The 57,323-nt window shown below is 61.0% G+C and carries 50 protein-coding genes, 2 tRNA genes and 2 pseudogenes (1 of these 54 running past the window's edge); 40 read left to right on the plus strand and 14 right to left on the minus strand.

Features of this window, described 5'->3' with window-relative positions:
* Positions 1-406 (minus strand): IS5 family transposase (locus CXP40_RS21315; protein ID WP_157831703.1); only part of this gene is annotated, 406 nt, incomplete at its 3' end.
* A gap of 225 nt (positions 407-631) precedes the next feature.
* Entirely contained in the window at positions 632-1,468 is an 837-nt protein-coding gene (locus CXP40_RS21320; protein WP_106735355.1) for an IclR family transcriptional regulator, read from the minus strand.
* Between the two features lie 237 nt (positions 1,469-1,705).
* Between CXP40_RS21320 and CXP40_RS21325 the strand changes: the two genes are divergently transcribed.
* The 6 genes from CXP40_RS21325 to CXP40_RS21350 all read left to right on the plus strand — a co-directional run bounded on the left by CXP40_RS21325 (position 1,706) and on the right by CXP40_RS21350 (position 6,089).
* The gene (locus CXP40_RS21325) at positions 1,706-2,965 is read left to right on the plus strand and encodes an FAD-binding oxidoreductase (protein ID WP_106735356.1); all 1,260 of its coding nucleotides are present in this window, start codon (positions 1,706-1,708) and stop codon (positions 2,963-2,965) included.
* A 21-nt stretch (positions 2,966-2,986) separates the two neighbouring features.
* The gene (locus tag CXP40_RS21330; RefSeq protein ID WP_106735357.1) at positions 2,987-3,343 is read left to right on the plus strand and encodes a RidA family protein; all 357 of its coding nucleotides are present in this window, start codon (positions 2,987-2,989) and stop codon (positions 3,341-3,343) included.
* Between the two features lie 55 nt (positions 3,344-3,398).
* A complete protein-coding gene (locus tag CXP40_RS21335; protein ID WP_106735358.1) occupies positions 3,399-4,163 on the plus strand; it encodes an ABC transporter substrate-binding protein in 765 nt (254 codons plus the stop codon).
* A 60-nt stretch (positions 4,164-4,223) separates the two neighbouring features.
* Entirely contained in the window at positions 4,224-4,886 is a 663-nt protein-coding gene (locus CXP40_RS21340) for an amino acid ABC transporter permease (protein WP_106735359.1), read from the plus strand.
* Positions 4,883-5,611, plus strand: a complete 729-nt coding sequence (locus CXP40_RS21345; protein ID WP_106735360.1) for an amino acid ABC transporter ATP-binding protein — start codon at positions 4,883-4,885, stop codon at positions 5,609-5,611. The genes CXP40_RS21340 and CXP40_RS21345 overlap by 4 nt, the downstream gene beginning before the upstream one ends.
* A 79-nt stretch (positions 5,612-5,690) precedes the next feature.
* The gene (locus CXP40_RS21350) at positions 5,691-6,089 is read left to right on the plus strand and encodes a heme-binding protein (RefSeq protein ID WP_106735422.1); all 399 of its coding nucleotides are present in this window, start codon (positions 5,691-5,693) and stop codon (positions 6,087-6,089) included.
* A gap of 232 nt (positions 6,090-6,321) precedes the next feature.
* On the opposite strand, the pseudogene CXP40_RS21355 reads toward CXP40_RS21350, so the two are convergent.
* A pseudogene (locus CXP40_RS21355) lies at positions 6,322-6,696 on the minus strand (IS5 family transposase); the annotation flags it as partial.
* Positions 6,697-6,823: 127 nt separating this feature from the next.
* Between CXP40_RS21355 and CXP40_RS21360 the strand changes: the two are divergent.
* From CXP40_RS21360 to CXP40_RS21385, 6 genes and pseudogenes are all read left to right on the plus strand, one after another.
* A pseudogene (locus CXP40_RS21360) lies at positions 6,824-7,629 on the plus strand (AraC family transcriptional regulator); the annotation flags it as partial.
* Positions 7,629-8,276, plus strand: a complete 648-nt coding sequence (locus CXP40_RS21365) for an MBL fold metallo-hydrolase (RefSeq protein ID WP_106735361.1) — start codon at positions 7,629-7,631, stop codon at positions 8,274-8,276. The pseudogene CXP40_RS21360 and the gene CXP40_RS21365, both read left to right, overlap by 1 nt.
* A gap of 64 nt (positions 8,277-8,340) precedes the next feature.
* The gene (locus CXP40_RS21370; RefSeq protein WP_106735362.1) at positions 8,341-9,009 is read left to right on the plus strand and encodes an OmpA family protein; all 669 of its coding nucleotides are present in this window, start codon (positions 8,341-8,343) and stop codon (positions 9,007-9,009) included.
* 144 nt (positions 9,010-9,153) lie between these two features.
* Positions 9,154-9,810, plus strand: a complete 657-nt coding sequence (locus CXP40_RS21375; protein WP_099526131.1) for an OmpA family protein — start codon at positions 9,154-9,156, stop codon at positions 9,808-9,810.
* A 246-nt stretch (positions 9,811-10,056) separates the two neighbouring features.
* Positions 10,057-13,773, plus strand: a complete 3,717-nt coding sequence (locus CXP40_RS21380) for a response regulator (RefSeq protein WP_106735363.1) — start codon at positions 10,057-10,059, stop codon at positions 13,771-13,773.
* 45 nt (positions 13,774-13,818) lie between these two features.
* Positions 13,819-15,963: a bifunctional diguanylate cyclase/phosphodiesterase gene (locus CXP40_RS21385; protein ID WP_106735423.1), complete on the plus strand. Its 2,145-nt coding sequence runs from the start codon at positions 13,819-13,821 to the stop codon at positions 15,961-15,963.
* Positions 15,964-16,033: 70 nt separating this feature from the next.
* Here CXP40_RS21385 and CXP40_RS21390 read toward each other — a convergent pair whose 3' ends face one another.
* From CXP40_RS21390 to CXP40_RS24315, 4 genes are all read right to left on the minus strand, one after another.
* Complete coding sequence (locus CXP40_RS21390) at positions 16,034-16,930, minus strand: acyltransferase (RefSeq protein WP_106735364.1); 897 nt, start codon at positions 16,928-16,930, stop codon at positions 16,034-16,036.
* A gap of 235 nt (positions 16,931-17,165) precedes the next feature.
* Positions 17,166-19,259 (minus strand): phosphate acetyltransferase, encoded by a 2,094-nt coding sequence (gene pta, locus CXP40_RS21395; protein WP_106735365.1) that lies wholly within the window; start codon positions 19,257-19,259, stop codon positions 17,166-17,168.
* A 9-nt stretch (positions 19,260-19,268) separates the two neighbouring features.
* Positions 19,269-20,453 carry an acetate kinase gene (locus CXP40_RS21400; RefSeq protein ID WP_106735366.1) on the minus strand — a complete coding sequence of 395 codons (1,185 nt, stop codon included), beginning with the start codon at positions 20,451-20,453 and terminating at the stop codon, positions 19,269-19,271.
* On the minus strand, positions 20,454-20,621 hold the full coding sequence (locus CXP40_RS24315) for a DUF3565 domain-containing protein (RefSeq protein ID WP_371916978.1): 168 nt from the start codon (positions 20,619-20,621) through the stop codon (positions 20,454-20,456).
* A gap of 128 nt (positions 20,622-20,749) precedes the next feature.
* Here CXP40_RS24315 and CXP40_RS21410 point away from each other — a divergent pair, with 128 nt between their 5' ends.
* The 4 genes from CXP40_RS21410 to clpB all read left to right on the plus strand — a co-directional run bounded on the left by CXP40_RS21410 (position 20,750) and on the right by clpB (position 25,455).
* The gene (locus CXP40_RS21410; RefSeq protein WP_099526124.1) at positions 20,750-21,235 is read left to right on the plus strand and encodes a peptidylprolyl isomerase; all 486 of its coding nucleotides are present in this window, start codon (positions 20,750-20,752) and stop codon (positions 21,233-21,235) included.
* Positions 21,236-21,413: 178 nt separating this feature from the next.
* Positions 21,414-21,899, plus strand: a complete 486-nt coding sequence (locus tag CXP40_RS21415; RefSeq protein ID WP_106735368.1) for a glutathione peroxidase — start codon at positions 21,414-21,416, stop codon at positions 21,897-21,899.
* Between the two features lie 134 nt (positions 21,900-22,033).
* Positions 22,034-22,771, plus strand: coding sequence for a nitroreductase family protein (locus CXP40_RS21420; RefSeq protein WP_106735369.1), 738 nt, complete (start codon positions 22,034-22,036; stop codon positions 22,769-22,771).
* A 119-nt stretch (positions 22,772-22,890) separates the two neighbouring features.
* Positions 22,891-25,455: an ATP-dependent chaperone ClpB gene (clpB, locus tag CXP40_RS21425; RefSeq protein WP_106735370.1), complete on the plus strand. Its 2,565-nt coding sequence runs from the start codon at positions 22,891-22,893 to the stop codon at positions 25,453-25,455.
* 199 nt (positions 25,456-25,654) lie between these two features.
* Here clpB and dld read toward each other — a convergent pair whose 3' ends face one another.
* From dld to CXP40_RS21440, 3 genes are all read right to left on the minus strand, one after another.
* The gene (gene dld, locus CXP40_RS21430) at positions 25,655-27,367 is read right to left on the minus strand and encodes a D-lactate dehydrogenase (protein ID WP_106735371.1); all 1,713 of its coding nucleotides are present in this window, start codon (positions 27,365-27,367) and stop codon (positions 25,655-25,657) included.
* A 4-nt stretch (positions 27,368-27,371) separates the two neighbouring features.
* Positions 27,372-28,511, minus strand: coding sequence for an FMN-dependent L-lactate dehydrogenase LldD (lldD, locus tag CXP40_RS21435; protein ID WP_099526119.1), 1,140 nt, complete (start codon positions 28,509-28,511; stop codon positions 27,372-27,374).
* 87 nt (positions 28,512-28,598) lie between these two features.
* A complete protein-coding gene (locus CXP40_RS21440; protein ID WP_106735372.1) occupies positions 28,599-30,293 on the minus strand; it encodes an L-lactate permease in 1,695 nt (564 codons plus the stop codon).
* A gap of 295 nt (positions 30,294-30,588) precedes the next feature.
* On the opposite strand from CXP40_RS21440, the gene CXP40_RS21445 reads away from it, so the two are divergent.
* Entirely contained in the window at positions 30,589-31,356 is a 768-nt protein-coding gene (locus tag CXP40_RS21445; protein WP_106735373.1) for an FCD domain-containing protein, read from the plus strand.
* Between the two features lie 56 nt (positions 31,357-31,412).
* On the opposite strand, the gene smpB is transcribed toward CXP40_RS21445, so the two are convergent.
* Entirely contained in the window at positions 31,413-31,895 is a 483-nt protein-coding gene (gene smpB / locus CXP40_RS21450) for an SsrA-binding protein SmpB (RefSeq protein ID WP_055987029.1), read from the minus strand.
* A 127-nt stretch (positions 31,896-32,022) separates the two neighbouring features.
* Here smpB and CXP40_RS21455 point away from each other — a divergent pair, with 127 nt between their 5' ends.
* From CXP40_RS21455 to CXP40_RS21465, 3 genes are read left to right on the plus strand one after another with little or no spacing between them, the layout of a single operon-like run.
* Positions 32,023-33,426: a sodium-dependent transporter gene (locus CXP40_RS21455; protein WP_099526115.1), complete on the plus strand. Its 1,404-nt coding sequence runs from the start codon at positions 32,023-32,025 to the stop codon at positions 33,424-33,426.
* Positions 33,427-33,861, plus strand: coding sequence for a type II toxin-antitoxin system RatA family toxin (locus CXP40_RS21460; protein ID WP_106735374.1), 435 nt, complete (start codon positions 33,427-33,429; stop codon positions 33,859-33,861).
* Positions 33,854-34,174, plus strand: coding sequence for an RnfH family protein (locus CXP40_RS21465; RefSeq protein WP_106735375.1), 321 nt, complete (start codon positions 33,854-33,856; stop codon positions 34,172-34,174). The genes CXP40_RS21460 and CXP40_RS21465 overlap by 8 nt, the downstream gene beginning before the upstream one ends.
* Positions 34,175-34,253: 79 nt before the next feature.
* Here CXP40_RS21465 and CXP40_RS21470 read toward each other — a convergent pair whose 3' ends face one another.
* Positions 34,254-34,772 carry an outer membrane protein assembly factor BamE gene (locus CXP40_RS21470; RefSeq protein ID WP_099526113.1) on the minus strand — a complete coding sequence of 173 codons (519 nt, stop codon included), beginning with the start codon at positions 34,770-34,772 and terminating at the stop codon, positions 34,254-34,256.
* Positions 34,773-34,866: 94 nt separating this feature from the next.
* On the opposite strand from CXP40_RS21470, the gene fur reads away from it, so the two are divergent.
* Positions 34,867-35,271 (plus strand): ferric iron uptake transcriptional regulator, encoded by a 405-nt coding sequence (fur, locus tag CXP40_RS21475; RefSeq protein WP_003240531.1) that lies wholly within the window; start codon positions 34,867-34,869, stop codon positions 35,269-35,271.
* Positions 35,272-35,375: 104 nt separating this feature from the next.
* Here fur and recN read toward each other — a convergent pair whose 3' ends face one another.
* A complete protein-coding gene (gene recN, locus CXP40_RS21480) occupies positions 35,376-37,052 on the minus strand; it encodes a DNA repair protein RecN (RefSeq protein ID WP_106735376.1) in 1,677 nt (558 codons plus the stop codon).
* 158 nt (positions 37,053-37,210) lie between these two features.
* Between recN and grpE the strand changes: the two genes are divergently transcribed.
* The 8 genes from grpE to CXP40_RS21520 all read left to right on the plus strand — a co-directional run bounded on the left by grpE (position 37,211) and on the right by CXP40_RS21520 (position 47,398).
* Complete coding sequence (gene grpE / locus CXP40_RS21485; RefSeq protein ID WP_106735377.1) at positions 37,211-37,780, plus strand: nucleotide exchange factor GrpE; 570 nt, start codon at positions 37,211-37,213, stop codon at positions 37,778-37,780.
* 99 nt (positions 37,781-37,879) lie between these two features.
* A complete protein-coding gene (gene dnaK / locus CXP40_RS21490; RefSeq protein WP_106735378.1) occupies positions 37,880-39,796 on the plus strand; it encodes a molecular chaperone DnaK in 1,917 nt (638 codons plus the stop codon).
* Between the two features lie 135 nt (positions 39,797-39,931).
* Positions 39,932-41,059 (plus strand): molecular chaperone DnaJ, encoded by a 1,128-nt coding sequence (gene dnaJ / locus CXP40_RS21495; RefSeq protein ID WP_092377437.1) that lies wholly within the window; start codon positions 39,932-39,934, stop codon positions 41,057-41,059.
* Positions 41,060-41,106: 47 nt separating this feature from the next.
* Positions 41,107-41,910: a 4-hydroxy-tetrahydrodipicolinate reductase gene (dapB, locus tag CXP40_RS21500; protein WP_106735379.1), complete on the plus strand. Its 804-nt coding sequence runs from the start codon at positions 41,107-41,109 to the stop codon at positions 41,908-41,910.
* A 190-nt stretch (positions 41,911-42,100) separates the two neighbouring features.
* Entirely contained in the window at positions 42,101-43,249 is a 1,149-nt protein-coding gene (gene carA, locus CXP40_RS21505) for a glutamine-hydrolyzing carbamoyl-phosphate synthase small subunit (protein WP_106735380.1), read from the plus strand.
* A gap of 36 nt (positions 43,250-43,285) precedes the next feature.
* Entirely contained in the window at positions 43,286-46,507 is a 3,222-nt protein-coding gene (gene carB, locus CXP40_RS21510) for a carbamoyl-phosphate synthase large subunit (RefSeq protein ID WP_106735381.1), read from the plus strand.
* Positions 46,504-46,980, plus strand: a complete 477-nt coding sequence (gene greA, locus CXP40_RS21515) for a transcription elongation factor GreA (RefSeq protein WP_099526106.1) — start codon at positions 46,504-46,506, stop codon at positions 46,978-46,980. Before carB ends, greA begins: the two co-directional genes overlap by 4 nt.
* On the plus strand, positions 46,958-47,398 hold the full coding sequence (locus tag CXP40_RS21520; protein ID WP_106735382.1) for a DUF4149 domain-containing protein: 441 nt from the start codon (positions 46,958-46,960) through the stop codon (positions 47,396-47,398). Before greA ends, CXP40_RS21520 begins: the two co-directional genes overlap by 23 nt.
* Before the next feature lie 72 nt (positions 47,399-47,470).
* Here CXP40_RS21520 and yhbY read toward each other — a convergent pair whose 3' ends face one another.
* The gene (gene yhbY / locus CXP40_RS21525) at positions 47,471-47,782 is read right to left on the minus strand and encodes a ribosome assembly RNA-binding protein YhbY (protein WP_017675336.1); all 312 of its coding nucleotides are present in this window, start codon (positions 47,780-47,782) and stop codon (positions 47,471-47,473) included.
* Between the two features lie 90 nt (positions 47,783-47,872).
* Between yhbY and rlmE the strand changes: the two genes are divergently transcribed.
* From rlmE to infB, 11 genes are all read left to right on the plus strand, one after another.
* Entirely contained in the window at positions 47,873-48,496 is a 624-nt protein-coding gene (rlmE, locus tag CXP40_RS21530) for a 23S rRNA (uridine(2552)-2'-O)-methyltransferase RlmE (protein ID WP_099526104.1), read from the plus strand.
* A 171-nt stretch (positions 48,497-48,667) separates the two neighbouring features.
* Positions 48,668-50,581 (plus strand): ATP-dependent zinc metalloprotease FtsH, encoded by a 1,914-nt coding sequence (ftsH, locus tag CXP40_RS21535; RefSeq protein ID WP_106735383.1) that lies wholly within the window; start codon positions 48,668-48,670, stop codon positions 50,579-50,581.
* 8 nt (positions 50,582-50,589) lie between these two features.
* Positions 50,590-51,441 carry a dihydropteroate synthase gene (gene folP, locus CXP40_RS21540; RefSeq protein ID WP_106735384.1) on the plus strand — a complete coding sequence of 284 codons (852 nt, stop codon included), beginning with the start codon at positions 50,590-50,592 and terminating at the stop codon, positions 51,439-51,441.
* A gap of 13 nt (positions 51,442-51,454) precedes the next feature.
* Complete coding sequence (glmM, locus tag CXP40_RS21545) at positions 51,455-52,792, plus strand: phosphoglucosamine mutase (RefSeq protein ID WP_106735385.1); 1,338 nt, start codon at positions 51,455-51,457, stop codon at positions 52,790-52,792.
* A 65-nt stretch (positions 52,793-52,857) separates the two neighbouring features.
* Positions 52,858-53,613, plus strand: a complete 756-nt coding sequence (tpiA, locus tag CXP40_RS21550; protein ID WP_106735386.1) for a triose-phosphate isomerase — start codon at positions 52,858-52,860, stop codon at positions 53,611-53,613.
* A gap of 3 nt (positions 53,614-53,616) precedes the next feature.
* Positions 53,617-53,994 carry a preprotein translocase subunit SecG gene (secG, locus tag CXP40_RS21555; RefSeq protein ID WP_099526099.1) on the plus strand — a complete coding sequence of 126 codons (378 nt, stop codon included), beginning with the start codon at positions 53,617-53,619 and terminating at the stop codon, positions 53,992-53,994.
* 7 nt (positions 53,995-54,001) lie between these two features.
* A tRNA-Leu gene (locus CXP40_RS21560) sits at positions 54,002-54,087 on the plus strand.
* 97 nt (positions 54,088-54,184) lie between these two features.
* A tRNA-Met gene (locus tag CXP40_RS21565) sits at positions 54,185-54,261 on the plus strand.
* A 129-nt stretch (positions 54,262-54,390) separates the two neighbouring features.
* Complete coding sequence (gene rimP, locus CXP40_RS21570; RefSeq protein WP_099526098.1) at positions 54,391-54,849, plus strand: ribosome maturation factor RimP; 459 nt, start codon at positions 54,391-54,393, stop codon at positions 54,847-54,849.
* 160 nt (positions 54,850-55,009) lie between these two features.
* Positions 55,010-56,491, plus strand: coding sequence for a transcription termination factor NusA (nusA, locus tag CXP40_RS21575; RefSeq protein WP_106735387.1), 1,482 nt, complete (start codon positions 55,010-55,012; stop codon positions 56,489-56,491).
* Positions 56,492-56,518: 27 nt separating this feature from the next.
* A protein-coding gene (gene infB / locus CXP40_RS21580; protein WP_106735388.1) for a translation initiation factor IF-2 crosses the window boundary here: on the plus strand, positions 56,519-57,323 show its 5' end (the start). 1,682 nt of this gene lie beyond the right edge of the window; 805 of the gene's 2,487 nt are visible here — the first part of the coding sequence; its start codon is at positions 56,519-56,521; the stop codon falls past the right edge of the window.

Raw genomic sequence — 57,323 nt, forward strand, 5'->3', positions numbered from 1 at the left:
ACTCGATGGGTAAGCCGTGGGCGTCCACTGCCAGATGAATCTTGCTGGTATTGCCGGCTCGGCTTTTCCCTATAGTTTCATCACTTTCGCTGGCAGCGCCCGCACTGTGCTGGTGAGCCTTGGCATAGCTGCCATCAATGAACACCCACTCCATGTCGGGCTCCGCCACCAGCACCTTGAAGACCTTGAGCCATTTGCCGGCAGCAGACCATGCATTGAAGCGCTTGTAGACCTTATTCCAGTTGCCAAACGCCTTGGGCAGGTCTCTCCAGGGACATCCCGTGCTCATGCGGTACAGCATGCCCTCCACGGTCATTCGTAGATCACGCTTGTTGTAGATGGCCTTGTGCAGCAGAATTTCCCGCAGCTTCGACCAATGCTCATCGCTGAGCAGTAATCGGGGCATTGCAAGCTCGTATCGATGTTGGGTCAGAGCTTCAACGATACGAGTTTGCTCTTATAGATCAAGCGCTTAGCGCGAAATGGCAACAGACCCTAACAGATTGCCTGCGCGTGCCACGGTGGTGGTATGCCAGACCGCTCCGAATCTACCTGTTGAGATTACCGTAATTGCAGCAGGCTGAAACGTCTTGATCGAGGTTGCGGCGTCGGTACGTCGCAACCACTGTCTTCACGAGTGACGCAGCTTATCCCTCACCTTCCCATACCCAATTTGAAAGGGCTCCATGGCTCGTGACGTCGGCGGCTTGGTCGAGATCAGCCGTGCGGTATGAATCAGCTTGGGCACCAGTTCCGCGACCGCACGCTCAAAACTCCAGTATGCCGTCGAGACGGAAAGGTTTACCGCTGCCACAGGCTCGCCACGGATGTTGTAGACGGGGACGGCGAAGGCTAGGTCGCTGAGGTAGAACTCCTCGATGCTGTAGGCGAAACCGGTTTCGCGGACCCTGGCGATGGTGCCCATCAGGGTATTGATATCGGTAATGGTGTGCGGGGTGAAATTCGGCCGTTCACTGCTAGTGAGGATGTGCTCGACCTGCTCGTCTGGCAGGCAGGAGAGAAACGCGCGGCCCGCCGATGAACAGAATATAGGCAGACGTCTGCCCACCGGCATGTGCACAACCGCGCGATGGGGACTGGGGAAGCGTCCGATATACACCATTTCGCCACTATCGAGTTCCGCTAGGTTGACGGTCTCACCGGTCTGGCGATTTAACTCCAGCAGATAGGGGTTGGCGCGTTCCAGCAACACGTGGGTTTGCAGGTAGCGATAGCCTGTATTGAGTGTGCGCGCCGACAACGAAAAGCGTTTGGATGTCGCATCCTTTCGTAACAGACCCAGGGTAACCAGCGTGTGGGTAAAACGCTGTGCAGCACTTTTGGTAACACTCGCGGCCTCTGCGATCTCCCTAAGGTTCATCGAAGGGCGATCGGTAGTGAAGGCGTCGAGCACGGACAAGCCTGTGGCCAACGACTGCACGAACAGGGACGAATCCTCTGGGTTCATTGAATTTCTCCAGCACCATTCGGGTGCGATATGCCGTGTCGAGCACTGAAATTGGACGTTCTGTGGATGAAGCTCGCCAATGTACGAGTGAAACGGATCGGCATTTTAGTCCAGTGCGCCGTCGCGATATATCTATATCAGATTCGTTAGTATTGCTATGCGATACGATGGTATTGAGTTTGGCCCATGCTCTGCATCCTCTATCAGGTAATCACTTTACGAAGAGCGCAGTAGAAGATGCCTAATACCCAAGATCACAGCGGCCCTGAGGTGATCATCATCGGCGCCGGAATCGTCGGCCTGTGCACAGCCTACCAATTGCTGGAAACAGGCAAGCGTGTGACGATTGTCGACCCGTCACAGCCTGGGGCCGAATGCTCCTCTGGCAATGCCGGTTCTCTGGCTTCCGGGGCCGTGGCTCCGCTGGCAATGCCAGGCGTGTTGAAACAGGCACCGGGTATGTTGCTCGATCCTACCGGTCCTCTCTACGTACCTCTGAGTTATCTTTTGCATGTGGCGCCGTGGATGGCACGGTTCGTCGCTGCTTCGAGCCCGGCGAGAGTTGCCGAAATTGCCCTGGCCCTGCATGCGTTGATTGGCGATGCCGTGCAATTGCACAAGGCAATGGCCACGCAAGTGGGGTGCCGGGAGTTGATTGCCGACAGTGGTCAACTGCACCTGTATCCCGATCAGTCGAGTCTTGAAAAGGATAATGCGGGCTGGGCGTTGAAACAGCAGCATGGCTTGAATGCGCAGCGCATTGGCCGCGCAGACATCCACGCACTGGAGCCGGCGGTCAGTGATCATTACCAGGTCGGCTATCACCTGCCGGATCAGCCCTGGGTCAAGGAGCCGCAACTGTACGCATCAAGTATTGCCGAGTACCTCAAGGGGCGCGGCGTGCAATTCGTGCGTGATCGGGTGCGGGGGCTTTCCAAGGACAGTCGCGGCTGGTCGCTGCAAGGGCAGTTCGATGAGTATTGCACCGCCCAAGTGGTGCTCGCGGCGGGCGCCTGGTCTGCGCAGCTGCTGCGTCCACTTGGGGTAAAAGTCCCGCTTGAAACCCAACGGGGTTACCACCTGCGTTTTGCAAAAAGCGAGGTGGCGCTCGAGCGCATCGTGGTGTTGGCCGATCGCAAAGTTTTCATCACTTCCATGCAAAGCGGCTTGCGCGTGGCGGGCACCGTCGAGTTCGGTGGGCTGGAGCGGCCGCCAAGCCACCCGCGCGCTGCACTGTTGGCAGACCACGCCAAGGCCGGTCTGCCTGATCTGGATGTGTCGAACCCCGTCGAGTGGATGGGGCACCGGCCATGCCTTCCCGATTCGCTTCCCGTCATCGGCGAAGTACCGCAGCAGCCAGGGTTGTGGTGTGCCTTCGGCCACGGTCATCTGGGCCTGACCGGTTCCGCCGGCACGGGTCGCCTGCTGGCGCAAGCGATGTCGGGCTCAGCCCTTGCGCAGAAAGCAATCACGCCGTTTTCCATCAACCGTTTTTGATTCCTCAACTAGGAGCACGTTATGACTCAGTCCATTACTCGTCACCAGACCAACGCCCGCATGAGCCGGATCGTAGTGCATGCAGGTACTGCGCACCTGGCCGGTGTCGTCGCAGCGCAACGTAGCGGCGACATCAAGGCTCAGACTGTAGAAGTCCTTCAACAAATCGACGAGCTGCTGGCCTCTGTAGGCGCCGACAAGACCCGATTGCTGAACGCGCAAATCTGGCTGAAGGACATTGCCAATGACTTTAAGGAGATGAATGAAGTGTGGGACGCCTGGGTGCCAGAAGGCGCTGCGCCCACCCGTGCTACGTGCCAGGCCCAGCTTGGGAGCCCGGATATGCTCGTCGAAATCATCGTGACCGCAGCGGTTTGAATTTCGATCCGCCATAACATTTCGCCGCTCTGACGGCGATTGCAGGAGACGTATTATGCCTTGCCGATTTATGAAACTGACTGCCTGTGCGGCATTGATGCTTCCCATGCTGACGGGCGTTGCCCACGCTCAAGACACCCTGCGCGTGGGGGCGACACCGACCGCCGTGCCCTTCAACTTCCTAGACACCAAGACCAACACGCTACAGGGCGTGATGATCGACATCACCCAGGCCCTGGGCAAGGAACTGGGATTCACCCCGGAACTGCGGCCAATCCCTTTTGCCGGACTGGTACCGTCGCTACAGACCGACAAGATTGACATGATCAGCTCGGCGTTCGCCATGAACGCCCAGCGCGCCCAGGTCGTGGATTTTTCCGAGGAGTTGTTTGCCTACAGCGAAGAGGTGATCGCCAACAGCAAGGATGACACCGCTTACCACAGCAGCGCCGACTTCGCGGGCAAGATAGTCGGCGTGCAGACCGGCACGGTTTCGGTCGAGCCGATGAAGGTGCAGCAGGGCATCAAGGAATTGCGCATGTACGACAGCATGGCGGACATGATTCGCGAAGTGGCCCTCGGTCGTATCGATGTCGCGGTCGGTGATGGCCCGGTGATGCTCTACACCGTCAAGCAGTCGGGCTCCAACAAACTGCGGGTGGTCGACGACTACAAGAAGCAGATTCGCATCGCTATCGGCGTCGCCGTGCGCAAAGGCAACACCGAGCTGCTGGAGCGTGTCAATGGCGGCGTCAGCAAGATAAAGGCCGACGGCACGCTGGACGCGATCCTCGACAAGTGGAGCGTGAAGAAGCTCTGATTCGACGTTTTGATTCGCGGGTACCACTCTGTGGTGCCCGCATTGCGAGGATGCAACCATATGTTTGAAGGTTTTTTCAGCCAGGCGCTTGAGTATTTCCCGATCCTGATGGAGGGGGTATGGACCACCATCGGCATCACCCTGTGCGCTCTCGTCATCGGCACGTTGCTCGGACTGTTCTGGGCACTGTTGCGCGTGGGTGAGCTGCGGTTTCTCGGTGAGTTCTCGCGCTATATGACGAACATGATTCGCGGTATCCCGATCATCGTGATCCTGTTCTACCTGTACTTCGTCATGCCGGAAATGGGCATAGACATGAGTGCGTTCCAGGCGGGTGCGATCGGCCTGGGGCTGGCGTATTCGGCATACATGGCCGAAGTGTTCCGTTCGGGTATCGAGGCGATAGACCCCGGCCAGGCCGAGGCCGCGCAATCGATCGGCATGAGCCGGGCGATGACCATGCGCCGTGTGATCCTGCCCCAGGCGTTGAAGATTGCGCTGCCGCCGTACAGTAACAACATGATCATGCTGCTCAAGGACTCGTCCCAGGCTTCGATCATTACCGTGGTCGAGCTGTCGATGCAGGGCAAGCTTATTGCCGCCGCCACTTTCAATAACGCCAACATCTTCACCTTGGTGGCGTTGATGTATCTGTGCCTCAGCTTGCCGCTGATGGGCGTGGCCAGCTGGCTTGAACGCAAATACAAAAGGAGCGCGCGATGATCCGCATCCACAACATCACCAAATCATTCGGCGAGCATCAGGTACTCCACGGGATCAGCGCCGAGATCAAGCAAGGCGAAGTAGTTTGTCTGATCGGACCTTCAGGGTCGGGAAAATCCACGGTGCTGCGTTGCATCAATGGCCTGGAAACCTACGACGGCGGCGTGATCACCATCGATGGCGAGAAGGTCGACTCCAAGTCCAAAAGCATTCGCGAGATCTGCCGATCGGTGGGCATGGTGTTCCAGCGCTTCAACCTGTTCCCCCATCGCACGGTGCTCGACAACGTCATTGAGGGACCGGTGTACGTCAAGGGCGAACCCATCGACAAAGCGCGCAAGCGCGGCAAGGAATTGCTGGACCGCGTTGGCCTGTCAGGCAAATACGACGCTTATCCGCCGCAGTTGTCCGGTGGCCAGCAACAGCGGGTGGCAATTGCCCGGGCATTGGCCATGGAGCCCAAGGCGATGCTGTTCGATGAGCCGACCTCAGCCCTGGACCCTGAACTGGTCGGTGAAGTGCTTGCTGTGATGAAAAGCCTCGCCCAGGAAGGCATGACCATGGTCGTGGTGACCCACGAGATGGGCTTCGCCCGAGCCGTGTCAACGCGCACCCTATTCCTAGAAGGCGGATCGATTGTGGCCCAAGGCCCTTCATCTGAGATTCTCAGCAACCCCACGAACGAGCGTATGAAGGACTTCCTGCGCCGCGTTTCCCATTCCTGAGTGACCCGCCTTCGCTCGTTTTCACCGTTAGACACGGCGAATGAAGGGCAAGCCGAACAACGAATACGAGTATCCAGACATGCAACGCAAATCCGTACTTGGCCAGACTGAAGTCAATCAAATCCTTACCGCGGCCATTGCCGAGGCGCAGCAAAGCGGTTGGGCGGTGACGATAGCTGTGGTCGACGATGGCGGTCATCCCCTGGCACTGACCCGACTTGATGGCTGTTCTCCCATCGGAGCCTACATCGCCAGCGAAAAAGCCAGGACCGCAGCGCTCGGTCGCCGCGAATCGAAGTGCTATGAAGACATGGTAAATGGTGGTCGCACCGCGTTTCTCAGTGCGCCGCAGCTCACCTCCCTGGAGGGCGGCTTGCCGGTGATCGTCGATGGACAGGTGGTGGGCGCGGTCGGGGTGTCCGGCGTCAAGGCCGATCAGGACGCACAAGTCGCCAAAGCCGGGGCCGTAGCGATCTGAGCCTGCGAGCCCCAATCCTATCGCCGTCCTTCTGGGGCGGCAGACATAATATAAAGGAGACCCGCGATGACCCCGCGTGTGCTTTGCCAGTGACTGCAGGTGGACTGCGAGCTGAAGGACTTCATCTACTCAGAACCGCGCCCTCTTGGAGGAGCGTGAGCATCTGCAAGCGGAGCAAGGTGGATCCCGGTCATATTCATAATATGAAAGCGTACTAGGGCCTGTTGCCGTTTTACATGGGCAACCATAGGAAGGCACAGGCCATGGCCACCACGCTCTCGTATTTTCTCTTGAGTTTGTCGAATCGAGAGGCCACCGCCCGGTAGTGCTTCAGCCGGGCGAAGGCGTTTTCCACCAGGTGGCGATTTCGGTATAGACCTCTGTCCAGATCCGCGTTGCCTTTCACAGAGTTACGCTTCCTCGGGATCACGGCCCTGGCCCCTTGTCGCTCAACCTGCTCTCGGATTCTCTCGCTGTCATAGCCCTTATCCGCAACGATGGTTTCTGCTGCCGGGAGCTTGGAAATCAATCCGGGTGCCTGAGTACAGTCATTGATTTGACCTCCCGTGATTTCAAACTCGATGGGTAAGCCGTGGGCGTCCACTGCTTCGACCAATGCTCATCGCTGAGCAGTAATCGGGGCATTGCAAGCTCGTATCGATGTTGGGTCAGAGCTTCAACGATACGGGTTTGCTCTTATAGATCAATGGGTTAGTGCGAAATGGCAACAGACCCTAGTACTGGGCCAGCGTTTGAACGTTTCCACCCACGGTATTCTGGGCTACGCGGTGCTGTCCAGCGCCAGCCTGGGCAAGGCTCTGCAGTTCGCCCTGAAGTACTACCGCGTGCTCGGTCTGGTCTGTCTTTCGAGCTGGAACTGGTGGAGCAGGGCGAGGATGTGGAATTGCGCGCCGTCGAGTCTTTCCCCATGGGGCCGCAATCGCGCTTTACCGCAGAGGGTCTTTTGGCCAGCATCCACACCATTACCCGCTTTCTGCTGGGCGAAGAGCTGCAGGGCTTGGCCGTCGGTTTCGCTCATCCCGCGCCGGAGTATGCCGAGCGCTATGTCGAGGTGTTCGGCATAGCGGCGCAGTTCGAACAACCCCTTCACTGGCTGCGTTTACCCCGGCATTACCTGCAACGGCCCATGGCCCTGGCCAATCCGGCCACGGTGCAAATGTGCGAGCAACAGTGCGAAGCGCTGCTGGCCAGCCTAAATGTGCAGGACGGCCTGCTGACCCGCTTGCGCCGTCTGCTGTTGGCCCGCCCAAGTGAGTTCCCCAATCTAGAAAGTGCTGCGAGCGCCCTGCATACCAGTGGTCGTAGCCTGCGTCGACATCTGGCCCAGATGGGCACCAGCTACCAGCAGGTGCTCGACGAAGTACGCAAGCGCCTGGCCCTGCAATACCTGAGCACCACACATTTGCCGTTGTATGAAATCGCCTATCTGCCGGGCTTCAGCGACCCGTCCAACTTCCGCCGTGCATTTCGTAAATGGACCGGTAAACTGCCTGGCGATTACCGTAACGAGGCCTCCTGATGACCACCGCCGAACGCCCCGCCCTGATCCGCGAAACCTTTCCCGTCGGGCCTTTGCAGTGCAACTGCACGATCATCGGCGATCCGCTCACGAAAAAGGCCATCGTGGTCGATCCGGGCGGTAATCCCGATTTGATCATGGCGCGTCTGGAAGCCCATGGACTCAAAGTGGTCAGCATCATCCACACGCATGCCCATCTCGATCACTTTCTCGCCTCGGGGCAGATGAAGGAGAAGACCGGAGCCACCTTGCACCTGCACAAGGAGGACCAGTTCCTCTGGGACAACCTGGAGATGCAATGCAGCATGTTCGGTGTGCCTTACACGCCCGTGCCTGCGCCGGACAAGTGGCTGGCCGATGACGAGGAACTGGCCTGCGGTTGCGGTGTGGCACTGCATACGCCGGGTCACACGCCTGGGTCGATGAGCTTCTGGTTCGAGGACGCCAAACTGCTGATCGCCGGTGACACCCTGTTCCGTCGCGGTATCGGTCGTACCGATCTGTGGGGCGGTGATTACGCCACTATCGAACGCTCGATCAAGCAGCGTCTGTATAGCCTCGATGAGGATGCCACCGTGGTTACCGGCCATGGCCCGGACACTCGGCTGGGCGATGAGATGCGCGAGAACCCCTTTATTCGCGCGTGACCGGGCACTAATGGCGGCGTGATGACTCAAATAACTATCACCCACCGTTCATGGAGACGCCTTCATGTTCCGCCTGCCCGTTATTGCCCTTTGCACCTCTGCGCTGCTGCTTGGCGGTTGCGCCTCGCAGAATCCTTATGATCAGAGCGCGCCGAGCTCCAACCGCACTGCCACCTATGGCGGCATCGGCGCGCTGGCTGGCGCGGCTGCCGGTGCACTGATCAACCATGACAACCGTGGCAAGGGCGCGTTGATCGGTGCTGCTGTAGCCGGCGCCGCTGCGGCAGGTTACGGCTACTACGCCGACAAGCAGGAAGAAGAGCTGCGTCGCAGCATGCAAGGCACAGGGGTCGAGGTGCAGCGTCAGGGCGATGTGATCCAACTGATCATGCCCGGCAACATCACCTTCGCTACCGACTCGGCGCAGATCGCCAGCAGCTTTTACCAGCCACTGAATAACCTGGCCAACTCCTTCCGCCAGTACAACCAGAACAGCATCGAGGTCGTCGGTCATACCGACAGCACTGGCTCGCAAAGTCACAACATGGCGTTGTCGCAGCGCCGTGCGCAAAGCGTGGCCGATTACCTGCTGGCGCAGGGTGTCGACCCCAGCCGTCTGAGCACCCGTGGCATGGGGCCGGACCAGCCGGTAGCGAGCAACGCCACGGCAGATGGTCGTGCGCAGAACCGTCGTGTCGAGGTGACATTGCGACCGTTGCCGGGCGTGCAGTAACGCGCGTGTACCGGGCAGAACTGCTCTGGATCGCAGTCCCTGTCCGCCCGGGCTGATAAGCTAGGGCGGAACTTCACCGTGCCTTGGCGGCTCGAAGACTGTGGCATGTCTGCCCGATACCAGAAGAAATCCTAAGGAATCCCTATGAAGACCAGACGTAATCTGATCGCAGCAACTGCGCTCATGGCCATGCTGGCTGGCTGCACCACCAACCCCTACACCGGCGAAAGCCAGGCCGGCAAAGCTGGTATCTACGGTGGTATCGGCGCGGCTACCGGCGCGGTCATCGGTGCTGCGACGTCGAGCAAGAAAGATCGCGGCAAAGGTGCGCTGATCGGTGCTGCAGTCGGTGGCGCGGCTGGTGGTGGTTACGGCTATTACGTCGACACCCAGGAAGCCAAACTGCGTCAGACGCTGCAGGGCACTGGCGTGCAGGTGCAACGCAACGGCGATGACCTGAAATTGATCATGCCGGGCAACATCACCTTCGGTAGTAACTCGGCGGACATCTCCAGCAGCTTCTACCCCACGCTGAACTCGCTGGTGCTGGTGTTCAAGGAGTTCAACAAGAACGGCGTGAACATCGTCGGCCATACCGACAGCACCGGTTCGCAGGAACTCAATCAGAGCCTGTCGCAGCGTCGCGCTCAGAGCGTGGCCAACTACCTGACTGCCAACGGCGTGCCGGGGCAGCGCATCTCTGCCTACGGTGCTGGCCCGAGCCAACCGATTGCCAGCAACTCCACCGATGCTGGCCGTGCGCAGAACCGTCGCGTCGAGATCAACCTGCGTCCGCTCTAAGGTCGCATTGCGTTGAACGAAGCCTCCCTCCGGGAGGCTTTTTCATGTCGATTGATAAGCAATGTTGCTGACGTCTTTCCGCGAGGCGCTAGAGGGCGTTTCCGACAACCTTCGTGACCGCCCGTCGTGTCCTTTGTGGCCAAAGGCCACTCATTCAAAACCTGACTAGAATGCTTGCTGTGGTTCTGTGATGTCCGCGCGCGGATGCCCCGTGCGCGTTGGTTCTGGATGACCGAAGGAGCGCGAATGGACGACAGAGCTGTCGAGCGGCCGCCAAGGCCCTGGACACCGCTGCTGGCTGCACTTGGCCTGTTTATCGGGCTGGGTGGGTTGATTTATTGGCAGTGGAATACCCTGCAGGAACGTGAGCGGGAAGATAGTCAGCATCGCTTTGCGCTTGAGGCGCAGGATATTGGTCAGCGAGTGATGGCGCGCATGCAGGCTTATGAAATGGTCCTGCGTGGCGTTTCGGGGCTGATGACCGGAAGTGACCGGGTTTCTCCCATCGAGTGGGAGCGGGCGCTGGATCAGCTGCAATTGCAGGATCGTTATCCGGGAATACAGGCCGTCGCCTGGTCGCGCTACCTGAGCCACGCGCAGTTGGGCGATTTTCGAGCCGAGCTGAAAGCGGATGAGCGCCTCGACTATCAGGTGTTTCCCGAGGGGGAACGCGAGTACTACTTGCCCATCGATTACGTCAGTCCTCTGGATTGGCGTAACCGGCGCGTACTCGGTTTCGACATGCTCAGCGAGGCGATCCGCCATCAGGCCATCGAGCGCAGCCTTGAAAGCGGTGATGCCAGCCTGAGTGGGCCGGTGGTGTTACGCCAGGAAATCGATGTCAACGTGCAGCAGGGTGTACTGCTGTTTCTTCCGGTCTTTCGTCCTGGCGTGCCACTCAATACGGTGGAGCAACGTCGCGCCGCGCTGCTGGGTACGGTGCATGGCGCGTTTCGTAGCCACGATCTGATCGAGGGCATCCTGGGTGGTCAGGCACGGCGTTTCGACATTCTGCTGAGGGATCTGCAGGCGTCGGATGTCCAGTTGCTGGGCGGCGAAACTCAGGCTAACGGCTGGAAACCGCGCTTTCAGAATCGTATGGAGCTGCCGCTGTACGGCCGTGTCTGGGAATTGGAGGTGATCGGAACACCCGAGTACGAGCGCGGTCTGGTCGATCGTACCAGTACGCTCGGACTCTGGGCTGGTTTGGCGGCGACACTGCTTCTGTCAATTCTGGTCGGCGGTTTTCTCTATCAGCGCGAGCGCAAACTGCAGATCAGTGAGCGGGCCGCCGTGGCCCTGAGTGAGCGTGAAGAACGCTTCCGTCTGCTGGTCGAGCGACTGCCGGTGGCGACCCTGCTGTGCGACGACAAGGGCCGCATCGAGATGGCCAATCGCAGCGCCGCCGAGCTGTTCGATTGCCCGCTCAATGCCTTGCCGGGCGAGACTGTACTGCGCGTCCTGCCCAATATCGAGTCACCGAAAGACTTGCAGGCGCAGTTGGCCGAGAGTGACGAGCGCATGGTCCGGACGCTGCGCGGCGAGTCGATTCCGGTCAGCATCAGCCTAAATCCGCTGCACGAAGGCAGCAGCTACCTGATCAACCTGGTGGACCTGCGTGCGCGCAAGGTGGCCGAGGAGCGCTTCCGGTTGGTGGTCGAGGCCTCGCCCAATGCCATCGTGCTGGTCGATGGTCTGGGACGCATTGCCATGGTCAATCGACAGACCGAGCTGCTGTTCGGCTACGAGCGTCAGGTGCTGCTCGGCGAACCGGTGGAAATGTTGCTGCCCGACGCGCAGCGTGGCAGCCATGTAGCAATGCGTCGGGGCTATCAGGCGATGCCTGAGCAGCGCCGCATGGGCAGCAATCGTGAACTGTTCGGTCAGCATCGTGAGGGGCGGTTGATCCCGCTGGAGGTGGGGTTGTCGCCGATTCGCAGTGGCGACGAGAACCTGGTGCAGGCGGTGATCATCGACATCAGCGAGCGCAAGGCTGCCGAGCAGAAACTGCGTGAGCAGGCCGAACAACTGCTGTTGGCCAACCGCTACAAGTCCGAGTTTCTCGCCAACATGTCCCATGAGCTGCGCACGCCGCTCAACAGTATCCTTATTCTCAGTGACCAACTGCGGCAGAACCTGGCGGGAAATCTGACCGAGAAGCAGAGCAAACATGCTGATATCGTGCACCGCGCTGGCAGCGATCTGCTGCAACTGATCAACGATGTACTCGACCTGGCCAAGGTTGAGTCGGGGCGCATGCAGCTCAAGCTCGAGCCGATCAACATGCAGGACGTGCTGGTGGAACTCGATGCCAGCCTGCGGCCGATGGCCGAACTCAAAGGGCTGCGTCTGCATACCCAGCTGGAGGCCGGGGTACCACGCGTCATCCACACCGACCGCGTGCGACTGCATCAGATACTGCGCAATCTGCTGTCCAACGCGCTGAAATTCACCGATCAGGGCGAGGTCACCCTGACTGTCGGCAGCCAGGGGCGCCAAGATGATGAGCGCGAGTTGCTGAGCTTCAGCGTGCGTGACACCGGTATCGGTATCGACCCTGCGCAACACGAACAGGTGTTCCAAGCCTTTCAACAGATCGACGGCTCCACCAGTCGGCGTTTCGGCGGTACCGGGCTGGGGCTGGCCATCACCCGTCAGCTGGTGCTGGCTCTGGATGGCGATATCAGCCTGCAAAGTGCGCCGGGGCAGGGGTCTACCTTCACCGTCAGGTTGCCTGTACAGGCTGGACCGCTCAGCGTCGAGGCCCCGGTGGAGGGGCCGCAGCGTGCAGGTGATGGCCCGCCGTTGCTGATCATCGAGGACGATGCCAATTTTGCTGCGGTGATCGCCGAGGAGGCTCACGCCCATGGGTTTTCCAGCGTGCATTGCCGTACTGGTCTGCAGGCGTTGGGGCTGTTGCAGCAGGAGTCGTTCAACGCGGTGATACTCGACATCCTGCTGCCTGATCTGAGTGGCTGGCAGCTGTTCCGTCGTCTGCGCGCCCAGCCGAACCATCGGCATACGCCGGTGCACATCATCTCCTGTGTCCCGCAACCGGTGGGTTGGAACGATGATGGCACTCGCTATCTGGTCAAACCCATTGGCCGTGATGAACTGGAGCAGGTGTTCATCGAGTTGCAGCACGGTGAACAACACGAGCAGGCATTGCTGTTGGTGGAGGATGTCGAGGTAGAGCGCGAGCACTACCGCGAACAACTGACGGAGCTGGGCTTCCAGGTCGTCGCCTGCGCCGATGGCGAGCAGGCGCGCGAGGCTTATGCGCAGGGGCAGTTCTGCGCGCTGGTGATCGATCTCGACCTGCCGGATCAGGATGGTTTCGCTCTGCTCGACAGCCTCAACCAGGTGCGCACGTTGCAGGGCACGCGCGTGGTGATCAATACCGGTGTGGACGTCACGCAACAGACCCTGCAGCGCCTGCGCCGCTACAGCGCCGTGGTGGTGCGCAAGCATGGTGATGACACCGACGCTCTGTGCCAGGCGGTACAGGGCTTTCTCGGTGACGTGCGTGCGCCGCAACCGGCCCAGGCACGGCTCAATCCGTTGCAGGGAAAACGCATCCTGCTGGTGGATGACGATGTGCGTAACGTCTATGCGCTGACGGCGTTGCTGGATGAAGTGGGGCTGCGCGTCAGTTCCGCCAAGGACGGCATCGAGGCCATTGCCACTTACCAGCGTGACCCGTTCGACTTGATCCTGATGGATATGGCCATGCCCAACATGGACGGCTATACCGCCACGCGCCTGCTCAAGCAGGAGCATGGATGCGTCATCCCGATCATCGCGCTTACCGCTCATGCCATGAAGGGTGACCGCGAGAAGTGCATCACCGCAGGCGCGGATGACTACATGGCCAAGCCGATCAAGCGCGATGAGCTGCTGGCATTGTTGGAGCGCTGGCTGGGTATGCCGACCATGCCTTCGCCTGGCGATGGGCTAACCTGATGGAAGGAGTAAGTGGTGCAAGGGCAGATGGACAGGGGAGTGATGATGGCCCAGGCGCAGAGTAAGAACGCCGCTGTACCCGCCAAGCAGGTTCTGTTGGTGGTGGATGACCGTATGGAGAACCTCGAGGCCATGAAGGCGCTGCTCGAGGATGGCGAGTGGCTGCTGCGTTGCGCCAGCTCCGGTGAAGAGGCCCTGCGCTGTCTGCTCGAAGAAGATGTCGGGCTGGTCCTGCTCGACGTGCAGATGCCGGGTATGGACGGCTTCGAGGTCGCCCGCCTGATGCGTGGCAACCCGCGTACGCGATTGACGCCAATCATCTTCGTATCCGCCATCGCGCAGACCCACGATGCCGTATTGCGTGGTTATAGCACCGGTGCCGTGGACTTCATGCTCAAGCCCTTCGACCCCAGTGTGTTGCGCCACAAGATTCAGAGCCTGCTGGAGCACGAGCACAATCGCTGTGAATTGCAGACGCTTTCCCAGCAGCTTGAGCGCGCCAGGGCATTCAACGCCTCGGTGCTGGCCAATGCCGCCGAGGGTATTCTGGTGGTCGGCGAGGATGGTCGCATTCAGTTCGCCAACCCCGCGATAGCGCAGATGCTCGATGGCGAGGTAGGTGATCTAGAGGGCGTCGATCTGCTGTCGTTTCTCAAGAATCCAGCCAGCGAAGGCGGCTGGCAGCAGTCCGAGTTCTACCTGCACTTCAAGCGCGAGGCGACCTATCGCGTGCACGAAGCGATGTTGCGCACGTTCAAGGGCGGTTGCCTGCCTGTAGCGCTGTCCTGCTCACCTCTGCCGCGGCCGCAACGTGCGATGGTGCTGATCGCGCTGGATATGTCGGTGGTGCGTAATCTGCACGCGCAACTGGAGTCGCAGGCAGTCACTGACGCGCTGACCGGCCTGCTCAATCGTCGCGGCTTTCATCAGGCACTGGAGTCGGCGTTGGCGCGTATCGAGCGCAGCGGTCAGCGCGTCGCGGTGCTGTACCTGGACCTGGACGGTTTCAAACGCATCAATGACTCGCTCGGCCATGATGTCGGCGATCAGTTGCTGCGGCGTGTCGGTGAGCAGCTCAAGGCCTGCTTGCGTCCCTATGACAGCCTGGCGCGCATCGGTGGTGACGAATTCACCGCGCTGCTGGACAACCTCGGCCACCCCGAGGATGCCGCCAAGGTCGCTGAGAAGCTGATCGAACTGGTCTCGGTGCGCCACACCCTCGATGGTGTGGACTTCACCCTCGGTGCCAGCGTTGGCATCGCCTGCTTTCCTGAATGCGGGCAGAGCGTGGAGGGTCTGCTGCGCTCCGCCGACATGGCGATGTATGAAGCCAAGCGCGCCGGCCGTCAGCAATACCGCTTCTTCTCACCGGAGATGAACGGACGCGCTCGTTCGCGGCTGATGCTCGAAGAAAGCCTGCGTCACGCCATCGAGAACGATGACTTCGTGCTGGTTTATCAGCCGCAGTTCCATCTGGATAGCGGACGCCTGCGCGGCTTCGAAGCCTTGCTACGCTGGCAGCATCGTGTCGCCGGTACCGTGGCGCCGAACGTGTTCATTCCGCTGCTCGAAGAAACCCGCCTGATCAACCGTCTCGGCGAATGGATCTTCCGTGAGGGCGCCAGGCAGTTGGCCGTGTTCAAGCAACAGTTCGGTGAGGACATGGTGCTCAGCCTCAACGTCAGCCCGGTGCAGTTCGGCATGCCGCAACTGGTGACCGATCTACAGCGTGTACTCGACGCTCACGGTCTGAAGCCCAGCCAACTGGAGGTGGAAGTTACCGAGAGCGCGCTGATGCAGGATCTGGAGCTGACGCAGGCGCAGTTACGTCATCTGCGCGAGCTGGGGGTGAAGATTGCCATCGATGATTTCGGCACCGGCTATTCATCATTGGCGTACCTGCGTCACTTCGAACTCGATACGCTGAAGATCGACCGTTTGTTCATTTCCAACATGCTCGACTCACCCCGTGATGCGGCGGTGGTCAGTACCATCATCGATCTCGGCCATCACCTAGGTCTGGAGGTCATCGCCGAAGGCGTCGAAACCCAGGCGCAGCGTGAGTGGTTGACGCAACACCACTGCAGCATCATGCAGGGTTTCCTGGTGGCGCCAGGCGTGCCGCCCAGCAGCGCGATGCAGGTGCCGGCGCTGCTGGATTGGAGCAAGTTGCCCCTGTCGTCCCCCTGATCGGTACAGCGACGCATACCCGTGGGGTGCGGAATCGGGGCGGTATGCTCGGTGCCCCCGAAGGTCTGGATTACGCCGAACGGTGCAGGTTGGCGAGCTCCGCGTCCTTCTCTTCCCATAGACGATTGACCCATTGCTGGAAGGCCCGGCGGTAGTCGTCATCCTGATCGTAGATACGGCCGATGAACTCGCGCGGAATATCGACCTGCCTGAAAGTCACCTGCACGGCATCCAGGCGCCCACAGAGCAAGTCCCAGAAGCCTGGGACGCCATGCGGATAGTGGATGGTGACGTTGACGATGGCGTGCAGCTGTTCACCCATGGCATCAAGCACGAAGGCGATGCCGCCAGCCTTGGGTTTGAGCAGGTGCTTGAAAGGCGACTGCTGCTGCGCATGCTTGGCCGGGGTCAGGCGGGTGCCCTCGAGGAAGTTGAACACCGCCACGGGGTTGGTCTTGTAACGCGCGCAGGCTTTGCGGGTGGTGGCCAGGTCCTGGCCGCGCTTCTCCGGATACTTGGCCAGGTATTCCTTGCTGAAGCGCTTCATGAAGGGAAACTCCAGCGCCCACCAGCATAGGCCGATCACCGGCACCCAGATCAGCTCCTGTTTGAGGAAGAACTTCAGCAGCGGCATATGTCGGTTGAGCAGGTACTGCAGCACCAGGATATCCGCCCAGCTCTGGTGGTTGCTGGTGACCAGGTAGGAGTGACGAGTATCGAAGCGCTCCAGGCCCTGGACATTCCATTCGATATGGCCAACCAGGCGCATCCAGAATTTATTGACGCCGATCCAGCTCTCGGCGATCCCGTGCATGACGAAGCGCAGTGCGCGTTGGATCGGCGCGAATGGCAGCAGCAGTTTGAGCAGAGCGACGAAGAACAGCGGCCAGCACCAGAACAGGGTGTTGAGAGCCAACAGCAGGCTCGCGATCAGGCCACGCAGCGGCGCGGGAAGAAAGTGCAGCATCGGGCAAACGCCTCCGTAAGCAGGCTGCACGCCCTGCGGGCAGCCTGAGAAAGGGGCTTTCGCTGCGCCCCGTATCAGTCGAAAGAGCTGCGGCGTTCCGTGCAGCGAGCTGGTTCGGCGCCAAGGGTAACGGTTGTGCACTGACCTGCAAGTGCTAGTGATGACCATCAGGTTTTGTTCGCTCGGTGCGCACCGGCTTTTTCGGCCGGTGCGCACGGCGCATCCTGTTGCCTCTCTAGCTTGGTAGATCCGCCGCCTGAATGGCCGTCAGCGCGATGGTGTAGACGATGTCGTCGACCAGCGCACCGCGCGACAGGTCGTTCACCGGCTTGCGCAGGCCCTGCAGCATCGGGCCGACGCTGATGCAGTCGGCGCTGCGCTGCACGGCCTTGTAGGTGGTATTGCCGGTGTTCAGGTCGGGGAACACGAACACCGTGGCGCGGCCGGCCACCGGGCTGTTCGGCGCTTTCTGCCGGCCGACGCTCTCGATGGCTGCCGCGTCGTACTGCAGCGGGCCGTCGAGCAGCAGGTCCGGGCGTTTCTCACGGGCCAGGCGGGTGGCGACGCGCACTTTCTCCACTTCTTCGCCGCTGCCGGAATCACCGGTGGAGTAGCTGAGCATGGCAACGCGCGGCGGGATGCCAAAAGCCTGCGCCGAGTTGGCGCTCTGCAGAGCGATCTCCGCCAGTTGCTCGGCGTTCGGGTCCGGGTTCACCGCGCAGTCGCCATAGACCAGCACCTGGTCCGGCAGCAGCATGAAGAACACCGAGGACACCAGGTTGTAGCCTGGTGCGGTCTTGATCAGCTGCAGGGCCGGGCGAATGGTGTTGGCGGTGGTGTGGATGGCGCCGGAGACCAGACCGTCGACCTCGTCCAGGGCCAGCATCATGGTGCCGAGTACCACGGTGTCTTCCAGCTGCGCTTCTGCCATTGGCGCATTGAGGCCCTTGCCCTTGCGCAGCTCGACCATCGGCTCGATGTAGCGACCGCGTATCAGGTCCGGGTCGAGAATTTCCAGGCCTTCCGGCAGCTCGATACCTTGCGCGCGGGCCACGGCGTGCACGTCTTCCGGCTTGGCCAGCAGTACGCAGCGGGCGATGCCGCGAGCCTGGCAGATGGCGGCGGCCTGCACGGTACGGGGTTCGCTGCCTTCGGGCAGGACGATGCGCTTGGCTGCAGCCTTGGCTCGTTGCACCAGCTGGTAGCGGAAGGCCGGGGGCGACAGGCGCAGCTCGCGCGGGGTGCCGCAGCGGGCGCTCAACCAGTCGTGGTCGATATGCCCTGCGATGAAGTTGGAGACCTTCTCCGCGCGCTCGCGGTCATCCAGAGGAATTTCCTTGTTCAGGCGGTTGAGATTGGTGGCGGTGTCGTAGGAACCGGTGCTCACCGTCATCACCGGCAGGCCGCTGGCCAGGGCGCCTTGGCACAGCTCCATGATGCGTGGGTCGGGGGCGAAATCACTGCACAGCAACAGGCCCGCCAGCGGTACGCCATTCATCGCAGCCAGGCTGGCGGAGAGGATGATGTCGTCGCGATCACCCGGCGTCACCACCAGGGTGCCGGGCTTGAGCAGTTGCACGCTGTTGGCGACAGCACGTGCGCAGAGCACGATCTTCAGCATGCGTCGCTGCTCATAGTCGCCAGCGTTGAGGATGCGTGCGCCGAGCAACTCGGCGATGTCCTTGGTGCGCGGCGCGTTCAGTTCGTCCTGCCAGGGAATACAGCCGAGCAGGCGGAAACTCTCGGTCTTGAGCAGGGGAGAAAGCTCCTGCAGACGTTCGGTGAAGGCTGCGATGCCGTTGTCGCTGCGCACCTTGTTGAGGATCACACCCAGCACCTTGGGGTCCTTGGGCCCGCCGAACTGCTGGGCCTGGATCTCGATGCGATCGGACAGCTCGGTGAGGTTCTCGTCTTCCGGGGCGCTGACCAGAATCACGTCGGCATCCAGGCTCTTGGCCAGGTGCAGGTTGACCCGAGCGGCGTAGCTGGCGTGGCGCGTTGGCACCATGCCTTCGACGATGACCACGTCCTTGTCGACTGCCGCCTGCTGGTAGAGGCTGATGATCTCTTCCAGTAGTTCGTCCAGCTGGCCGTCGCCGAGCATGCGTTCGACATGGCTGAGCGGCAGCGGCTTGGGCGAATTCAGGCCATGGGTGCGGGCGATCAGCTCACTGGAGCGCTCCGGGCCGAGGTCGCCAGCATGCGGTTGGGCGATGGGCTTGAAGAAGCCAACCTTGAGGCCGCTGCGCTCTAGCGCACCGACCAGGCCGAGGCTGATGGAGGTAAGGCCGACACCGAAACCGGTGGGGGCGATGAAGAAGGTATGCATGAAATAGCCTCAGTCGAGCAGGGCAAGAGTGTCGAGGGCGATCTGCCGCTCTTCGTTGGTCGGTACCACCAGCACGCGCGGATGACCATCCGCGTGAATGGCGCCGGCGACGCCGCGCACGCAGCGGGCGTTGGCCTGGGAGTCCAGCCGCAGCCCGAGCAGGCCGAGATGGTCCAGGGTCTTGCTGCGGATCAGCGCGGAGTTCTCGCCGATACCGCCGGTGAAGATCAGGCCGTCGAGACGGCGCAGCGCGCAGCTCATCGCCGCCAGTGATTTGGCCAGGCGGTAGCAGAACACCTCGATGGCCAGGGTCGCGCCGACGTGCCCCTGTTCGCGGGCCTGCTCCAGCGTGCGCATGTCGTTGGACAGGCCGGATAGACCGAGCAGGCCGCTGTCCTTGTTGAGCATGCTGTCGATCCGCTCCAGGCTCCAGCCCAGGGTACGTGCCAGGTGCCCGTGCAGGTTGGGGTCGACATCGCCGCTACGTGTGCCCATCACCAGGCCTTCCAGCGGCGTCAGGCCCATGCTGGTGTCGCGGCTGTGGCCATTCTCCACGGCGCAGGTGGAGCTGCCATTGCCCAGATGGGCCACCAGCCAACTGCTGGCGTCGAATGCCAGGCCGCTCATCTGCGCCGCCTTGCGGCTGACGTAACGGTGGCTGGTGCCGTGGAAGCCATAGCGGCGTACGCCATGCTCAGCGTAGAGCGCGTGCGGTACGGCATAGCGATAGGCGTGCTCGGGCAGGCTCTGGTGGAAGGCGGTGTCGAACACCGCCACCTGCACCAGGTTGGGAAACAGCTTCATCGCCGCTTCGATGCCTTGCAGGTTGGCCGGATTGTGCAGTGGAGCCAGCGGCGCGACCTGGCGGATGGCCTGCAGGCTGGCAGCGTCCAGGCGAGAGGCGCCGGAGAAGTGCTCGCCGCCGTGTACCACACGGTGGCCGATACCGTGCAGCTCACCGGCTGCGGCCTGCTGTACCACGGGTAGAAGATGAGACAGGGCCAGGCGGTGGTCGGCGCCCGGCAGAACCAGGCTGTCCTTTTGTTCGCCTTGTTGCCAGTGCAGCACCGCTTCGGGGCTGCCAAGACGCTCGGCCAGGCCGCTGAGCATGAAGGTTTCCTGCGCTTCGTTGACCAAGGCGAACTTGATCGACGAGCTGCCGCAGTTGATCACCAGAATGTTGCGTGCAGACATTTAAGCTTCCTTGGATTCATCGTGCGACCGATCCATGGCGCACCAGCCACAGGGGAAGAGGCTTCCCTGCCTGACTTGGCGCTGCTCGGGATCGAGTACCCAGGACCGATTCTGCCAGGGTGGTCGGTGGCGTACATGCTGAGTATGGCCACAGGATAAGACTGCCACCCAGTCACCGTGCTCGTCCTGACGAAAATCAACGATCCGTACGGCCCGTTTGTCCGGGCTCGGGTCGCAATCCAGGCTGGCGTTGGTTAAACTTGCCCGTTCATTTATCTTTCGCAAAAGGTCTCCCCATGCTGATCGCCGCCAACAAGGCCGTCTCCATCGACTATACCCTGACCAACGATGCCGGTGAGGTGATCGACAGCTCCACTGGCGGCGCGCCGCTGGTCTATCTGCATGGTGCCGGCAATATCATCGCCGGTCTCGAGAAGGCCCTGGTTGGCAAGCAGGTTGGCGATGAGCTGGACGTTTCCGTCGAGCCGGAAGAAGCCTACGGTGAATACAGCGCCGAGCTGGTCGCGACCCTGAGCCGCGCCATGTTCGAAGGCGTCGACACCCTGGAAGTGGGTATGCAGTTCCACGCTTCGGGCCCGGACGGCAGCATGCAGATCGTTACCATCCGCGATATCGACGGCGACGACGTGACTGTCGACGGCAACCACCCGCTGGCCGGCCAGCGCCTGAACTTCAAGGTCAAGGTCGTGGCCGTGCGTGACGCCAGCGAAGAAGAAGTGGCCCACGGTCACATCCATGGCGAAGGTGGTCACCACCACTAAGTTGCCTGTCAGGCGACTTGCGGTCGTTCCGAGTGGAGCAACCGCTGCTAAGCTCAAGCTTGCGATAAAGGCGCCTCAGGGCGCCTTTTTCATGCATGGCGGTCTGTGCGCTTGCAGCCGCTTCCAGGATTTACCGGGCCGTGCGCCCGTTGCACTGAATTCGCTGAGGAAGTTCGTCATGAGTGCTTTTCACGATCTCAATCTGCGTGCGTTGGACGGTCAGGAACTGCCGTTGGCGCCCTACAAGGGCCAAGTAGTGCTAGTGGTCAACGTCGCCTCCAAGTGCGGCCTGACCCCTCAATACGCCGGGCTGGAAAAACTCTATCAACAGTACAAGGGCAATGGTTTCACCGTGCTTGGTGTGCCGTGCAACCAGTTCGCCGGCCAGGAGCCTGGCAGCGAGGACGAGATCCGTTCGTTCTGCAGCCTCAACTACGGCGTGAGCTTTCCGCTGGGCAGCAAACTGGAGGTCAACGGCCCTGCTCGTCACCCGCTCTATCGCCTGCTGGCCGGTGAGGGAGCCGAGTTTCCCGGTGATATCACCTGGAACTTCGAGAAATTTCTGGTCGGCCAGGACGGTCGTGTGCTGGCGCGTTTCTCTCCGCGTACCACGCCGGACGATCCGGCCTTGATCCAGGCCATCGAAAAAGCCCTGGGCCTCTGAAGTAGCAACGCCTGCGCTCGCTATTCTGGGCGCAGGTGAGGCTAATCGGCCAAATTCCCGGCCATTTCCCCTTGCACCCTTGTTCTCATCGTCATCCGCTTGCTTAATCGGCCGACCTGCCGAGGAGTGCGCCCATGACCAGCTTTCCCAACGAGCAACCGCCTGCCATGGCCTCACCGGGTGAGTTGCGTGCACTGATCGAAAGTCGCCGTGCAGTGCGCCGTTTCACCCCTGAGCTGGTGCCGGACGCGGTGATCCGCGATTGCCTGGAACTGGCCGTGCTGGCGCCGAACTCCTGCAACCTGCAGCCCTGGAGTTTCCAGGTGATTCGCGACCCGTCGCTGCTGGCGCAGCTGCACCCGGTCTGCATGAGCCAGAACGCTGCGCGTGCGCCTTTGATTATTGCCGTGCTGGCGCGCCCGGACACCTGGCGTCAGGCCTGCCGCAACGTCATCGATTACTGGCCGGAGACCGAGGTGCCGGCGCGTATCCGCCGCTTCTACAGCAAGACCGCGCCGTTTCAGTACAACCAGGGGCCGCTGGGCCTACTCGGTATGTTCAAGCGCCAACTGGTGCGGCTGATGGGGTTGCGCAAGCCGCTGATGCGCAAGCCCAACAGCAAGGCTGATATGCGCCTGTGGGCGGTGAAGTCCACGGCGCTGGCGGCGGAGAACCTGATGCTCGCCTTCCAGAGTCACGGCTATGCCACTTGCCCGATGGAGGGCTTCGACGAGCCGCGTTTGCGTCGTGTGCTGGATATCCCGCGCCAGGCCATCCCCATCATGCTGCTGGCCGTTGGGCGTCAGGGCGAGAAGGGCATCTACAACCCGCGTCTGCGCTTTCCGCTGGAACAGCACGTCACCTGGCGCTGATCTGGATCAAGTCGCCACATCTTGAATACGGCGTAATCGTCCTTATCTAGTCTGCATCTCAGCGAGTTTCTTTTCTCGGGGAAGTTGTCCCGGCTCGCCATTCTGGAGGAAGGACATTTATGCGTATCGATCGTTTGACCAGCAAGCTGCAACTTGCACTCTCCGATGCCCAATCCCTGGCGGTGGGCATGGATCATGCCGCCATCGAGCCGCTGCACTTGATGCAGGCGCTGCTCGAGCAACAGGGCGGTTCGATCAAGCCGCTGCTGATGCAGGTCGGCTTCGACATCAACAGCCTGCGTCAGGGCCTGACCCGTGAACTGGACCAACTTGGCAAGCTGCAGAACCCCACGGGCGACATCAACCTGTCGCAGGACCTGGCCCGTCTGCTCAATCAGGCCGACCGTCTGGCACAGCAGAAGGGCGACCAGTTCATTTCCAGCGAGCTGGTGCTGCTCGCTGCCATGGACGAGAGCAGCAAACTAGGCAAGCTGCTGCTTGGCCAGGGTGTATCGAAGAAGGCCCTTGAAAATGCCATCGCCAACCTGCGCGGCGGCCAGGCCGTTAACGACCCCAATGTCGAGGAATCGCGGCAGGCGCTGGACAAGTACACCGTCGACCTGACCAAGCGCGCCGAAGAAGGCAAGCTCGACCCGGTGATCGGCCGTGACGACGAGATCCGCCGCACCATCCAGGTCCTGCAGCGCCGGACCAAGAACAACCCGGTACTGATCGGCGAACCCGGTGTGGGCAAGACCGCCATCGCCGAAGGCCTGGCCCAGCGCATCATCAATGGCGAAGTGCCGGATGGCCTGAAGGACAAGCGCCTGCTGTCGCTGGACATGGGCTCGCTGATCGCCGGCGCCAAGTTCCGCGGTGAGTTCGAGGAGCGCCTCAAGGCGGTGCTCAACGAACTGGGCAAGCAGGAAGGGCGCATCATCCTGTTCATCGACGAGCTGCATACCATGGTCGGCGCCGGCAAGGCCGAGGGCGCCATGGACGCCGGCAACATGCTCAAGCCGGCTCTGGCTCGTGGGGAGCTGCACTGTGTGGGCGCCACCACCCTGGATGAGTACCGCCAGTTCATCGAGAAGGACGCCGCGCTGGAACGCCGCTTCCAGAAGGTACTGGTGGATGAGCCGAGCGAGGAAGACACCATCGCCATTCTGCGTGGCCTGAAAGAGCGTTACGAGGTGCACCACGGTGTGACCATCACCGACGGCGCGATCATCGCCGCGGCCAAGCTCAGCCATCGCTACATCACCGACCGCCAGTTGCCGGACAAGGCCATCGACCTGATCGACGAGGCGGCCAGCCGCATCCGCATGGAGATCGATTCCAAGCCCGAGGAGCTCGATCGCCTGGATCGTCGTCTGATCCAGCTGAAAATCGAGCGCGAGGCGCTGAAGAAGGAAGACGACGACGCAGCGCTCAAACGCCTCGAAAAGCTCAAGGAAGACATCGCCCGGCTGGAGAAGGAATACGCCGACCTGGATGAAATCTGGAAGTCGGAGAAGGCCGAGGTGCAGGGTTCGGCGCAGATCCAGCAGAAGATCGAGCAGGCCAAGGCCGATCTCGAGGCAGCGCGGCGTAAGTCCGACCTGCAGCGTATGGCCGAACTGCAGTACGGCATCATTCCGGATCTGGAGCGCAGCCTGCAGATGGTCGACCAGCATGGCAAGGCTGAGAACCAGTTGTTGCGCAGCAAGGTCACCGACGAGGAGATCGCCGAGGTCGTGTCCAAGTGGACGGGCATTCCGGTGAGCAAGATGCTCGAAGGTGAGCGCGAAAAATTGCTGAAGATGGAAGGTTTGCTGCACCAGCGCGTTATCGGCCAGGATGAGGCGGTGGTAGCTGTCTCCAACGCAGTGCGCCGTTCGCGTGCCGGTCTGGCTGACCCGAACCGTCCGAGTGGTTCGTTCCTATTCCTCGGCCCGACCGGGGTGGGCAAGACCGAGCTGTGCAAGGCGCTGGCCGAGTTCCTCTTCGACACCGAAGAGGCGCTGGTGCGCATCGATATGTCCGAGTTCATGGAGAAGCACAGCGTTGCCCGCCTGATTGGTGCACCGCCCGGCTACGTAGGTTACGAAGAGGGCGGTTATCTGACCGAGGCCGTGCGCCGCAAACCCTATTCGGTGGTGCTGATGGACGAAGTCGAGAAGGCGCACCCGGATGTGTTCAACGTGCTGCTGCAGGTACTGGAAGACGGTCGCCTGACTGACAGCCATGGCCGCACCGTGGACTTCAAGAACACGGTGATCGTGATGACCTCCAACCTCGGCTCGGCGCAGATTCAGGAGCTGGTGGGCGACAAGGAAGCGCAGCGCGCGGCGGTGATGGATGCGGTGAGCAGCCACTTCCGTCCCGAGTTCATCAACCGCATCGACGAAGTGGTGGTGTTCGAGCCGCTGGGCCGTGAGCAGATCGCCGGCATTGCTGAAATCCAGTTGCAGCGTCTGCGTGGTCGTCTGGCCGAGCGTGAGCTGAGCCTGGAGCTGACGCCGGAGGCGCTCGACAAGCTGATCGCCGTCGGTTACGACCCGGTGTATGGCGCACGTCCGCTCAAGCGTGCGATCCAGCGTTGGATCGAGAACCCGCTGGCGCAGCAGATCCTGGCTGGCTCCTTCGCGCCCGGTGCGGTGGTGCATGCCAGGGTCGATGGCGAAGAAATCGTATTCGCCTGATCGCGCTCAATGTAAAAAGAAGGCCCGCCAAATCGGCGGGCCTTTGCTTTTGTAGCCCGGATGAAATCCGGGGAGTCGGCGTCAGGGTTTCCCGGATTGCATCCGGGCTACGGTGCAGCAGAACTATTGTGGGAGGGGCTTCAGCCGCGAACGTCGCCGCTGAAGCGCCTCCCACATCCGTAATAGCGGATTCAGCGTCTTAGCAGCAATTGCCCCAATGCTTCTTCTTCGAGGTATGGCCGATGCCAGGGTTGAAGGTGTTGGTCGGGTCGAGTTCGCGGTAGAAACCGGCCAGCGCCGGCTTGGCCACGTACAGGTGGCCAACGTTGTGCTCGGCCGGATACTCGGCTTGGCGAGCGTCCAGCAGCTTCCACATGCGGTGTTCCATAGCGATCGGGTCGATGCCCTTCTTGACGATATAGTCCTGGTGGAACACATGGCAGAAGAAGTGCCCGTAGTAGAGCTTGTGGATGATCTGCTCTTCCATCTCCTGCGGCAGCGTCTCGACCCATTCACGGTCGTTACGGCGCAGAGCGATGTCCAGGGCGAGGATGTCCTCGACACTGCTGCGATGCGACTCGCGGTATCGGATCGCGGCGCCGGCCACGGCAAAACGATGCAGGAAGGCTTTGCGCCCCTCATCGGCATCGCACTCGAAATAGGCACCGCTGTCACTGCCATTGAAATACTCGGTCAGGAAGCTGCGGGTCTGTTCCAGCGTGTCGTTGGATACGCGCACCAGCAGGTGATGCTCGAAACGGTCACGGTACTCACGCATACGTGGCGGCAGGTGGCTGGGCAGCAGGTTCATCAGGGCCTGGATCACCTTGTCGGTCACGCCACGCAGGCCGAAGCGCTCGAAGAAACCGTCCACGCGGCTCTTCATGGCGAAGGCGGCCGGCACCTTGGACGTGCCGAATTTGTCGATCACCAGGAAGGTGTCCTTGCCGTACTTCTCGCCGATGTCGAATGCCGTGCGATGGATGTATTCCCCGGCAATCGGCAGGCGCGGCAGCTTGGCCAGCAGGTGGCGGCGCACTTCGGTGAGGTCGTGCGGGTCGTTGCTGCCGATGTAGAACACCGTGCTCGGCTCTTTCGGGAAGGTGTCCAGGCGCACGGCGAACAGGCACAACTTGCCAGCCGAACCGGAGGCTTCGAACAGGCGCGACGGGTCGGCGTTGAAGCGCGCCGGGGTATCGGCATCAACGTCGCGCACATGCTCGCCGTAGCGCGCATCGGAGGCCTTGGCGGTGTCCTCGTTGCGTACCTGCTGCGGCGTGTAGTCGCCGTTCTGCAGGCGGGTGAGAATTTCCTCCGGGTCGTTGCCCAGCTCGATGCCCAGATGGTTGACCAGCTCCAGCGAGCCGTCATCCTTTACCTGAGCGTACAGCGCCAGTTCGGTATAAGCCGGGCCGCGACGCACCAGGGCGCCGCCGGAGTTGTTGCAGATACCGCCGAGTACCGATGCGCCGATACAGGACGAGCCGATCACCGAATGCGGTTCGCGATTCAGTGGTGCCAGGGCCTGTTCCAGGCGATCCAGGGTCGCGCCCGGCAGGCACACCACCTGCTGACCATCGTTGATCAGTTGTACGCCGGTGATGCGCAGGGTGCTGATCAGCACGATCTCGCGGTCGTAGTCGGCGCCATCCGGGGTCGAGCCTCCGGTCAGGCCGGTATTGGCTGCCTGCATGATGACGATGCGGTCGGCCGCCACTGCCGCCTGCAGGATGCGCCACTGCTCCAGCAGCGAAGCGGGGCGTACCACGGCCAGGACGTTGCCCTCGCCCGTGCGATGGCCCTTGCGGAAGCGCCGCGTGCTTTGTGCGTCGGTCAGCACATGACTGCTGCCGACGATCTGGCGCATCTGCGTCAGCAGGGCGTCGCGGGTGATGGAGGCCGCAGCGGTCATTGGTTCAGCGCTCCTTTACCAGCAGGTCCGAGGTGATTTCGGCGATGGACTTGGCGCCAGTCAGCACCATGGCTACGCGCATTTCCTTCTCGATCAGGTCGAGCAGGTTGCTCACGCCCGCACCACCGGCAGCGGCCAGGGCATAGAGGAAGGCACGACCGAGCAGCACGGTGTCGGCGCCCTGGGCGATCATCCGCACTACGTCGAGGCCGGTGCGGATACCGGAGTCGGCGAGGATTTTCAGGTCACCCTTGACCGCATCGGCGATGGCCGGCAAGGCGCGGGCGCTGGACAGCACGCCGTCGAGCTGACGACCGCCATGGTTGGAAACGATGATGCCGTCGGCGCCGAAAGTTACCGCATCGCGGGCGTCTTCCGGGTCGAGAATGCCCTTGATCACCATCGGGCCGTCCCAGAAGTCGCGGATCCATTCCAGGTCCTTCCAGGAGATCGACGGATCGAAGTTGGCGCCCAGCCAGCCGATGTAGTCGGCCAGGCCAGTCGGGTTGCCGCGGTAAGCGGAGATATTGCCCAGGTCATGCGGTTTGCCCATCAGACCGACATCCCAGGCCCACTGCGGGTGAGTCATCGCTTGCAGCATGCGGCGCAGTGCGGCGTTCGGGCCGCTCATGCCGGAGTGGGCGTCACGGTAGCGGGCACCGGGCACGGGCATGTCGACGGTGAATACCAGCGTCGAGCAGCCGGCGGCCTTGGCGCGCTCCAGGGCGTTCTTCATGAAGCCGCGATCTTTCAGCACGTAGAGCTGGAACCACATCGGTCGGTCGATGGCCGGTGCCACTTCCTCGATCGGGCACACCGACACGGTGGACAGGGTGAAGGGAATACCCTTGGCCGCTGCTGCCTTGGCCGCCTGAACTTCGCCACGGCGAGCGAACATGCCGGTCAGGCCAACCGGTGCCAGGCCGACCGGCATCGACATCTTCTCGCCGAACAGCTCGGTGGACAGGTCCAGTTCGGACATGTTCTTCAGCACGCGCTGGCGCAGTTCGATGTCCGACAGATCAGCGACATTGCGGCGCAGCGTGTGTTCGGCGTAAGCGCCGCCATCGGCGTAGTGGAACAGGAAGGGCGGCAGCTTGCGTTGAGCGGCAGCGCGGTAGTCGGTCGAGGCAGAAATGATCATGGGCTCATCCTGTTGCTTAAAAAGGGGAAGCGTAGCCTGATGGCAAATGCCCCGACGATGTCGGGGCGTTCGTTCACTACCAATCGATCAGTGAGTCATCAGCGGATCGCTGACGCCCAGCACGTAGATCGCGACCATCGCGATGATGCCGGTAAACAGCAGGTAGTAAAGCGTCGGCCAGATGGTCTTGCGCAGGGTACTGCCTTCGCGGCCGAGCAGGCCAACGGTAGCCGAGGCTGCAACCACGTTATGGATCGCCACCATGTTGCCGGCGGCGGCACCCACGGCCTGGACCGCGACGATCAGAGCGCTGGAAATACCCAGGCTGCTGGCCACGCCGAATTGGAACTGGCTGAACATCATGTTGCTGACGGTGTTGGAGCCAGCGATGAAGGCGCCCAGGGCACCGATGCTCGGGGCCAGTAGCGGATAGATGCCGCCAACGCTGTCGGCCACCCAGCGCGCCATGAGGATCGGCATGCTGGCCAGTTCTGCACCATTCACGCCGGAGTTGATCAGGATACGCACCATCGGCACTGTGAACAGCAGCACGAAACCGGCGCTAAGCAATACGCTGGATGACTCTTTCACCGCCTTGCCCAGGTCACGCGCCTTCATGCCATGCAGGAAGAACGTGGCCAGAACCACGGCGACCAGAATGCCGCCCGGCAGGTACAGGGGTTGGAAGTTGGCGCTGACGCCGGCTTCGCCGAGCAGGTCCGGGAAGTTCACCACCACGGCCTTCAGCGCGTTGCCTACTTCCGGGAACACACGGCTGATCACCAGCAGTGCGCCGACCAGCACATAGGGCAGCCAGGCGCGCAGTGCGCTCATCGGTTTGGCGGTCAGTTCGTCCAGCTTCATCTCGACGGTGCCCAGCCATTCGCTCGGCCACTTGTCCGCCGGGGCGAAGTCCCAGGTCTTTTTCGGCACCAGGAAGCCGAAGCGGGCGGCGCTGGTGACGATGGCCAGGCCGATCAGGCCGCCCAGCAGCGATGGGAATTCCGGGCCGAGGAAGACGCCGGTGAAAACGTACGGCACGACGAAGGCCAGCCCGGCGAAGATCGCGAACGGCAGCACTTCCAGACCGGCTTTCCAGCTTTTCTCCTGACCGAAGAAACGGGTCAGCATCATTGCCATGATGACCGGCATGACCACGCCGACGGTGGCATGGATGATGGCCACTTCACTGGTGATCAATTGCAGGAACTGCGCCCAGGACGAACCCTGCTCGACCAGCTGCGCACCGATGGTGACCGTGTCCAGGCCGGTATTGAGGCCGACGATGATCGGCGTACCGACGGCGCCGAAGGAGACCGGCGTGCTTTGTACCAGCATGCCCATCAACACGGCGGCCATGGCCGGAAAACCGATGGCCACCAGCAGCGGGGCAGCGATGGCGGCCGGCGTACCGAAGCCCGAGGCACCCTCGATGAAGCAGCCGAACAACCAGGCGATGATGATGGCCTGGATGCGGCGGTCAGGACTGATGGTGGTGAAGCCGGCACGGATGGCGGTGATGCCGCCAGAGTGCTTGAGGGTGTTCAGTAGCAGGATGGCGCCGAAAATGATCCACAGCAGGCCGAGAGTGATCAACAAGCCTTGCAGGGTGGAGGCCAGGACACGATTGAGGGTCATGTCCCAGGCGAACAGACCGACGGCGGCAGTCACCAGGTAGACCAGAGGCATGGCGTGTTTGGCCGGCCAGCGCAGGCCGATCAGCAGAACGGCAGCAAGCAGAATCGGCGAGAACGCCAGCAGGGCGAGAATTCCGTTGGACATTGGGTCTTACTCCACACGAGCGCGCAGCGGGCGCGGCAGGGATGAGGCGTGATCGAACAGGCTTGCAGCGCGTAGGGCTGTCATGGCGTGACCTCGATGGTTTGTTGTTCTTGTTGGTTAAATTGGTAATACCAATTTACAATGAAGCGAGGTCAGGTTAAAAGTTGCTCAATTGACTGTCAAATCGAGTGGCTAAGACTTTGGTCGTAGAGTGCCTGCTTGTTCAGCGAAAGGGCGCGCTATAGGCTTGCCTCCTGAGGCCTTCGGCCTGGTCAAACCAATGGAGATGTCGGTGATGGAAGTAGGTCAGGTGCGGCAGCGTCGTCTCTCCGATGACATCGTCGCGCAACTGGAAACCATGATTCTCGAAGGCACCTTGCGTGCCGGTGAGAGGCTGCCCGCAGAGCGTGCGCTGGCCGAGCAGTTCGGCGTGTCTCGTCCGTCCTTGCGTGAAGCGATCCAGAAGTTGGTAGCCAAGGGGCTGCTGATCAGTCGCCAGGGTGGCGGTAACTATGTAGCTGAATCGCTCGGCTCGACTTTCAGCGACCCGCTACTGCAACTGCTGGAGCACAAGGAAGATGCCCAGCGTGACCTGCTGGAATTCCGCCATACGCTGGAAGGTTCCTGCGCCTACTACGCGGCCAGGCGCGCCACCGATATCGACCGGCAGCGCCTCACCGAAGCGTTCGAAGCCTTGCAGGATTGCTACGCGCGAGTCGGCAAGGTGACTCGTGCCGAGGAGGGGGCGGCCGATGCGCGCTTTCACCTGGCGATTGCCGAGGCCAGTCATAACGCGGTGCTGCTGCACACCATCCGTGGTCTGTTCGACTTGCTCAAGCGCAACGTGGTGACCAACATCGGCGGCATGTATGCCCAGCGTGAGGAGACCCGCGACATGCTGATCGGGCAGCACCGCGCGTTGTATCAGGCGATCATCGAAGGTCGCGCGGAGGATGCTCGCGAGCTTTCCAACCAGCACATCGACTATGTGCAGGAAGTGCTCTCGGAAGTGCAGCTGGAAGCCCAGCGTGTGGCGCGTGCGCAGCGCCGGCTAGGCCTGTAAGAAACAACGAGCCCAGGCGATCAATCATCACCCGGGCTACGAAGTGGGGAGGATGTTCAGTCTTCCTTGCCCTTGCTGCGCATCGCGCGCTGAACTTCGCGGTCGGCGTCACGTTCCTTCTCGGTGTGGCGCTTGTCGAAGTCTTTCTTGCCCTTGGCCAAGGCAATTTCGCATTTGACCAGATGCTGCTTCCAGTACAGCGACAGTGCCACGGCGGTGTAGCCCTTCTGCTGTACTGAGCCGAACAGCTTTTCCAGCTCGCGCTTGTTCAGCAGCAGCTTGCGCGTGCGGGTCGGGTCGGCGATGACGTGAGTGCTGGCGGTTTTCAAGGGCGTGATGTGACAGCCCATCAACCAGGCTTCATCGTCCTTGAGCAGCACGTAGCTGTCGACCAGCTGTGCCTTGCCGGCACGCAGGCTCTTCACTTCCCAGCCGGACAGCACCAGGCCGGCCTCGAACTTGTGTTCGATGAAATAGTCATGCAGCGCCTTTTTGTTAAGCGCGATGGTGCCTTGAGGATGTTTCTTTTGCTTAGCCATAGGGCGCGCATTATAGGGAGTCGTCCGCGCCTGCGCCATGGGGCGTTACCGAGCCAAACTTGAGCCCATGCCGCTAATCTCCGACAATGTGCGATCTTTTTTCCCGCAGTATGGGGTCTTGGCCGTAATGGCGAGCGACAAAGTTTCGATTCACGGTGCCTGGGCCAGTCGCTGGGTATTCATCCTGGCGGCGACCGGCTCGGCAGTCGGTCTCGGCAATATCTGGAAATTCCCCTATATGACTGGGGTCTATGGCGGCGGTGCGTTCGTCGTCATGTACCTGTTCTGCATTGCCCTGGTGGGTGTGCCGATCATGCTGGCAGAAACCATGATCGGTCGCCGCGGCCGGCAGAGCCCGGTCAATGCGATGAAGAGCCTGGCGATCGAAGCTGGAGCCTCGAAGCACTGGTCGCTGGCTGCGCTAATGGGGATGGTCGCCGCGCTACTGATTCTGTCCTTCTACAGTGTGGTGGCGGGTTGGTCGCTGGATTACATCATCGGTATGGGGCGTGGCGACTTCACCGGTATCAGCGCCGATGGCGCAGGTGCGGCGTTCGGCGGCCTGACTTCCGACCCGTGGCGCCTGACCTTGTGGCACAGCCTGTTCATGCTGATCACCGCGTTCGTCATCGCCAAGGGCGTGGTGGCAGGCCTGGAGCGCAGCTTGCGTATCATGATGCCGCTGCTGTTCGTGCTGCTGCTGGTGCTGCTGGGTTACAGCTTCACCACCGGACATTTCCGCGAAGGTTTCGATTTCCTCTTTCATTTCGATCCGAGCAAGGTGCAGGACGGCATCCTCGCTGCCATGGGCCATGCGTTCTTTACCCTGAGCGTGGGTGTCGGCTCGATCATGGTCTACGGCGCCTACATGCCGAAGAAGGCTTCGATCGGCGCCACGGTACTGACCGTTGGTGTGCTCGATACCCTGGTGGCGTTGACGGCGGGGCTGGCGCTGTTCCCCATCGTCTTTGCCGCTGGCCTGGAGCCGGGTGGTGGCCCGGGGCTGATGTTCGTCACGCTGCCGATTGCCTTCGGCAATATCGCCTTCGGTCAGGTGATGGGGTTGATCTTCTTCGTACTGGTGGCCGTTGCCGCATGGAGCTCCTCAATCTCCATGCTGGAGCCGGCGGTGGCCTACTTCGTCGAGAAAACCGGGCGCAGCCGCGCGCAGGTAACCGCCGCACTGGCGCTGCTGTGCTGGCTGGTGGGGATGGGTACGGTGCTGTCGTTCAACCTCTGGGCTGAGGCCAAGTTCTTCGTTTTCGCCGAGGATGGTTTCCATCTGCTGCAGTGGGGCGCCGAAGGCGGCAAGACGTTCTTCGACAGCATCGATTACCTCACCAGCCGTATTCTGCTGCCGCTGGGCGGTCTGGCTTTCGCCATGTTCGCTGGCTGGGTGTTGAGCCGTGACGCTGTGCGTGACGAGCTGTCCATCAGAAGCCCGCTGCTGTTCAATCTGGCACTCTGGCTGATTCGCGTCGTGGCGCCAATCGGCGTGCTGATCGTCTTTATCGCGGAGCTGAGCAAGTAAATGACTACTCGAATTCAGCGCTCGGCCTTGCTGCCTTACCCGGCGCAGGCGCTGTTTGATCTCGTCAACGATGTTGCCGGTTACCCGCAGTTTCTGCCCTGGTGCCGCGCCAGTGAGGTATTGGAGGTCAGCGAGACGCACATGCTGGCCAGCCTCGAAGTGGCCAAAGGCAGCATCGGTCAGCGCTTCGTCACGCGCAATGTGCTGCAGCCTGGACAGCGCATCGAGATGAATCTGCAGGAAGGACCTTTCACCAGTCTCCATGGTGTCTGGGAGTTCAAGGCGCTGGGTGACAAGGCCTGCAAGATCAGCCTGGACCTGACCTTCGACTACGCCGGGCCGCTGGTGCGCGCCACGCTGGGGCCGCTGTTCAATCAGGCGGCCAATACCATGGTCGATGCCTTCTGCCAGCGAGCCAAGCAGTTGTATGGATAAGCCCAGTATTGCCATTGAGGTGGTCTACGCTCTTGCCGAGCGGCAGAAGCTGCTGCGCTTGTCCGTACCGGCCGGCACCACGGTGCGTGAGGCCGCACTGCGTTCTGGTATGCAGCAGTTCTTTCCGGAACTGGATCTGAGCCAGGCGCCGCTGGGCATTTTTGGCAAGGCGGTAGGCAAACCGGAAGAGCGAGTGCTGGAGGAAGGTGAGCGCGTCGAGATCTATCGGCCGCTGATCGCCGACCCGAAGGAAGTACGCAAGCAGCGTGCGGCCAAAGCCAAGGCCAGGGAAGAGGGCGAAGAACCGGCGTGATGATGGCGAATCGGTAGGCTAGCCAGGCGCCAGATGCTAAAAAGCCCGGATTCGGTCCGGGCTTTTTAGTGTCCGCGTATTACTGCGGATTGGTGTCAAGCGGCTCAGGTGTCGGTACCGGGACGGTTTCGACCTGATCCACCTCGCGCTGGATCTGCTCCAGCAACGAGCCGGGCGCTGGCGGCGTTTCATCCTGTGGTTTGGCTTGCGGCTGGGCACTGCTGGTGTCGCCGCCTTCGCCCATGATCGCCTGGTCACGGCTTACGCCGGGCATGAAGTCGCCGGCCAGGCCAACCAGTTGGTCGCTGCCGTCGAATACCAGGCTAACGCGTTCCTGCAGGCGCTGACGGCCGCCAGGCTGGATGCTGTACAGATAATCCCAGCGATCGGCATGGAAGGTGTCGGTGATCAGCGGGTTACCCATGATAAACCGCACTTGGCGTCGGGTCATTCCCGGGCGCAGCTGGTCTATCATGTCCTGTGTCACGACATTGCCCTGTTGAATGTCGATCTTGTAAACCCCGGGGAATGAACAACCGGCGAGTGCGAAGAGCCCGGTCAGCGACAGGCTGGTCAGCAAGAGCTTGGTTTTTTGCATCGGAGGGTGACTTCCACTATCTTGGGCAACTTGAACCCCGGATCATACCCGTATTGAAGGGTGCTGCGAAGCAGCATCCATGAGAAAGCAGACCATGGTTGAAAATAACGAACTGCGCAAAGCTGGACTGAAGGTGACTCTGCCACGAGTCAAAATCCTGCAAATGCTGGATAACGCCGAGCACCGCCACATGAGCGCGGAGGATGTCTACAAGGCGCTGATGGAGGCCGGTGAAGACGTTGGCCTGGCCACCGTATACCGCGTCCTGACTCAGTTCGAGGCCGCTGGCCTGGTGGTGCGTCACAACTTCGATGGCGGCCATGCCGTATTCGAACTGGCTGACAGCGGCCATCACGACCATATGGTCTGCGTCGACTCCGGCGAAGTGATCGAATTTTTCGACGCCGAGATCGAGAAGCGCCAGAAGGAGATCGTCAAGGAGCACGGTTTCGAGCTGGTTGACCACAACCTGGTGCTGTACGTGCGCAAGAAGAGCTGATTCTTCTTCGGCAATCAAAAAGGCGACCCTCGGGTCGCCTTTTTGCTTTGCCATGGTCCGGTTGTAATCCGAGGGTTTCCGGATTGCATCCGCGCTAGGTTGCCTCACGCAGCCTGGGCGCTGGTGACCATCTTGCGCGCATGAGCCAGGGATTCCTCGGTCAGGTCGACGCCACCGAGCATGCGGGCGATCTCTTCGACGCGGCCGCTCTCGTCCAGCTTGCTCACTGCGGTAGAGGTGGCGTCTTCGCCGCGGCGTTTGTGCACGAACAGGTGCTGGTGGCCCTGTGCTGCGACTTGCGGCAAGTGGGTGACGCACAGCACTTGCCCGCGTTCGCCGAGGCGGCGTAACAGCTGGCCGACCACTTCTGCGGTTGGGCCGCCGATACCGACGTCCACTTCGTCGAATACCAGGGTCGGTACGCGCGAGGTCTGTGCGGTGATCACCTGAATCGCCAGGCTGATGCGTGACAGTTCACCGCCAGATGCCACCTTGGCCAGGCCGCGTAGCGGCTGACCAGGGTTGGCGCTGACCAGAAATTCCACTGTCTCCAGGCCGCTTGCGTGTGGTTCTTCGCTGCTCATGGCTTGGAGTTGAATATTGAAGCGACCGCCGGGCATGCCCAGTGCCTGCATTTCCTGCTCTACTGCTGCGGCCAGGCGCTCGGCAGCATTGCTGCGCAGAGTGCTGAGCTCGGCTGCTTTCTCCTGGTAGTGGCGCTCATAAGCCACCAGCTCCTCGGCCAGGCGTTCGCTGGCCTGATCGTCGGCATTCAGGCCTTCGATCTCATCGAACAATTGCTGCTGCAGGGCGGCCAGTTCGGCTGGTTGAATACGGTGCTTGCGGGCCAGGGTGTAGATGGTGTCCAGGCGTTCTTCGAGAAACTGCTGACGCTCTGGGTCGGCGTCGAAGTGATCGAGGAAGCGGTTCAGCTCGCCGACTGCTTCCTCTACCTGGATCTGCGCGCTGGCCAGCAAGTTGCGGGCTTCGCTCAAGGTGCCACCCTGACCACCAAAGGCGCCCAGGCGGTTGAGGCTGGCGGTCAGCGCCGACAGCACGTTGCCGGCATCGCTTTCGCTACACAAATCGAGCACTTGGCGACAGGCCGCGAGCAGCGCTTCAGCATTGCTCAGCGCCTTGTGCTCCTGTTCCAGCTGTTCCAGCTCGTTGTCGCCCAGCGCCAGATTTTCCAGTTCTTCCAGTTGATAACTGAGCAACTGGTGGCGGGCGCGCTGCTCGTCGCTCTGGCTGGAGATGCGCTCAAGTTCGTTGCGTGTCTGCTTCCAACGTTGCGCTGCGAGTTGCACCTGGCGTGCGAGGTCCTGGCTGCCGGCGTATTCGTCGAGCAGGCGGCGATGGGTGTCGGTCTTGAGCAGCGACTGATGTTCGTGCTGGCTGTGGATATCGATGATCAGGTCGCCAAGAGCCTTGAGGTCGGCCTGCGGACAGGGGCTGCCATTGATATAGCCGCGCGAGCGGCCCTCGGCGGTAATCACCCGGCGCAGGATGCACGGGCCGTCGTTGTCAAGGTCGCGCTCGGCAAGCCAGGTGCGGGCTTCGGGAATGTCCGCCAGGTCAAAGCTGGCGAGAATGTCCGCCTTGTCACTGCCTGGGCGTACCACGCCGCTGTCGGCGCGATCGCCCAGGCACAGGCCGAGGGCGTCGAGCATGATCGACTTGCCGGCACCGGTCTCGCCGCTGATGGCGCTCATGCCGGCATCCAGCTCGAGATCCAGGTGGTCGACGATGGCGTAGTTGTGAATGGACAGGTGCACCAGCATGGCGAACGCTCCCGAATTGATGTCTGGTTATTTATACAGTGTTTTTTCTTTTCCTGGCAATCCTCGTCTATCGCCCCTTGAAAGCTGTGGAATTGACTCCATATAGGCGGCAGGAGCGCGAGCCGGTATCGCGCCAGTTTTTTCGAGAGGAGAAAGGCATGGCTGACGAACAGACCCTGGATACGCAGAATCCCGAAGCGCAGGCAGCGGATGCTGTGGCGCCGAGTGACGATCTGGCTGCTCGCGTGCAAACGCTGGAAGAGCAACTGGCCGCTGCGCAGGATCAGTCGCTGCGCATGGCTGCCGAGCTACAAAACGTGCGTCGCCGCGCAGAGCAGGATGTGGAAAAGGCGCACAAGTTTGCGCTGGAAAAATTTGCCGGCGACCTGCTGCCGGTAATCGACAGCCTGGAGCGTGGCCTGGAGCTGTCCAGCCCTGACGATGTATCGATCAAGGCCGTACGTGAAGGTATGCAGCTGACCCTCAAGTTGTTCCACGACACGCTGGCTCGCTACAACCTGGAAGCCATCGACCCGCACGGCGCGCCGTTCAACCCGGAGCACCACCAGGCCATGGCCATGGAAGAGAGCATTCATGCCGAGCCTAATTCGGTGCTCAAGGTGTTCCAGAAGGGCTATCTGCTCAACGGTCGCCTGCTGCGCCCGGCCATGGTCGTGGTCAGCAAGGCACCAACCACGCCGCCGCCGAGTATCGACGAGCAGGCTTGAAATCAGCTGTAGCGACCCCATTTTTAAGTCAAGCGTTTTAGTGCTGCCGGCGCCTGAGAAGCGAGGCGACGGAAAAATCAAAGTTTCGGGAGAACATTCATGGGCAAAATTATCGGTATCGACCTGGGGACCACCAACTCCTGCGTCTCCATTCTGGAAAACGGCAACGTCAAGGTAATCGAGAACGCCGAAGGCGCTCGTACCACGCCGTCCATCATTGCTTATGCCAATGACGGTGAAATTCTCGTCGGTCAGTCGGCCAAGCGTCAGGCTGTGACCAACCCGCACAACACCCTGTATGCGGTGAAGCGTCTGATCGGTCGTCGTTTCGACGAAGAAGTCGTGCAAAAAGACATTCAGATGGTGCCGTACAAGATCGCCAAGGCGGACAACGGTGACGCCTGGGTCGAAGTGAACGGCCAGAAAATGGCGCCGCCGCAAATCTCGGCTGAAATTCTCAAGAAGATGAAGAAGACCGCCGAAGACTATCTCGGCGAAGCAGTCACCGAGGCGGTGATCACCGTCCCGGCTTACTTCAACGACAGCCAGCGTCAGGCTACCAAGGATGCTGGTCGTATTGCCGGTCTGGACGTCAAGCGCATCATCAACGAGCCGACTGCGGCTGCGCTGGCCTACGGTATGGACAAGGCCAAGGGCGACCACACCGTGATCGTCTATGACCTGGGTGGCGGTACCTTCGACGTGTCGGTGATCGAGATCGCTGAAGTCGATGGCGAGCACCAGTTCGAAGTGCTGGCCACCAACGGCGACACTTTCCTCGGTGGTGAGGACTTCGACATTCGTCTGATCGATTACCTCGTCGACGAATTCAAGAAAGAAACCGGCATGAACCTCAAGGGTGACCCGCTGGCCATGCAGCGCCTGAAGGAAGCCGCCGAGAAAGCCAAGATCGAGCTGTCCTCGAGCCAGCAGACCGACGTCAACCTGCCGTATATCACTGCAGATGCCACCGGTCCGAAGCACCTGAACGTGAAGATCTCCCGCTCCAAGCTCGAATCGCTGGTCGAGGATCTGGTGCAGCGCACCATCGAGCCTTGCCGTATCGCGCTGAAAGATGCTGGTGTCGACGTCGGTTCTATCAACGATGTGATTCTGGTCGGTGGTCAGACCCGCATGCCGCTGGTGCAGAAGCTGGTGACCGAGTTCTTCGGCAAGGAACCGCGCAAGGACGTCAACCCGGATGAAGCCGTCGCCATGGGCGCTGCCATTCAGGGCGCCGTTCTGGCCGGTGACGTCAAGGACGTTCTGCTGCTGGACGTGTCCCCGCTGACCCTGGGTATCGAAACCATGGGCGGCGTGATGACTGCGCTGATCGAGAAGAACACCACCATTCCGACCAAGAAGTCGCAGGTGTTCTCCACTGCCGATGACAACCAGAGCGCCGTGACCATTCACGTGCTGCAGGGTGAGCGCAAGCAGGCCGGCCAGAACAAGTCCCTGGGCAAGTTCGACCTGGCCGAGATTCCGCCGGCTCCGCGTGGCGTGCCGCAGATCGAAGTGACCTTCGATATCGACGCCAACGGCATCCTGCACGTGTCCGCCAAGGACAAGGCCACTGGCAAGCAGCAGTCCATCGTGATCAAGGCCAACTCCGGTCTGTCCGATGAAGAAATCGAGCGCATGGTGCGTGATGCCGAGGCCAACGCCGAGGAAGATCGCAAGTTCGAAGAGCTGGCCACTGCACGCAACCAGGGTGATCAGCTGGTGCACGCCACTCGCAAGATGCTCACCGAAGCAGGCGACAAGGCCACTGCCGACGAGAAGGCGGCCATCGAGAAAGCCATTGGCGAACTGGAAGTGGCTGTGAAAGGCGACGACAAGGAGGCCATCGAAGCCAAGATGAACGCCCTGTCCGAGGCCACCACGCCGCTGGCGCAGAAGATGTATGCCGAGCAGCCGCAGGGTGGTGCCGCCCAGGCTGACGCTGGCGACGCCAAGGATGCCGGTGACGACGTGGTCGACGCTGAGTTCGAAGAGGTCAAGGAGAACAAGTAAGGGATGCTGCCTGCTCGGCAGGCCGCCTCTTCTTTACGCTCCACCGTCGCTCGCGACGGGCAGGATTCGCCGCGCGGGAGCCTTCTCCCGCGTCGGCGTATCTGGAGCTCACGAATCTGAGAGTGCAGCACAACTATGGCAAAACGTGACTATTACGAGATCCTGGGGGTCGAGCGCGGCGCTAGCGAAGCCGAGCTGAAGAAGGCCTATCGGCGCCTGGCGATGAAATATCACCCGGACCGCAACCCGGACGACAAAGACGCCGAAGAGAAATTCAAGGAGGCCAACGAGGCCTACGAAGTACTTTCTGATGCGGCCAAGCGTTCGGCATACGACCAATACGGCCACGCCGGGGTCGACCCGCAAATGGGTGGCGGTGGTGGCGCTGGTTTCGGCGGCGCCAACTTCTCCGATATCTTCGGGGATGTGTTCAGCGACTTCTTCGGCGGTGCTCGCGGCGGTTCGCGTGGCGGTGCCCAGCGCGGCTCGGATCTGCGCTACACCCTTGAGCTGGATCTGGAAGAAGCGGTACGCGGCACCACCGTGACCATCCGCGTGCCGACCCTGGTCGGTTGCAAGACCTGCGATGGCTCGGGTGCCAAGAAGGGTACCAGCCCGGTCACCTGTACCACGTGCGGTGGTATCGGTCAGGTGCGCATGCAGCAGGGTTTCTTCTCCGTGCAGCAGACCTGCCCGCGCTGCCATGGCAGCGGCAAGATGATCACCGACCCATGCGGCAGCTGTCATGGCCAGGGGCGCGTGGAAGAGAGCAAGACCCTGTCGGTCAAAGTGCCGCCAGGTGTCGATACCGGTGACCGCATTCGCCTGTCTGGCGAGGGCGAGGCCGGCACGCATGGCGGCCCGGCCGGTGACCTGTATGTGGTGGTCAACGTCCGTGAGCATGCGATCTTCCAGCGTGATGGCAAGCATCTGTACTGCGAAGTACCGATCAGCTTTGCCGATGCGGCACTGGGTGGCGAGCTGGAAGTGCCGACCCTCGATGGTCGGGTCAAGCTGAAGATCCCGGAAGGTACTCAGACCGGCAAGCTGTTCCGCCTGCGTGGCAAGGGCGTAGCGCCTGTTCGTGGTGGTGCGGCTGGCGATCTGATGTGCCGGGTGGCGGTGGAAACGCCGGTCAACCTGAACAAGCGTCAGCGCGAGCTGCTCGAGGAGTTCCGCAAGTCGCTGCAGGGTGACGATTCCCACTCGCCCAAGGCCAGTGGCTGGTTCGAAGGCGTGAAGCGCTTCTTCGGCGACGTTTAATCGCAACGCGCCCCGGTGATGTCGGGGCGACAGCTTGGAGCTGATGTATGCAACGTATTGCAGTGATGGGCGCCGCCGGGCGTATGGGCAAGACCCTGATCGAGGCCGTCAGTCAGGCCGAGGGTGCCAAGCTCAGTGCCGCCATCGACCGTGCTGACAGCAGCCTGATCGGTGCAGATGCTGGTGAACTGGTCGGTCTGGGCAAGATCGGGGTAACCCTGGCGGGCGACCTGAGCGCCGTGATCGATGATTTCGACGTGCTGATCGACTTCACTCACCCGTCGGTGACGCTGAAGAATCTGGAAGTCTGCCGTCAGGCGGGCAAGGCCATGGTCATCGGCACCACGGGCTTCACGCCAGAAGAGAAACAGCAGCTCAGCGAAGCTGCCAGGCAGATCCCTATCGTTTTCGCCGCCAACTTCAGCGTCGGAGTCAACCTGTGCCTGAAGTTGCTCGATACTGCAGCTCGCGTATTGGGTGATGACGTGGATATCGAGATCATCGAAGCCCACCATCGGCACAAGGTCGATGCACCGTCCGGTACCGCACTGCGCATGGGCGAAGTGGTTGCCAATGCACTGGGGCGTGATCTGCAGAAGGTCGCCGTCTACGGCCGTGAAGGTCAGACCGGTGCGCGTGAGCGTGAAACCATTGGCTTCGCCACCGTGCGTGCCGGTGACGTGGTGGGTGACCACACCGTGCTGTTCGCCGCCGATGGCGAGCGTGTCGAGATCACGCACAAGGCCTCCAGCCGCATGACTTTCGCCAAGGGCGCAGTGCGTTCTGCGCTGTGGCTGCAGCAGCGTTCGCCGGCGCTTTACGACATGCAGGACGTGTTGGGCCTGCGTTGATGCGAATGTGTGACTGAGGCGTCTTATCGGGTGGACCGAAAAAGGGTTTTCCTGTAAGCTTCCTGTTTTAGTGTGTCCACTAAAAGTTACGCAGAATGGCTCAAATAAAAAAGCGGGATGACCTTCACACGTCATCCCGCTTTTTTACAACCTGCGTTTGCTTCAAGCCTTGATCGAGACGGAGGTCTTCTTGACTAAGCCAGCCCCCAAACCTGCCATTTTGGCCCTTGCTGACGGCAGCATTTTTCGCGGCGATTCCATCGGGGCCGATGGCCAGACGATTGGAGAGGTGGTGTTCAACACCGCCATGACCGGCTATCAGGAAATCCTTACCGATCCATCCTATGCCCAGCAGATCGTTACCCTGACTTACCCGCACATCGGCAACACCGGCACCACGCCGGAAGATGCCGAGTCCAACCGCGTATGGGCCGCTGGCCTGATCATTCGTGACCTGCCGCTGATCTCCAGCAACTGGCGCAACAAGCAGCCGTTGGACGAGTACCTGAAAGCCAACGGCACCGTCGCCATCGCCGGTATCGATACTCGCCGCCTGACTCGCATCCTGCGCGAAAAAGGTTCGCAGAACGGCTGCATTCTGGTCGGTGACGACGCCAACGAAGAGAAAGCACTGGAGCTGGCGCGCAGCTTCCCGGGCCTCAAGGGCATGGACCTGGCCAAGGTGGTTAGCTGCACCGAGCGCTACGAGTGGCGCGAAAGCACCTGGAATCTGAAGGACGACAGCCATCCGGAAATTCCGGCCAGCGAACTGCCTTATCACGTGGTCGCCTACGACTACGGCGTGAAGCTGAACATCCTGCGCATGCTGGTCGAGCGTGGCTGCCGCCTGACCGTGGTGCCGGCGCAAACTCCGGCCAGCGACGTGCTGGCGCTCAATCCTGATGGCGTGTTCCTGTCTAACGGCCCTGGCGATCCCGAGCCTTGCGACTACGCGATCCAGGCGATCAAGGACGTGCTGGAAACCGATATCCCGGTATTCGGCATCTGCCTCGGCCACCAGCTGCTGGCCCTGGCCTCCGGCGCCAAGACCCTGAAAATGGGCCATGGCCACCACGGTGCCAACCACCCGGTACAGGATCTCGACAGCGGCGTGGTGATGATCACCAGCCAGAACCACGGTTTTGCCGTGGACGAAAGCAGCCTGCCGAGCAACGTCCGGCCGATCCACAAGTCGCTGTTCGACGGCACCCTGCAGGGCATCGAGCGTACCGACAAGGACGCCTTCAGCTTCCAGGGTCACCCCGAGGCGAGCCCCGGCCCGCACGACGTGGCGCCACTGTTCGACCGCTTCATCGAAGCCATGGCCAAGCGCCGTTAAGCCCCGCCGACTGACCCAAGGATTCGAGTAACCGCTATGCCAAAACGTACAGATATCAAAAGCATCCTGATTCTCGGCGCCGGCCCCATCGTCATCGGCCAGGCCTGTGAGTTCGACTACTCCGGCGCTCAGGCCTGCAAGGCGCTGAAGGAAGAAGGGTTTCGCGTCATTCTGGTGAACTCCAACCCGGCCACCATCATGACCGACCCGTCGATGGCCGACGCCACCTACATCGAGCCGATCAAGTGGGCCACCGTGGCCAAGATCATCGAGAAGGAGCGCCCGGACGCGCTGCTGCCGACCATGGGTGGCCAGACCGCACTGAACTGCGCGCTGGACCTGGAGCGTCACGGCGTGCTGGAAAAATTCGGCGTCGAGATGATCGGTGCCAATGCCGACACCATCGACAAGGCTGAAGACCGTTCGCGCTTCGACAAGGCGATGAAAGACATCGGCCTGGCCTGCCCGGTATCCGGCATTGCCCACAGCATGGAAGACGCTTACGGCGTCCTCGAGAAAGTCGGCTTCCCGTGCATCATTCGTCCGTCCTTCACCATGGGCGGCACCGGTGGTGGCATCGCCTACAACCGTGAAGAGTTTGAGGAAATCTGCGCCCGCGGTCTCGACCTGTCGCCGACCAGCGAGCTGCTGATCGACGAGTCGCTGATCGGCTGGAAGGAATACGAGATGGAGGTGGTCCGTGACAAGAAGGACAACTGCATCATCGTCTGCTCCATCGAGAACTTCGATCCGATGGGCGTGCACACCGGTGACTCGATCACCGTTGCCCCTGCTCAGACGCTGACCGACAAGGAATACCAGATCCTGCGTAACGCCTCGCTGGCGGTACTGCGTGAGATCGGCGTGGAAACCGGTGGCTCCAACGTGCAGTTCGGCATCTGCCCGAACACCGGCCGCATGGTCGTGATCGAAATGAACCCGCGTGTATCGCGCAGCTCGGCGCTGGCCTCCAAGGCCACCGGCTTCCCGATCGCCAAGATCGCCGCCAAGCTGGCTGTCGGTTACACCCTCGACGAGTTGAGCAACGACATCACTGGCGGTCGTACACCGGCGTCGTTCGAGCCGGCCATCGACTATGTGGTAACCAAGGTTCCGCGCTTCGCCTTCGAGAAATTCCCGAAAGCCGACGCCCGCCTGACCACTCAGATGAAGTCCGTGGGCGAAGTCATGGCCATCGGCCGTACCTTCCAAGAGTCCATGCAGAAAGCCCTGCGCGGCCTGGAAGTCGGCGTTGCCGGCTTCGATCCGAAGCTCGACCTGAACGACCCGGAGGCTGAAAGCACTCTGCGTCGCGAGCTGACCGTGCCCAGCGCCGACCGTATCTGGTACGTGGCTGATGCCTTCCGCGCCGGCAAGACCGTCGCCGAAGTGTTCGAGCTGACCCGTATCGACGAGTGGTTCCTGGTGCAGATCGAAGATCTGATCAAGGACGAGGCCACCGTGGAGACCCTGGGTCTGTCGGCCATCGACCGCGACCTGATGTTCAAGCTCAAGCGCAAGGGCTTCTCCGATGCGCGCCTGGCCAAGCTGCTGGGTGTTTCCGAGAAGAGCCTGCGTGCTCATCGCCACAAGCTGAAAGTGCTGCCGGTGTACAAGCGTGTGGACACCTGCGCCGCCGAGTTCGCCACCGACACCGCCTACATGTACTCGACCTACGAGGAAGAGTGCGAAGCCAATCCGTCGAGCCGCGAGAAGATCATGATTCTCGGTGGTGGCCCCAACCGTATCGGCCAAGGCATCGAGTTCGACTACTGCTGCGTGCACGCTGCGCTGGCCATGCGTGAAGACGGTTACGAGACCATCATGGTCAACTGCAACCCGGAAACCGTCTCCACCGACTACGACACCTCCGACCGCCTGTACTTCGAGCCAGTGACCCTGGAAGACGTGCTGGAAATCGTCCGTGTCGAGCAGCCGAAAGGCGTCATCGTCCAGTACGGCGGCCAGACCCCGCTGAAGATTTGCCGCGCCCTGGAAGAAGCGGGCGTACCGATCATCGGCACCAGCCCTGAGGCCATCGACCGCGCCGAAGACCGCGAGCGCTTCCAGCAGATGGTGCAGCGCCTGAACCTGCGTCAGCCGGCCAACGCCACTGCGCGCAGCGAAGATGAAGCCCTGGCTCTGTCGAAGAGCATCGGTTACCCGATGGTGGTGCGTCCGTCCTACGTGCTGGGCGGCCGGGCGATGGAAATCGTCTACCAGGAAGAAGAGCTCAAGCGCTACATGCGCGAAGCGGTGAAGGTCTCCAACGACAGCCCGGTGCTGCTCGATCGCTTCCTCAACTGCGCCATTGAGGTGGACGTGGATGCGGTGTGCGACGGCGAGACCGTGGTGATCGGTGCGATCATGCAGCACATCGAACAGGCTGGCGTGCACTCCGGTGACTCCGCTTGCTCGTTGCCGCCGTACTCGCTGCCGATGCACATCCAGGACGAGATCCGCGAGCAGGTCAAGAAAATGGCCCTGGAGCTCGGCGTGGTCGGTCTGATGAACGTACAGATGGCCGTGCAGGGCGAGGACATCTACGTCATCGAAGTGAACCCGCGCGCCTCGCGTACCGTGCCGTTCGTCTCCAAGTGCGTCGGCGCATCGCTGGCCAAGGTGGCTGCTCGCGTCATGGCCGGCAAGAGCCTGGCCGAGGCCGGTTACAGCGAGGAAATCATCCCGCCGTTCTTCAGCGTCAAGGAAGCGGTGTTCCCCTTCGCCAAGTTCCCGGGTGTCGACCCTATCCTCGGTCCAGAGATGAAGTCCACCGGTGAAGTCATGGGGGTCGGTGACACCTTCGGCGAAGCCTTCGCCAAGGCCCAGTTGGGCGCCAGCGAAATTCTGCCGAACTCCGGTTGCGCGTTCATCAGCGTACGTGAGGATGACAAGCCGGAAGCCGTTCAGGTCGCTCGTGACCTGGTCGCGCTGGGCTTCGAGGTGGTTGCTACTGCCGGTACCGCCAAGGTGATCGAGGCTGCCGGCCTGCCGGTACGCCGCGTGAACAAGGTGACCGAAGGCCGTCCGCACGTGGTCGACATGATCAAGAATGATGAAGTCACTCTGATCATCAATACCACCGAGGGGCGTCAGTCCATCGCTGACTCCTACTCGATCCGTCGTAACGCCCTGCAGCACAAGATCTACTGCACCACCACCATCGCGGCGGGGCAGGCGGTCTGTGAAGCGCTCAAATTCGGTCCCGAGAAGACCGTGCGCCGGCTGCAGGATCTGCATGCAGGAATCAAGGCATGAACAAGTACCCCATGACCGTCCAGGGCGCCCGCGCCCTGGAAGAAGAGCTGGCGCACCTGACCAAGGTGGTGCGTCCGAAACTCAGCCAGGACATCGGTGAAGCCCGCGAGCTGGGCGATCTCAAGGAAAACGCCGAATACCATGCCGCGCGCGAGCAGCAGGGTATGGTCGAGGCGCGTGTGCGTGATATCGAAGGCCGTCTGCAGAACGCAGTGATCATCGACGTCACCAGCATCGAGCACACCGGCAAGGTGATCTTCGGCACCACGGTGGAAATCGCCAACGTCGAGACCGACGAAAGCGTGACCTACCAGATCGTTGGTGAAGACGAAGCCGACATCAAGCAGCGCAAGATCTCCGTCGGCTCACCTATCGCTCGTGCCCTGATCGGCAAGAGCGAGGGTGATGTGGTGGCGGTGCAGACCCCCAGCGGCCTGATCGAGTACGAGATTGTCGAAGTCCGTCATATCTAAACCGCAACAACCGTCGCGGGCGGCTGCCATAAGTTGGCAGCTGGCCCAGACCCTCTGGGTTGGCGGTTTGTGGTTGCTGCAATTCGTCATCCTGCCAGCTATCGGTCAGGTTGGCCTGGCGCCGCTGCTGGTGCAGGAGATAGCCACGCGGCTGGTGCCGCTACTGGTCGGTCTGACAGCGGTATGCGTTGCGCTGCAGGCTTTTGCCTTGCTGCGCAGTGAGGGTCTGTCGAGTCTGTTGCGGGATATGCGTGGGCAACTGCTGCTGACCGTTGCGGCCATGGCCCTGAGCTACTTTGCTGTGTTGCAGTACTGGCCTGAGGTCGAGTACTGGTTGCGCTTCAGCTATCTGGTGATGGCATTTTGTGGGCTGTTGCTGGTGCTGCAGCCCGTGCCTGGGGCGCCGGTCAGGCGCTAACGACGCGTTCAGGCGCGAATTCATTCGCGATCAGGGCACGCCGTGCTTGCCCGTGATCGCGATGGAAGCGCCTCAACCCTGGTAACGAATGACGTTGGACAGGTTGCGATTCGGCTTGGGGTTCTTGCGATAGAGCAGGGCGACCTTGCCAATCGACTGGACCAGTTCAGCGCGTCCGCTCTCGCACAGGGCTACAATGGCGGCCTGGCGATCCTCGCGTTCGGTGAGGCGCAGCTGTACCTTGATCAGCTCGTGATCGTTCAGGGCGCGGTCCAGCTCGGCCAGTACGCCCTCGGTCAAACCATTGTCAGCCACGATCAATACAGGTTTCAGGTGGTGGCCGATAGATTTGAATTGTTTCTTCTGCTCTTGAGTGAGCGGCATAATCGTTAGTACCTAATTCGGTCTGGAAAACGGCGCCTATCTTACCCGAGCCCGCGCAGTTATTCATGACCCGTTGAGTCAGAGGTTTCAGTGGCACGTTCCAAGACCAGCCAGCGTTGGCTGAAAGAACATTTCGACGATCCTTACGTGAAGATGGCGCAGAAGGACGGCTATCGTTCGCGCGCCAGCTACAAGTTGCTGGAAATCCAGGAGAAGGATCGCATCCTGCGCCCAGGCATGACCGTAGTCGATCTCGGCGCGGCACCGGGCGGTTGGTCGCAGGTCACCAGTCGGGTGATTGGCGACAAAGGGCGGCTGATCGCTTCCGACATTCTGGAGATGGACAGCATCCCTGATGTCACCTTCATTCAGGGTGACTTCACCGATGACGCGGTCTTCGCGCAGATTCTCGAAGCCATCGGCGAAAATCCGGTGGACCTTGTTATTTCTGATATGGCCCCCAATATGAGTGGGGTAAGAACCGCCGATCAGGCGCGCGCCATGTATTTGTGCGAGCTGGCGCTGGATCTGGCCGGGCGTGTATTGCGTCCGGGCGGTGATTTTCTGATCAAGATCTTCCAGGGCGAAGGTTTCGACGCTTATCACAAGCAGGTGCGTGAGACGTTCGACAAGGTGCAGATGCGCAAGCCGCTGTCCTCGCGTGATCGCTCCCGTGAACAATATCTGCTGGCGCGTGGCTTTCGCGGGGTGTGATTGAAACTGGTATCGACCCTGTCGGTCTCAGTGGCAGAAACCTCATAAAGGGTTACAGACGGCGCCTGCGGGACGCGGGCGTTTGGTGTAAGTTAGTCGGTATATCATTGGTCGTCATGGGAAGCCCGCTTCGCCACGAGGCCTGCTTCAGAGGGTAGCTAATTGAACGACATGGCAAAGAATCTGATCCTGTGGCTGATCATCGCGGCGGTGCTGGTTACCGTGATGAACAACTTCTCCAGTCCGAGCGAGCCGCAGACCCTGAGCTACTCGCAATTCATCGAGCAGGTGAAGGAAGGGCGCGTGGAGCGCGTCACCGTCGACGGCTATGTGATCACTGGTAAGCGTACCGATGGCGAAGGCTTCAAGACCATTCGTCCGGCGATCCAGGACGGCGGCCTGATTGGCGACCTGATCGACAACAACGTGGTCATCGAAGGCAAGCAGCCTGAGCAGCAGAGCATCTGGACTCAGTTGCTGGTCGCCAGCTTCCCTATTCTGGTGATCATCGCGGTATTCATGTTCTTCATGCGCCAGATGCAGGGCGGGGCCGGCGGCAAGGGCGGGCCGATGAGCTTTGGTAAGTCCAAGGCGCGCCTGCTTTCCGAGGATCAGGTCAAGACCACCTTTGCTGACGTTGCTGGTTGCGACGAGGCCAAGGAAGAAGTCAGCGAGTTGGTGGAATTCCTCCGCGATCCAGGCAAGTTCCAGCGTCTGGGCGGCCGTATCCCGCGTGGCGTGCTGATGGTCGGCTCGCCGGGTACCGGCAAGACCTTGCTGGCCAAAGCTGTGGCCGGCGAAGCGAAAGTGCCGTTCTTCACCATTTCCGGTTCCGACTTCGTCGAGATGTTCGTGGGTGTGGGTGCTTCCCGCGTTCGCGACATGTTCGATCAGGCCAAGAAGCACGCCCCTTGCATCATCTTCATCGACGAGATCGACGCTGTTGGTCGCCACCGTGGCGCCGGCATGGGCGGCGGTCATGACGAGCGTGAGCAGACTCTCAACCAACTGCTGGTGGAGATGGACGGCTTCGAAATGAACGACGGTATTATCGTCATCGCTGCCACCAACCGTCCGGACGTTCTCGACCCTGCGCTGCTGCGTCCTGGGCGCTTCGACCGTCAGGTGGTCGTTGGCCTGCCTGATATCCGCGGTCGCGAGCAGATTCTGAAAGTGCACATGCGCAAAGTGCCGATGGGCGACGACGTCAATCCGGCGGTCATCGCGCGCGGTACTCCGGGCTTCTCCGGTGCTGATCTGGCCAACCTGGTCAACGAAGCTTCTCTGTTCGCCGCTCGCGCCGGTAAGCGCCTGGTAGAAATGAAGGAGTTCGAGCTGGCCAAGGACAAGATCATGATGGGCGCAGAGCGCAAGACCATGGTCATGTCCGACAAGGAGAAGCTCAATACTGCGTTCCACGAGGCGGGGCACGCCATCGTCGGTCGCCTGGTTCCCGAGCATGATCCTGTCTACAAGGTTTCCATCATTCCGCGTGGGCGTGCCTTGGGTGTGACCATGTTCCTGCCGGAAGAGGATCGTTACAGCCTCAGCAAGCGCGCCTTGATCAGCCAGATCTGCTCGCTGTTCGGTGGCCGTATCGCCGAAGAGATGACCTTGGGCTTCGATGGTGTCACCACTGGCGCTTCGAACGACATCATGCGCGCCACCCAGCTGGCCAAGAACATGGTCACCAAGTGGGGCCTATCCGAGAAGCTGGGCCCGTTGATGTATGCGGAGGAGGAAGGTGAAGTCTTCCTGGGTCGTAGCATGGGCAGCCAGGCCAGCAATGTTTCCGGTGAGACTGCCAAGCAGATCGACGAGGAAGTGCGCCGTATCATCGATGAATGCTACGACACGGCCAAGAAGCTGCTGGTAGAGAACCGTGACAAGCTCGATGCCATGGCCGAAGCGTTGATGAAATATGAAACTATCGACGCTGAGCAGATCGATGACATCATGAATGGTCGCGAGCCCCGTGAGCCGCGCGGCTGGGGTGGTGGTGACGACTCTGGTGCTCCGCAGGCCAAAGTCGACGAGCCAGACCGCTCTGAAAAGCCCATTGGTGGGCCGGCGGCCGAGCACTAAGGTTTCATATGTCTCAAGCGCAACACCCGAGCCGGCTACCCTGTGGTAGCCGGCTTCTTGATTTGTCCCGTCCGCAGGTGATGGGCATCCTCAATGTCACTCCTGATTCTTTTTCCGACGGCGGGCGTTTTACGGCGCGCGACGCCGCACTGCGTCATGCCGAGCAGATGGTCGCAGCAGGTGCGACGCTGATCGATATCGGTGGTGAGTCCACCCGTCCTGGGGCGCGAAGCGTTTCGCCTACCGAGGAGCTGGAGCGGGTTGCGCCAGTTGTCGAAGCCATCGCCCGTGAGCTCGACGTTATCATTTCCGTGGATACCTCGACGCCTGCAGTCATGCGGGAGACGGCAAGGCTGGGCGCGGGGCTGATCAATGATGTGCGCTCGCTGCAGCGTGATGGTGCTCTTGATGCGGCGGCAGATACCGGTCTGCCGGTTTGTCTGATGCATATGCGCGGCGAGCCCGGCAACATGCAGGATGATCCGCAGTATTCGGACATCGTCTCAGAGGTGCATGATTTTCTCGTCGAGCGCATGGCTGCCTGCGCGACGGCCGGTATTCCCGCCGAGCGGATCCTGCTCGATCCGGGCTTTGGTTTTGCCAAGACCCTGGAGCACAATCTCGCCCTGTTCAAGCGCATGGGCGAACTCTCTGCGTTGGGGTGGCCCTTGCTGGTTGGTGTTTCGCGCAAGAGCATGATCGGTAAGGTGCTCGGTCACGAGGTTGGCGATCGCCTGTACGGTAGTTTGGCATTGGCGGCCCTGGCATTGACCAAGGGCGCACATATTTTGCGTGTGCACGATGTCGCCGAAACGGTAGATGTGGTGCGCATGATCGCTGCGGTTGAAGCGGCGCAATAACAAGGAAAGCGTTATGACTAGAAAATACTTCGGCACCGACGGTATTCGTGGCCGCGTTGGCCAGTTTCCCATTACTCCGGATTTCATGCTCAAGCTCGGCTGGGCCGCTGGCATGGCGTTTCGCAAGCAGGGTAAGTGCCGCATTCTGATCGGCAAGGACACGCGTATTTCTGGCTACATGTTCGAGTCTGCCCTTGAGGCGGGGCTCGCTGCTGCAGGGGCTGACGTGCAACTGCTCGGGCCGATGCCGACGCCGGCCATCGCCTACCTGACACGTACTTTCCAGGCTGATGCCGGTATCGTCATCAGTGCTTCGCACAATCCGCATGACGATAACGGCATCAAATTCTTTTCCAGCGAAGGTACCAAGCTTCCGGATGATGTCGAGCTGATGATCGAAGAGTTACTCGACCAGCCGATGACCGTGGTCGAGTCTGCCGGGATCGGCAAGGCTTCGCGAATCAACGACGCTTCGGGGCGCTATATCGAGTTCTGCAAGGGCAGCGTGCCCAGCGGCACCAGCTTCAAGGGGCTGAAGATCGTCCTCGATTGCGCTCATGGTGCTGCCTACAAGGTGGCGCCGAGTGTATTCCGCGAGCTGGGTGCAGAGGTTCGGGTCATTTCGGCTCAGCCTGATGGGCTCAATATCAATGATGCTTGTGGCTCCACGCACATCGCTGCGTTGCAGGCTGAAGTGGTCGCGCAGCAGGCGGACCTGGGTATTGCCTTCGATGGCGATGCTGATCGTGTGCTGATGGTCGATCAGTACGGTGCGGTGGTCGACGGTGACGAGCTGTTGTTCATCATTGCGCGAGACCTGCAGGAGCGTGATCGTCTGCGCGGCGGTGTGGTCGGCACGTTGATGAGCAACCTGGGGCTGGAGCTGGCTCTGGCAGGTCTGAACATCCCATTCGTTCGCGCCAATGTGGGCGATCGCTATGTGATCGCTGAATTGCTAGCGCGCAATTGGCAACTTGGGGGCGAGAACTCTGGGCACCTGGTGTGCTTCCAGCACACCACCACCGGCGATGCGATCATTGCCGCTCTGCAGGTGCTGATGGCGCTCAAGCGTCGTGGCCAGAGTCTGGTCGAGGCGCGCAGCGATCTGAAAAAATGCCCGCAGATATTGGTCAATGTGCGGTTTTCCGGTGCGCTCGACCCGCTCGAGCATCCGTCCGTTAAAGAGGCTTGCGCGCGTGTGACCGAGAGCATGGCAGGGCGCGGTCGCGTACTGCTACGCAAATCCGGCACCGAGCCATTGGTGCGGGTAATGGTCGAGGGTGACGAGGAAAGCTCGGTTCGCGGCTATGCCGATGAATTGGCTAAGATTGTTGCCGAAGTCTGTGCTTGATTGAGCTTGCTACCGAGGGTGCTCTTGGGTAACATCTGCGCCCTCTTTGATCGACGAGGCAAAACATGCGTCGCACCTTAGTCGCCGGTAACTGGAAAATGCACGGTACCCGCGCAAGCGTCGCAGAGCTGATCGAAGGGTTGCGTCAGCAGGTGCTGCCTGCGGATGTAGAGGTTGCAGTGTTTCCTTCCAGTCTGCATATCGCTCAGGTCGTCGAAGGCCTGAATGGTAAGGCGGTGAAGATTGGGGCGCAGGATTGCGCGGCTCAAGTTGAGCAGGGCGCCTTGACCGGTGAGCTGGCAGTCAGTCAGTTGGTCGATGGTGGTTGTGAGCTGGTGCTGGTTGGTCACTCGGAGCGTCGCCTGATTCTGGGCGAAAGCGATGAAGTGGTCGCACACAAGTTTGCAGCGGTACAGGCTGCAGGTTTGACTCCCGTGCTCTGTGTTGGTGAAACCCGCGAGCAACGTGAAGCGAATGCAACGCTGGGTGTAGTGGGTGGCCAGTTGGCTGCAGTGATCGATGCGCTAGGTGTCGATGCACTGAAAAACGCCGTAGTGGCCTATGAGCCTGTGTGGGCCATTGGCACCGGGTTGACCGCTACGCCCGAGCAAGCTCAGGAAGTGCATGCGGCGATCCGCGCGCAAGTTGCGCAGCTCGATGCTGGTGTCGCGAGTGGGTTGAGAATTCTTTATGGCGGCAGTGTAAAGGCCGCCAGTGCTGTCGAGTTGTTCGGCATGCGGGATATCGATGGGGGGCTCGTAGGTGGTGCCTCTCTGAATGCGGATGAATTCGGTGCGATCTGTCGCGCTGCAGGAAACTGAAGAATGCTGGAAACAGTCATTGTTGTTTTGCACCTGATGGGTGCGATCGGGATTGTAGCGCTGGTGCTGTTGCAGCAGGGTAAGGGCGCTGACGCAGGTGCGTCGTTCGGTTCGGGTGCTTCGGCAACTGTATTCGGAAGCCAAGGTTCCTCTACCTTTCTGAGTAAGTTTACTGGTATACTCGCCGCGGCTTTTTTCATTACCAGCTTGGGTTTAGCGTACTTTGCTAAAGAAAAAGCTGATGCACTGACTCAGGTTGGTCTGCCAGATCCAGCGGTTCTGGAAGTTCAACAAAAACCGGCTGTCGAAGACGTGCCGGTGCTCGAAGAGCAAGTTCCAGCGTCTGATGCTTCGGACGTGCCGGAGGCTCCAGAGCAGTAACAGTTTTGCCGAGGTGGTGGAATTGGTAGACACGCTACCTTGAGGTGGTAGTGGCCATAGGCTGTAGGGGTTCGAGTCCCCTCCTCGGTACCATACTCAAGAAAGCCCGCAGTTCGCGGGCTTTCTTGTTGCTGGAGTGTTTGGTTGACCCTCGCCAGGGGGTGGCCGTATAATTCCGGCCCAGCTTTGACGCGGGGTGGAGCAGTCTGGTAGCTCGTCGGGCTCATAACCCGAAGGTCGTAGGTTCAAATCCTGCCCCCGCAACCAGTTTCAGCAGGCCCCTTTTCAGGGGCTTTTTGTTAGCTGAAAGACAGTGTCCGTTGGTATTCACGGCGGATTGAAGGGATGGGCGTTTCGCCCATTTTTTATTTGCACAGCATGCACGAGGGCCGTTAAGTGTCGAGCAAGCTAGAACAGTTGCAGGCCTTGTTGGCCCCAGTAATCGAGGCGCTCGGTTACCAATGTTGGGGCATCGAGTTCCTGTCGCAGGGGCGTCATTCGCTGCTGCGTGTCTATATCGATAAAGCCGATGGCATCCTCATCGATGATTGTGAAATCGTCAGCCGTCAGCTCAGTGGTGTACTCGATGTCGAGGATCCGATTACCTCGGAGTACACACTGGAAGTTTCTTCTCCTGGCATGGATCGTCCGTTGTTCACCATCGAACAGTTTGCGACGCATGCCGGTGAACAGGTGAAGATCAAGCTGCGTTCGCCTTTCGACGGGCGTCGTAACTTCCAGGGCCTCCTTCGCGGTGTGGAGGAGCAGGACGTGGTAGTTCAGGTGGATGACCACGAGTATCTGTTGCCGATCGACCTGATCGACAAGGCCAATATCATCCCCCGATTTGATTGATATGCGGATTTTGTGGCGCTGCTGAACTGCTGATTTTCGGCGCAGCGCGAGCGACACAGATGGCGCGAAGGTAGCGCGGCAGCTCACGACGATAGCGCCAATGGCGTGAACGTGACGCGGACTGCGCAGAACCAATGGATTGCGAAAGGCGAGGCGTACGATGAGCAAAGAAGTACTGCTGGTTGTTGAGTCGGTATCCAACGAAAAGGGTGTACCGGCCGGCGTGATTTTCGAGGCGCTGGAGCTGGCTCTGGCGACCGCCACCAAGAAACGTTTCGAGGACGAGGTCGACCTGCGCGTGTCGATCAACCGTCAGAACGGTAGCTACGAAACTTTCCGGCGCTGGACCGTGGTCGACGAGTCCGAGTTCGAGGACCCTGCCTACCAGGTGACCGAGGATATGCCACAGGCCGTTGAGGCCAACGCCAAGATCGGTACCGTGCTCGAAGAGAAGGTCGATTCCATCGAGTTCGGCCGCATCGCCGCGCAAACCGCCAAGCAGGTCATCGTGCAGAAAGTGCGCGAGGCCGAGCGTGCCCAGGTGGTAGACGCCTACCGCGAGCGCCTGGGTGAGATCATCTCCGGCACCGTGAAGAAGGTCACCCGCGACAACGTCATCGTTGACCTGGGTAACAACGCCGAGGCGCTGCTGGCTCGTGAAGACATCATCCCGCGCGAGACTTTCCGCGTCGGTGTGCGTCTGCGTGCCCTGCTCAAGGAAATTCGTACCGAGAACCGCGGCCCGCAGCTGATCCTGTCGCGTACCGCTCCGGAAATGCTGATCGAGCTGTTCCGCATCGAAGTACCGGAAATCGCCGAAGGGCTGATCGACGTCAAGGCCGCCTCCCGTGATCCGGGTTCGCGCGCCAAGATCGCCGTGCGCTCCAAGGACAAACGTATCGACCCGCAGGGTGCCTGCATCGGTATGCGTGGCTCGCGCGTCCAGGCCGTTTCCGGCGAGCTGGGCGGTGAGCGCGTCGATATCGTGCTGTGGGACGACAACCCCGCACAGTTCGTCATCAATGCCATGTCGCCGGCTGAAGTGGCTGCAATCATCGTCGATGAAGATGCCCATGCCATGGACATCGCTGTTGGCGAAGACAACCTGGCCCAGGCCATTGGTCGTGGCGGTCAGAACGTGCGTCTTGCCAGTCAATTGACCGGCTGGACCCTGAACGTGATGACCGAAGCGGACATTCAGGCCAAGCAACACGCAGAAACCGGCGACATCATGCAGTCCTTCATCGACGAGCTGGAAGTCGACGAAGAGCTGGCTCAAGTCCTGGTTGAAGAGGGTTTCACCAGTCTCGAAGAGATTGCCTACGTACCCATGGAAGAAATGCTCAGTATCGACGGCTTCGACGAGGAGATCGTCAATGAGCTGCGTGCACGGGCCAAGGATCGTCTGCTGACCAAGGCGATCGCCAACGAGGAGAAGTTGGCCGATGCCCATCCGGCAGATGATTTGCTGGAACTGGAAGGCATGGACAAGGCGCTGGCTCTGGAGCTTGCGCTGCGCGGCGTGATTACCCGTGAAGACCTGGCCGAGCAGTCGATTGACGACCTGCTCGACATCGACGGCATCGACGAAGAGCGTGCCGGCAAGCTGATCATGGCCGCCCGAGCCCATTGGTTCGAATAAGCGGTTGCGGCCTGAGGAGAAAGATGCATGACGCAAGTCACGGTGAAAGAACTGGCCACAGTGGTCGACACCCCGGTTGAGCGCCTGCTGCAGCAGATGCGCGAAGCTGGCCTGTCCCACGACAGTGCCGAACAAGTAGTGACCGATAGTGAGAAACAGGCCCTGCTGGCCCATCTCAAGAGCAGTCACGGCGACAAGGTCGAAGAGCCGCGCAAGATTACCTTGCAACGCAAGACCACCAGCACGCTGCGCGTTGCTGGTAGCAAGACCATCAGTGTTGAAGTGCGCAAGAAGAAAACCTTCGTCAAGCGCAGCCCGGAAGAGCTCGAAGCCGAGAAGCAGCGTGAGTTGGAAGCTCAGCAGGCAGCTGCCGAGGCCGAGCGCCTGAAGGCCGAGGAAGACGCCAAGCGCAAGGCCGAAGAAGAAGCCAAGCGCCAGGTTGCCACTGCCCCTAGCGATACTGCAGCACCTGCTGCCGCGCCGACGCCTGTCAGCGAGCCGCTGGTTGCCGCTCCGGTCATCGAAGTCGAGCGCAAGAAAGAAGAAGTGCGTCGCCCCGAGAAGGCACGTTCTGATGAAGACGAGCGTCGCGACCGCAAGCACACTCAACATCGCCCTGCTACCAAGGAGAAGGCGCCTGCTCCGCGCGTCGCTCCGCGTAGCGTCGATGAAGAAAGCGACGGTTTCCGTCGTGGTGGCCGCGGCAAGTCGAAGATGAAGAAGCGCAACCAGCATGGCTTCCAGGCTCCGGCCGGTCCGGTGGTGCGCGATGTGGCCATTGGCGAAACCATCACTGTGGGCGATCTGGCTCAACAGATGTCGGTCAAGGCTG

The organism is Pseudomonas sp. YY-1, assembly GCF_002843095.1.
Classification (GTDB): domain Bacteria; phylum Pseudomonadota; class Gammaproteobacteria; order Pseudomonadales; family Pseudomonadaceae; genus Aquipseudomonas; species Aquipseudomonas sediminis_A.

What these genes read in the sequence shown, in the direction of transcription:
- CXP40_RS21320 (WP_106735355.1), bottom strand. Translation starts at nt 1,468, where the DNA reads ATGAACCCAGAGGATTCGTCCCTGTTCGTGCAGTCGTTGGCCACAGGC.
- CXP40_RS21325 (WP_106735356.1), top strand. Translation starts at nt 1,706, where the DNA reads ATGCCTAATACCCAAGATCACAGCGGCCCTGAGGTGATCATCATCGGC.
- CXP40_RS21330 (WP_106735357.1), top strand. Translation starts at nt 2,987, where the DNA reads ATGACTCAGTCCATTACTCGTCACCAGACCAACGCCCGCATGAGCCGG.
- CXP40_RS21335 (WP_106735358.1), top strand. Translation starts at nt 3,399, where the DNA reads ATGCCTTGCCGATTTATGAAACTGACTGCCTGTGCGGCATTGATGCTT.
- CXP40_RS21340 (WP_106735359.1), top strand. Translation starts at nt 4,224, where the DNA reads ATGTTTGAAGGTTTTTTCAGCCAGGCGCTTGAGTATTTCCCGATCCTG.
- CXP40_RS21345 (WP_106735360.1), top strand. Translation starts at nt 4,883, where the DNA reads ATGATCCGCATCCACAACATCACCAAATCATTCGGCGAGCATCAGGTA.
- CXP40_RS21350 (WP_106735422.1), top strand. Translation starts at nt 5,691, where the DNA reads ATGCAACGCAAATCCGTACTTGGCCAGACTGAAGTCAATCAAATCCTT.
- CXP40_RS21365 (WP_106735361.1), top strand. Translation starts at nt 7,629, where the DNA reads ATGACCACCGCCGAACGCCCCGCCCTGATCCGCGAAACCTTTCCCGTC.
- CXP40_RS21370 (WP_106735362.1), top strand. Translation starts at nt 8,341, where the DNA reads ATGTTCCGCCTGCCCGTTATTGCCCTTTGCACCTCTGCGCTGCTGCTT.
- CXP40_RS21375 (WP_099526131.1), top strand. Translation starts at nt 9,154, where the DNA reads ATGAAGACCAGACGTAATCTGATCGCAGCAACTGCGCTCATGGCCATG.
- CXP40_RS21380 (WP_106735363.1), top strand. Translation starts at nt 10,057, where the DNA reads ATGGACGACAGAGCTGTCGAGCGGCCGCCAAGGCCCTGGACACCGCTG.
- CXP40_RS21385 (WP_106735423.1), top strand. Translation starts at nt 13,819, where the DNA reads ATGGCCCAGGCGCAGAGTAAGAACGCCGCTGTACCCGCCAAGCAGGTT.
- CXP40_RS21390 (WP_106735364.1), bottom strand. Translation starts at nt 16,930, where the DNA reads ATGCTGCACTTTCTTCCCGCGCCGCTGCGTGGCCTGATCGCGAGCCTG.
- pta (WP_106735365.1), bottom strand. Translation starts at nt 19,259, where the DNA reads ATGCATACCTTCTTCATCGCCCCCACCGGTTTCGGTGTCGGCCTTACC.
- CXP40_RS21400 (WP_106735366.1), bottom strand. Translation starts at nt 20,453, where the DNA reads ATGTCTGCACGCAACATTCTGGTGATCAACTGCGGCAGCTCGTCGATC.
- CXP40_RS21410 (WP_099526124.1), top strand. Translation starts at nt 20,750, where the DNA reads ATGCTGATCGCCGCCAACAAGGCCGTCTCCATCGACTATACCCTGACC.
- CXP40_RS21415 (WP_106735368.1), top strand. Translation starts at nt 21,414, where the DNA reads ATGAGTGCTTTTCACGATCTCAATCTGCGTGCGTTGGACGGTCAGGAA.
- CXP40_RS21420 (WP_106735369.1), top strand. Translation starts at nt 22,034, where the DNA reads ATGACCAGCTTTCCCAACGAGCAACCGCCTGCCATGGCCTCACCGGGT.
- clpB (WP_106735370.1), top strand. Translation starts at nt 22,891, where the DNA reads ATGCGTATCGATCGTTTGACCAGCAAGCTGCAACTTGCACTCTCCGAT.
- dld (WP_106735371.1), bottom strand. Translation starts at nt 27,367, where the DNA reads ATGACCGCTGCGGCCTCCATCACCCGCGACGCCCTGCTGACGCAGATG.
- lldD (WP_099526119.1), bottom strand. Translation starts at nt 28,511, where the DNA reads ATGATCATTTCTGCCTCGACCGACTACCGCGCTGCCGCTCAACGCAAG.
- CXP40_RS21440 (WP_106735372.1), bottom strand. Translation starts at nt 30,293, where the DNA reads ATGTCCAACGGAATTCTCGCCCTGCTGGCGTTCTCGCCGATTCTGCTT.
- CXP40_RS21445 (WP_106735373.1), top strand. Translation starts at nt 30,589, where the DNA reads ATGGAAGTAGGTCAGGTGCGGCAGCGTCGTCTCTCCGATGACATCGTC.
- smpB (WP_055987029.1), bottom strand. Translation starts at nt 31,895, where the DNA reads ATGGCTAAGCAAAAGAAACATCCTCAAGGCACCATCGCGCTTAACAAA.
- CXP40_RS21455 (WP_099526115.1), top strand. Translation starts at nt 32,023, where the DNA reads ATGGCGAGCGACAAAGTTTCGATTCACGGTGCCTGGGCCAGTCGCTGG.
- CXP40_RS21460 (WP_106735374.1), top strand. Translation starts at nt 33,427, where the DNA reads ATGACTACTCGAATTCAGCGCTCGGCCTTGCTGCCTTACCCGGCGCAG.
- CXP40_RS21465 (WP_106735375.1), top strand. Translation starts at nt 33,854, where the DNA reads ATGGATAAGCCCAGTATTGCCATTGAGGTGGTCTACGCTCTTGCCGAG.
- CXP40_RS21470 (WP_099526113.1), bottom strand. Translation starts at nt 34,772, where the DNA reads ATGCAAAAAACCAAGCTCTTGCTGACCAGCCTGTCGCTGACCGGGCTC.
- fur (WP_003240531.1), top strand. Translation starts at nt 34,867, where the DNA reads ATGGTTGAAAATAACGAACTGCGCAAAGCTGGACTGAAGGTGACTCTG.
- recN (WP_106735376.1), bottom strand. Translation starts at nt 37,052, where the DNA reads ATGCTGGTGCACCTGTCCATTCACAACTACGCCATCGTCGACCACCTG.
- grpE (WP_106735377.1), top strand. Translation starts at nt 37,211, where the DNA reads ATGGCTGACGAACAGACCCTGGATACGCAGAATCCCGAAGCGCAGGCA.
- dnaK (WP_106735378.1), top strand. Translation starts at nt 37,880, where the DNA reads ATGGGCAAAATTATCGGTATCGACCTGGGGACCACCAACTCCTGCGTC.
- dnaJ (WP_092377437.1), top strand. Translation starts at nt 39,932, where the DNA reads ATGGCAAAACGTGACTATTACGAGATCCTGGGGGTCGAGCGCGGCGCT.
- dapB (WP_106735379.1), top strand. Translation starts at nt 41,107, where the DNA reads ATGCAACGTATTGCAGTGATGGGCGCCGCCGGGCGTATGGGCAAGACC.
- carB (WP_106735381.1), top strand. Translation starts at nt 43,286, where the DNA reads ATGCCAAAACGTACAGATATCAAAAGCATCCTGATTCTCGGCGCCGGC.
- greA (WP_099526106.1), top strand. Translation starts at nt 46,504, where the DNA reads ATGAACAAGTACCCCATGACCGTCCAGGGCGCCCGCGCCCTGGAAGAA.
- yhbY (WP_017675336.1), bottom strand. Translation starts at nt 47,782, where the DNA reads ATGCCGCTCACTCAAGAGCAGAAGAAACAATTCAAATCTATCGGCCAC.
- ftsH (WP_106735383.1), top strand. Translation starts at nt 48,668, where the DNA reads ATGGCAAAGAATCTGATCCTGTGGCTGATCATCGCGGCGGTGCTGGTT.
- folP (WP_106735384.1), top strand. Translation starts at nt 50,590, where the DNA reads ATGTCTCAAGCGCAACACCCGAGCCGGCTACCCTGTGGTAGCCGGCTT.
- glmM (WP_106735385.1), top strand. Translation starts at nt 51,455, where the DNA reads ATGACTAGAAAATACTTCGGCACCGACGGTATTCGTGGCCGCGTTGGC.
- tpiA (WP_106735386.1), top strand. Translation starts at nt 52,858, where the DNA reads ATGCGTCGCACCTTAGTCGCCGGTAACTGGAAAATGCACGGTACCCGC.
- secG (WP_099526099.1), top strand. Translation starts at nt 53,617, where the DNA reads ATGCTGGAAACAGTCATTGTTGTTTTGCACCTGATGGGTGCGATCGGG.
- nusA (WP_106735387.1), top strand. Translation starts at nt 55,010, where the DNA reads ATGAGCAAAGAAGTACTGCTGGTTGTTGAGTCGGTATCCAACGAAAAG.